Here is a 40978-nt window from a genome sequence, read left to right as displayed (position 1 = left end):
ACCAAGTCAGATCGTCTGGCACCTAAAGTGTTGGAGTTGGTGTCTGCTGGACACTCTTATCGACAAGTCGGTCGGCTGGTCAATCTAAGCAAAAATACCGTGTTGGATATCGTTAAAAGAAGTCGGAGTGAAAATCCTTAGCGTGCTATATTTTCCGTTTCCTGAGACGACCCCAACCATGTCCTTTGACCACAAAAATTTCAGGTTCAAATGTAAAATTTGACATTTTTAAAACTCTCCTAGTTTACAACTATATTGTTAAAGTTTAGGACTTTAATGTCCAGTTTAAGTTTTTATTGTCCAATCACAGGCTGCAAACCAATTTCTATACGATTAACTATAAGAAACTCAAACAATTCATCAAAGTCGACAGTCAACAAGATCATCAGGCTAAAGTGAAATCACCCATTTTTGCTCCAGTCGCTGCACCCAGCTTGCAGAAGCCAGCACCAGCACATACTATTCAACCGAGTGCACTAATTAATTCGATTCAACAGGCATTTCAAAATATCAAGGTTAGATCAAATAGATTTGAACCAACATTAAAAGTGGCAAAGGAATCCCTTATAAGCCCCGACTTTGTCACGCGTGAATCTTATTCAATAGTTGGATTAAGCCAACCACTCCACCCTGCGGCATCCAAGGAAATATTAAAAAATATGGATATGGACTACCGCTGCTTTTATCAAGCACTGCGGCAACAACGGGTAGATATTGATTATGATGATCAGCGTATTCAACAACTGTTAAAGTATCAGAAGCGAATTCTTCAACATATTGTATATATCAAACAAAATTTTGCAGGACATGAGCGTTATCAATGGCATACGCTTGAACAATTACAGATGGAAAACTATTTTAAGAAATAGGTCAAATTGCACTAAGACCAATTCAGTTGATCCGTCCATAGAAAGTATATAGACAGATCAACTGATTTAATTAAAGGCTGAACTAATACATATTAGAAGTCAAAATCAAATTTTTTAGATTGAACAAGTTGTGGTCTATTCTGGTTTTCCTGTTCACGTTTTCTAACTAAGGCTAATTCATACTCATTTTTATAGCGTTCGCATAAGTTGTTTTGACGTATTTGCCAAATGTTCTTTCTATATTCTGCTACCTTATCTTGATCTTCAGGATCAGTGCTATAGAGTAACGACCTCGGAATTTGTGGGACATCTTTTAAATTGGTTCCATGTTTTTTATTATAATCTTCATTAGATAAGCACGATACTGCACTGCTCACTTCGATTTCCATACCATGAATTTCTATAATTTTTGTGGGCGCATATTTTTCTAAAAATTCATTTATTATTTTTTCAGTTTGTGTTCGGTAATGAAATAATATATTACGACCGAATCCAAGCACATCAGCCGTGATTTTTAATGCACCTCCTTTTTCAGGATTTTTTTGACGATATTGCTTAAAGAACTGCTCGGGGGAACGTTGAATATTATCCAACATACTTTTTTCTGAAAATAATAAATGTAAATGTGGCTGTTCTGACTGCCCATCGAGCGCAGCCACATGATTATGAATTGCGATTGTTGATGGCATTTTATATTGACCACAAAATTCATACATTAATCTTTCAGACAACTCTATACGGCGATTTTTATCCAGTTCTTTTGGCAAAGCGATTGTAATATGTGATGAGGTTCGTCTAGTCTCACTTGTATATTGATCAGCTGCATACCAAAACTTTTCAGGATTATTTTCAGACCAAATCGGCATATTATAGGATGCACAATATTCAAGCTCTTCAATGTCACTTTTATGCTTTGAAAAATATAAAGTACGCGTAATATAGTGATATGCACTTTTTGAGAGTCGACACTTTGAATCACCATCACTCAATTTTATTTGACTATCACCTTTAACGTTGTGACTTAAATGAAAATAATACATTTTTACTTCCGATATTAATTTAACTGGGATATCGGATCCTACAAAATTTTAAAAATTCATGATTCGTTTCGTGAAGAAAAATGAAAAAAAATATTTTTCAATTAAAACGCATGAGCAATACCACTCCCATAATTTCAATTTGTATAATAAAAACAATAACTTAGTTGTGTGTTTTGTTTGTATGTAGAAACAGTAAATCTAAAACATGAGTAACGCATAAATTATATAATAATCAATTGCTTAAAACTAAAAGTGCTGCGCAGCACGAGGAGAAGTGTCTTTTAAAGCGAGCGAAGCGAAATTTAAAAGACACGGAAACGAGATATAAAAAATCTTTTTTGCATTCGCAAAAAAGATTTTTTATCTGCCCCACCATTAACAGCCATAAATTAACAGTTAAAACTAACAGAAGAGTAGTTTTTTTTGAAAACCTCAACTTATGACGATTTTTTTTTAGACTCTGTGATATACCAACATTTTCTTAAATGCAGATGGTTTAAAAATGGCTAGAACTAGATTAACAGTAGATGAAATGATTTTAAGTGTTGAAAAGCACTTAAAACAGATAGCAAGACGCACTCATTCAGATGAGTTAATACTACAATTGATTCGATCAAAAACTGCAAATCAATTTACAGAAGAAGACATTAAAAATTTGAGGAATAAATATCATAAAGTTTTAGAATTAAATAGATTAGAAGAAGTAATGGACACTATCTGCTCAATCAAAAAAAGTGATCGCTCTGATATTGAAAAAGACATTGTTGATTTTAGTGGATATGAAGACCCTTTCTCTCAGACTGATGAAAGATTAAAAATAGCCTTAAGGATGCTAAAAAACTACAATCGAAGAGTTCCTGATTTAATAAAACAAAAAGCACATGATGAAATCAAAAATTCATTTCATAGTTCTTATAGACAAGTAAAACAAAAGATAAAAGATCGAAAGCAAGAGAATCATGAGAAATTTTTTCTTGGAAGTGTGCTTATATCATTTTTTAAATCACAAAATATTGAAATGAATTATCTTGAGAATACACTTAAAATGATAGAGCTTTATCAAATAAAAAATTATTTTAGAAAAGAGCTGTTTTTAGAATCAGAAATCAAAGAATTTAAATTTTCAGAGCAAGGTAGAAGCTTTAACGACAAGAAAAACGCGATTTTATCTGATCCTAAAAATCCTTTTAAAAAATAAACAATAAAATTAAAAGATAAAGCAGTATACGTTAACTCATTTATTTTAGATGAGCTAAGCAGTCGACGTTGTTATTACCAACAACGAACAAAAGATTATTTACTGATATAATAAAAAAAATAAGTCTTTTTTTTGATTTTTTAAACATATCTCATCTTTTTTTTAATTAATTTGTTAAATTATATTTTATAAGTAATTGTATTGCTGACCCTCTGCAATTATTTTTAAATCTATTTTTTTAATTGGAAATAATATGGGAATTATAAACAAATATGTCATGGTGATTGAATCTGATGAACCTCCACAAGTTTTCCTAAATGATACTATTCCAAAAGTCGGGAAAGTCATTGAACTTAAAACAGAGCAACTACCCAACCGTGTAGATGCAGCGTGGTTACAAGAAAGATTTAGTATCTCGCGCAAAGCACTTATTGAAAAATTGAGAATTTTTAACAGAGGTACTGATACTAAACATCTTTACGATCCGAAAGAAGTCATACCAATTTTAGAGAATTTTAATGTCACCAGTAGACGTGGCGCACATCGAAAGAAATAAGGGAGCAATTGCTCCCTATTTTATTTAAGATGCGTTCATCATTTTAGCAATGTCTGAAGCGGTCGGATTATAATATGTATTAATCAGAGTTTTAATATCCCTATGTCCTGTAACTTTAGCCAAGATTTCCACAGGTAATTTGCGTTTATTCACAAATCGAGTAATAGCTTCATGCCGTGTATCATGAAAATGAACTACATTATGCAATTCTGTTTTCCCAATTGCTCTTTGCCAAATTAATCTAAATGAATTTGAATTATGTGGAATTAATTTTACTCTATCCATGTAAGGGATAAGGTTTAGAAGATCACGGGCTTCTTTAGATAAGGGAACATCACGAGCATCACCATTTTTTGTGATTGGCAAATGTATGTAGTCAGGATAGATATTGTTACACGTAATCCCTAGAATCTCCCCTTTTCTCATAGCAGTTTCAATCGCAAAAAGAAAAGTCCATGCAACATACTGTCTTGGTGTTTGTGGCCTTGTTCCAATTTTATAATTAAGCGCCTTAAGTATGATTTCAATTTCACTATGACTTATTAGTCGATTACGGGCGGGAGGCTTAGTTGGCTTAGTGACCTGTGCGAATGGATTGTCTTCAATCAAGAAAAGTTCATTTTTGGCGTAATTAAAAACTGATGTGTATAAACACATTTGTCGATGTACTGTCCCAGGTGCGACTTTCTCTAAACGTTTATCTCGCCATTTTTTTACGTCAATAGGTTTAATTTCATAAATTGACTTTTCAGCAAGTTCACCAAAATAATTTTTAAATGTTTCTCTTTTTATTTGTTGCTTTATAAAGGATTTACCTCTTTTCTTATATCCAACTTCATCATAATATTTCTGACAAAGGACAAAGAATGAAAAATATGGTTTTTGCATCTGAGTTTTTTTAGGATCATACTCAGCTTTCATTTCAAGTAAACGAATAGCAGCCCATTGTTCACACTCTCGTGCAGTATCACGTGTGACACTGTCTCTAAGATTTTTATAGCGTACTTGAATACGCCAAGCATTGCCGCGCTTCACTGGTTTTTGCATAAATCCACCTTGGTGTCGTAGCAGCACCAAACACAAAACCCAAGTGTAAACTTGGGGGCGTTTTGGTGCTAAAACGGAAATAATAAGGTGTTTTTGACGCAGATTTTGACGATTTTAAACCATCAAGCTGACCAATTTAGCATTAAAAACTCTTAAATTACCTTAATTTTAGCGACTTAACTACTTGATAATTAAGTATAAAATTTTGGTAGGTATAAGCAGACTCGAACTGCTGACCTCTACGATGTCAACGTAGCGCTCTAACCAACTGAGCTATACACCTAGAATGAGAAGCATGATATTCATTTTTTATCAGCTTCACAAGTTTTTTTGTGACTGTCTTAATGCGATCGCACAGTCTTTAAGCAAGCGCTTAAATTCTTCAATATTTGCACCATCCTGCTGCTCTAAAAAAACAATTTTTTGATATAACACAATCGCTTGTTCAAATACCTGTTTGTTTTCAAGCTGACTTGCTAAACGCTGCATCCATACCTGAAAAGTCTCTGCCGGCTGCTTATATAAATTTTTGGGCAGTTTCTTTTGAAATTTGAATACAGCCCTTTGGTAATCTGTTTGATGCCCTCTTTGTCGCCACCAATAAATCCCCACATAAATCACTAAAATCGTGCCAATACTCACGATCAAAACAATCACATAAGCATAACTTGAATCTAACCCTAAGCGAGACAACCAGTTTTTCTGTTTTTCTGCATCATAACCGACAACTTTGCTTTGCCATTGATAGCTTAAGTAGTCACTCCAAATCCGCATATTGTTTAGAAACTTAAACTGTTGTAAACGCCAAGCCTTAGTCTCATCTCCCCATATACTCTGATCTTGTACCAAATAATCTTGCATGCCAGTATCAATCCGTTGCGGTGCAATCATGGCAGTTGGGTCTATTCTCTGCCATTTCCCATTGAGATAGACTTCACTCCAAGCATGTGCATCCAGTTGACGAACTTCCCAACTTTGTCCATCGGGTGCCAATTGCCCACCTTGATAGCCAGTCACTACACGTGCAGGAATGCCGGCATAACGCATCAACATCACAAAGCTTGAGGCATAGTGCTCACAAAAGCCTTTGCGACTAGCAAACAAGAACTGATCAATACGATCACCACCCAATATTCCTGGTGCCAAGGTATAAACAAAGCCATTTTTTCGATACCAAGCAAGAACGGATTGTAAATACTTTTCAGGTTGTTTTTGACTTTGCTCAAAAAGCACATATGCCAATTGCTGGGCTTTTACATCTCGATCTGGGTCAAATTTGAGATTTAACGCCACTTCGCTCGGTGATAAGACTACCGCTTCACCAGACATCCTTCCCAACCACAGCATTTGTATGGGTACGTTACGCTTAACCAATTGAGTTGGGCGAATACTATTATCTTGATACAACTGCAAATAGCGCTCCTGTGGAATCGAGTATTCCAAGCCCATAATCCAGTTGGCATGCTCATCCGCCGCTAAATATTGATAAGGCACACTTCTTGATGTGGACTGCACATTTTTAACCTGCTGATTAAAAAAACTACTGGTCCATGTGACCCCATCATACTGATCCAAGACTAAAGCTCGCCAGTACAGCTCTGATCGACTTGGAAATTGCGACATATTCGCCACAACCCGAAACGCCAAAGCCGAAGATTGCGATAACTGTGCAATATCCCCAGGTGACATGCGATCACTGATTCCTGTAATGGCCTGATTACTCTGAATTGGAATCGCCCATAGTGGTGGTAAACGCGGAAAGAAAATAAATAAGATCAGAAAGAAAGGAACTGCTATTCCAACAAATTTAAAAATTTGCTGAATATCTTGTTTAAATTGATTGGATGATAATTTCGTTTGATTAAATAACCCTGTCTGTATGCGATACAGCCCCAGTAAACACATTACGAATACAGTAAGTACAATCACAGCCATCCAAAACGCTTGGCTATGTAATAACAAACTCGCACTGACGAATAAGGCAAAATTAAAGATGATTAATACATCACGGGTGGTTTTCGCTTCCAAACACTTGGCAAACAAACAGGTACTTAAAAAGGCAACACCCGCTTCTATACCCAATAAGGTTTGATAGTTAAGATAAAGCAAACCTAAACACAACAAAATAAAAATCAGCAAGAACCATTTTGGAAAAGGCGCCCAGCTTTGTTGACGATATCTTCGAAGCAATAGCAGCCAAACCACTGCCCATACGCCCGTTAAAACGGCAGGTGCGAAAGCAGCTTGCCCAACCAGCACAAGCGCCAAGACAGCTAAAACACAGAAATAGATTTGCTTACTCATGACTACGCCTGCGCCAATAAAAGTTTTGCTTTAATCAACTGGGATTGTCCTTGTCCGCGCTCCAAACGTGTCTGCGGTAAAATTAAGGCATAATCATCACCCAATTGTTCGCATTGCTCGACCAAACCCATCATAAAACTCACTTTATCTTCATGACTTTGTGCGGGAATCTGCTGATAGTCAATTTCAAGATGCTGGTGATTGGCTTGTGCCTCAAACATTTTGATCAGAAATCCCTGCCCACGTGCAACCTGTTTCCATGCGACATTCTGATAGGAATCACCGTGTTGAAAGCCTCGAAGTTCTTTAAACTCATCTAAACTATCTTGAGCAGAAGTTGCTTGGTTTTTGTGTTCTTTCTGCCAGTCATAGGCTTTGGGGGCAATCCAGACTTTTTGTTTTGGCGATAAATAAGTCCAAGCACGGACTAAACCAAGAGGATAAGTCGAATAAATTTTAATGGTCTCAAATTCATAAAGTCCGCGCTTTTCTGCAATAAAAGGTAATTCAACACTGTGTTGAGTTTGATCGATATAAATCAATTGTTCTCGAGCTTGCCATTGAATTCGTAGATAGCGTGCCGAAGCAACGGATTGTTTAATGAGCAACTTTAAACTGAGCACTTGATCAACCTGCCCCACTTCAGGAGGGACAAGATCGATTTGCAGATCATGTAATTGTTTGAAGGTCAGGTAAAAACTAATGCACAGGATGGCACTGATTAAAAAGCAGAACCCTAAAATCAGGTTATTGGCATAGTTAATGCCAGCAATAAAGGTAATCAAAATGAGGATTAAATACAAAAAACCCTGTTTATAGATAAAAACCAATACATCTTTTTGTCGCAAGGTTTTGCTCTGATCCACTTGAAATCGTTTGGCAATCCATTGGCTGAGTTGCTGTTTGAGTCCAGTTTGCATAGGTCTGTACTCACTTACAATGCTTCAACCGACTGCAAAATCTGTTTTACCTCCGCATCGCCTAGACCAAGACGATGTGCCGTAACAGCGACAAATACGGTTTGCACATCATCAGTCGTAACAAAGCTGCGTCCTTCAACCAACGCATAGGCTTGTGCTGCGGCCTTTAATGCCAACACGCCACGGGTAGATAAGCCATGTCTTTGCTTACGCGTTTCAGCAGCCAAATCTAAAATATAATTAAGGATGACATCGCTCAAGAAAATCTGCTTTGCCAACTCACGTAAATGTAAAATATCGGCTTGGGTAAAGACCGCATCTAATTGATGAATCAGGACTTGGCGTGAGCTTTGTTGTAGGAGTAGCTTTTCTGCTTGACGAGATGGATAACCCAGAGACAACCGCATCAAAAAGCGGTCTAGTTGAGACTCTGGCAATGCATAAGTTCCACTTTGAAACAGTGGATTTTGCGTGGCCAACACCCAAAAGGGTTGCGGCAACTCATAATGCACGCCATCTACGGTAACAGCCCCTTCTTCCATCGCTTCAAGTAATGCACTTTGGGTTTTAGGACTACAGCGGTTAATTTCATCAGCAAGTAAGATTTGAGTAAAAACAGGGCCTTGTTTAAACTCAAATACATGTTCTTTTTGATTAAAAATATTGATCCCAATGACGTCGCTGGCCAACATATCATTGGTAAATTGAATACGCTGAAAGTGCAATCCCGCTAGACGCGCCAAGGCACTGGCTAAGGTGGTTTTCCCCAATCCAGGTAGATCTTCAAACAATACATGTCCACCAGCCAATAGACAGGTCAAAGCCAGTTTGGTCTGTTGTGGCTTATCCAAAATAAGCTGATTCACTTCAATTAAAAAGTGTTCAATCTTCTGTGCAAAACTTTGAATATCTTGTTCTAATGCTTGGTTTTGTTGTTTTTTGTGCTGAACCGAAGTCTGCTGCATGCCCCACATCATCCTCTCCCCAAAATAAAACAGTGCATGTTTCAACATACACTGTTTTGGTTTTTTTTCAACGAAATCAATTGATTTCTAGCAAGGGCATTTTTTCATATTACCGCCCGCTGAAGGATAACGCGCATCAATACAATGACGATAAAAAGTCTTGGCGTCCATTGGTGTTAGATCAGGATGATGCGCTTTCATATGCTGCACATAAGTTTCATAATCAGGCACACCAACCATTAGACGAAAACTTTGCTGCAAACGTTGCCATAACACAGCAATCCGTGACCAATTCTTCGGTGATAAAAGCAAATGTTTTTGCGACATGATGGTGAATTTAATAATTTTCACAATCACCGCACTGCCTTGTCGAGCAATTTTAAAGTCCATACTTACTCTCCTTTGATGCTATTCGCAGTCATTGGGGTTTCTGAATAAACAGCTGGTGCTTCGTTCACGGTTGGTGTTGGGCTTGCCAATGCTCTACGTATAATGCCAATCGAAGCAATCACCATCACAATTGCGACGATCATAAAGAAGCCACAGAGTGCTGCATTGATCTGATTCGACATCACAATGGTTTGCATTTCAGCAACGGTTTTGGCTGGTGCAAGCACCTCACCACGGGCAATTGCATCCGAGAAACGATTCGCTTGCGCAAGGAAGCCAATTTTTGGATTTTCATGGAAAATCTTTTGCCAACCCGCCGTCATCGAGGTAATGAATAAGAAAATCGTCGGGACAATCGTGACCCAAACATACTTCTCTTTTTTCATCTTGAATAGAATAACTGTACCCAAGATCAAGGCCATGGATGCCAAGATTTGGTTACCAATACCAAATAACGGCCACAAGGAGTTAATTCCGCCAAGTGGGTCAACCACCCCTTGGTAAACAAAGAAGCCCCAACCAGCTACCGCGACAAACGTTCCGACCAAATTCCCAAAAAATGAGCTCGATTGTTTAATCGCTGGTACCACGATACCCACAGTATCTTGCACCATGAAACGACATGCACGTGTTCCTGCATCGACTGCAGTCAAAATGAATAAGGCTTCAAACAGAATCGCAAAGTGATACCAAAATGCCATCATTGAGCGGTTGTTGAAAATCTCTGAAATGATATGTGCCATACCAATTGCAAATGTAGGCGCACCACCAGTACGAGACAGGATTGAACTCTCACCGACTTCCTGAGCCAATAAGGTCAACATTTCTGGACTCACCACGAAACCAAGATTACGCACTGCTTCCGCTGCGGTCTCAACCGAGGTCCCTAAAACTGCTGCTGGCGCATTAATCGCAAAGTAAATCCCTGGATCAAGTACTGTCGCACAGATCATGGCCATGATGCCGACAAAAGACTCCATCAACATACCACCATAACCAATCATACGAATATTGACTTCGTTATCGACCAATTTAGGCGTTGTACCAGATGCAACTAAGGCATGGAAACCTGAAATCGCACCACAGGCGATGGTAATAAACAAGAAAGGAAATAAACTACCTGCAAATACAGGACCAGTACCATCAACAAAGTGGGTCACTGCTGGCATTTTCAGATCAGGCATCGCAAAGATAATCCCGATCGCCAAGCCTGCAATCACACCAATTTTAAGGAAAGTCGATAAGTAGTCACGCGGTGCTAATAACAACCAAACCGGTAAAACAGAGGCGATAAAACCATAAATAATTAAGGCCCATGTCAATTGAGTACCACTGAGGGTAAATAACTGCCCCCAATATGGATCTTTTGCAACATCACCACCATAGACAATCGCCGCCATCATTAGTACAAAACCGATGATGGATACCTCTGCAATTTTTCCTGGGCGTAGATAACGCATGTAAATGCCCATGAATAATGCAATAGGAATGGTGGCTGCAATACTGAATACCCCCCATGGGCTATGTGCCAAGGCTTTCACGACGACCAATGCGAGTACCGCAAGGATAATGATCATCACACCCAACGTACCCAGCATGACAATCACACCTGCAAAAGTACCGAGCTCCTGTTTCGCCATTTCACCCAAAGAGCGGCCATCTCGGCGCGTTGAGATAAATAGAACCAGAAAATCTTGTACCGCACCCGCAATCACCACACCGACCAAGAGCCAGATCGTTCCAGGTAAATAACCCATTTGTGCTGCGAGAATTGGACCGACTAAAGGCCCTGCACCCGCAATCGCGGCAAAGTGATGACCGAATAAAACGAATTTATTGGTCGGAACATAATCCAGACCGTCAGCAAGGCGATGTGCTGGAGTTAACCGTTTAGGATTTAATTCAAAAACTTTGTTTGCAATAAATAAACTGTAGAACCGATATGCAATGCTATATACACAGACCGCCGCAAGAACCAACCAGACTGCATTGACATGCTCACCACGACTCACCGCCAATATCCCAAATGAAATTGCCCCGACGATGGCAACCAAACTCCATAGGAGTTTTGAGGGAAGTGATGACTTTGCTTGTGTTGTCTCCATTCAAAAACCTCTCAAATACATAACGCGTGGTTATTTAGATTTCCCTTTCCATATTTTCTGTAGAAGAAATATCTTTGTAAGTTTACCTTCTAGCTTCAATTATTTATCTAATACTTTGGCATAAAAAAAGGGATGATTGTTTAATCATCCCTTCGATAATTGTATGTCTTGAGTAGCTCTGCCACTCATTCACAATTATGCACGTTCTAGGTAGTCACCAGTACGTGTGTCTACACGAACGCTTTCTTCTTGCTGTACGAATAATGGAACACGTACCACAGCACCTGTTTCAAGTTTCGCAGGCTTACCGCCACCGCCAGAAGTATCACCACGAACACCTGGATCAGTTTCAACAATTTTGAGCACAACGAAGTTCGGTGGGCTTACAGTTAAAGGTACGCCATTGAATAACATGATCGTACATTTTTCATTAGAATCGTCTTTTAACCATTTCGCAGCATCACCCATTGCTGTTTTATCAGCAGCGATTTGCTCGAAAGATACAGGATCCATGAAGTTCCACATTTCGCCATCGTTGTAGAGGTAATCCATTTCAACTTCTACAATATCAGCTGCTTCTAAAGAGTCACCTGACTTGAAAGTTTTTTCTAATACTTTACCAGAGCGAAGGTTACGTAATTTCACACGGTTAAATGCTTGACCCTTACCTGGTTTTACATATTCATTTTCCATGATTGAACATGGGTTGCCATCAAGCATAACCTTAAGGCCTGCTTTAAAATCATTAGTAGAATAATAGGCCATGAAAGGCGCACTCCAAACTTAAAACTCAAATCTTATGGGCTTGTTTAACATTCATATCTGGTTACGACAGAGGAGATTTTTCCGACGATAAAGGCATGGATGGTGAAATTTAGTTATTCTAAATAAACCATACATAACGCAGTAGCGACAAAAAACATCCCTGTCCCGCAGGGTTATGACTAAAATTCCCTCATACTTCGTTATGAAACTTGGCAAGGGAATAGCCATTCCCCGCGTTTCACGCCTCGCCTGATTAAATTTTAGCCAATAACGCAATCATATATGAACGTTAAACAAGCCCCAATGTTAGACTACACGCACAGGTGTGACACTAACACTATTTTTAACGTATGGCATGATAAACTATTTACATCAAGAGCAAAACTGGCAATCACAACTCAGTGATCTAATTACTGATCCTTTAGAGCTGTTAAATCTGCTTGAGTTATCTACCGATCAACTATTATCAGGGGCAATCCTCGCCTCTGAACAGTTTAAATTGCGCGTCCCGCGTGTATTCGTCGGAAAAATGACCGTCGGAGATCCATTCGACCCTCTGCTACTGCAAGTCTTACCACATCATCTCGAACTGGAACAACATCCTGAATTTGTTACTGACCCGCTAGGCGAAGAAGCAGCCAATCAAATGGCTGGGGTTTTACACAAATATCAATCGCGTTTTTTGCTGACCTTAACTGGTGCCTGTGCGATTCACTGTCGCTATTGTTTCCGTCGTCATTTTCCCTATCAGGAGAATCTGCCTAAAAATGACGACTGGATCAATATCAAGCAATATATTGAGCAAAATCCGCAAATCAATGAAGTGATTTTAAGTGGTGGTGATCCACTGACGCTGAACAATCGAAAAATTTCTTTGTGGCTAGAACGTCTAGCATCTCTCCCTCAGATCAAGATACTGAGAATTCATTCACGGGTTCCGATTGTGATCCCAAATCGTATTGATGAAGAGCTTATTTCTATATTAAAAAACAGTAGGCTACGCATTGTAGTAGTGGTACACTCAAACCACGCAGCTGAACTCGATGATTTCACTTGCTCGAAGTTATTACAGTTATCACTTCACCATATTACCGTGCTCAATCAGGCGGTTTTACTGAAAGGTGTGAATGATGCTGCAGAAACTTTAAATGACTTGAGTCACCGTTTATTTGACGCACGAGTAATGCCCTATTACCTTCATGTTTTAGATAAAGTCAAAGGTGCTCAGCATTTTGATTTAAGATCTTCAGAGATAGATCAAATATACAGTGATGTATTAGCGAGTTTACCCGGATATCTCGTCCCAAAACTCGTCAGGGAAATTGCGGGCGAAAAAAATAAAACACCGCTTTTTGGGGTTCAAACGTTCTGAGATTGATAACACAATGATGAATAATGCTTTTTCGGATATTTTTCAAATTCCAACGGTCTTAAGACGAGACAAACTGAGTTTTTGCGATACCAATTCAAAAAGCCTGAATGAATGGATTTCCAACCTGTCCATCATGCAATTGGGCGATACCTCCAAAGCACTGTTTGCTGCTTTATTAGAGCTGAGTGAATTAGAATGTGCTGAAACTTTAAGATTTGATTTAATTCAAGTTCTGCATCCAACCATTGAAAATGTTTTGGGTAGCCTAGAAAAAAACTTTTTTAATCAAGGTGTAATCAGCTCTGACCGTAATGAGCATATCATTGAATTGGCAATGCTATTGCGTTGTTACTTTGCTGCTATTTATATCAATATCGTACGTCGTAGCAATGACCAACTTGATCAACAAAAATTTTCTATTTTCGCCCTAAATCAAAAGAAGAATCTACAAACGGCCAGAACACTTGCGACTTTCCAATCTTTGCAGCAACTGACTCAATTACTCTATCAACAACATATGTTGTATAGCGAGCCTGTTGCAGGACAGTGGTTAATCGCTCATCAACTTTATGATGCTGCTGTAATGCACAAATACCAGCATACTAACGTGGATCAGGCCCAAGGCAAACCAAGCTCCGTCAGCAATATTACTCAAGCCTATGCACAATTGATTTTGATGGATATTTTTAATACCAATCAAATTCGTCAATCTGAAATACAGGCATTATTTCAGTGTAGTTTTGACTGGGCCAAAATGGTTCAAATCTTGGCTAAAGAAACTGATTTAACCAAGTATGTGGTGGATACCAGCAAAGACCATCCACCCATTTATAATAAAAAACAAAGCTCTGGCTTTAATCCGAATATTTTTATCAGTACCCATAGCCTACTCGACCATGTCACGGCAACCTTACACAAAAATGCGGAATATATTTCTAAAAATGAAAAAATTTATTTAACCCCTGCGCTTAAATTTCATGTGCAAACCATCTTAGGCACAACCGCCGAACGCCGTCATGAGCGTTATGAATACTCAGCGCAACTGCATATTTGCTTTGGTTTACTGACGGCACACTTCTATCTATCTAAAGCCAAGAATTTCGCAGAGACTTTATTGCTAGATCATAGTTATGGTCTACAAAATGAATCGAAATTTATGTCTGCTTGGGACAAAAAAAGCGCCTCTGACAATCAAGAGTCTGCGATTCAACGTTTAAGTCGTGAAAGCAAAGCCGTTTATCAAGCAGATATTCTGGATATCAGTGTCAACGGTTATCGTATTAAGTGGTCTGGCGAAGCGCCAAAAAATCTACGAACAGGCGAATACATTTTAGTTAAAGAAACATCACATGGGCATTGGCGTGGAGGCGTAATTCGTTGGCTCAAACAATCGAGCGAGAAAAGTCTGGAACTCGGTTTAGAAGTATTGGCACAAGAGATCTTCCCTTGTGCTGTTCGCATACAGGCGGACCGACATATCAGCAATTATCATCCAACACTTTTATTAAAAAACCAAAATCTGGATGAAACAAAAACAACTTTAATTTTACCAGGTTCACAAATTTTTAGAGAACACCAAGCCGTTCATTTAAGATTGGGGAAAGAGGAAGTCAAAGTGTATTTATTAAACGCACAATTAATTACCCAAAGTTTTGTTCAATTTGAGTTTGAACTGCTAAATGATGAGGAACTACCTGTTCTTCAAAAATATATGGCACAAAAAAATATGGACACAATTGATCAAGATTTATGGGAAGCATTGAAGTGAGAAATTCTTTACTCTCTAAAAAACTCAAACGGACAGAGACCCGTTTACTAATTATCGACGATAACCAACTTCGTTATAATCAGATTGCCGCGATATTTAATGCACAAGATCATCAAATCAAGGCCACCTTATTGGATGATCTTAAAACATTTGAAAAGCAGTTGAATTTACCCTGGGATATTGTGATTTTTGGTCGTGCTTATGACCTAAAAATCGAACAAACCTTATCCTTGATTCAAGCTTCATCACAACCAAGCCTACCCGTGTTGTTACTACAACCTGATGACTATAATGCTGATCAATTTCAGACTTATATTCATAAAGGCATCTATGATGTTTTGAATCTCAAAGTACCTGAAACTTTCTATATCAGCATGATCCGTGCATTGTCTTATAGCCGTCTGGTTCAAGCTGAACACCGCTTGCTAAATGAACTAGAAGCAGCACAAACGCAAGCTCAATCCTTAGTCGCCGAGACGCATAAAGCTGTTGCGATTTTACAAGAAGGTATTCACATCAGTGCCAATACGGAATATGCCAACTTATTTGGATTTGCGAGTGAAGATGAACTGATTGGCTTACCGATTCTCGATGTGTTGCAACCTGAAGATTTAGCCCAATTTAAGCTGCGCTTTAAGAAGATTTCTCAAGGTCAGTTTGAGCAAGGACGTTTTGAGCTACGTACCCAAAACGCAACCGTAAAAAATAATCCACTACACATTGAATTTTTACCTTCAGGCAATGAAGAAGAAATTCAGCTCAATATTGAATGCGGATCACCATCTCAAGCGACAACTGTGCCCACAGCCGCCGTTCCATCTGAAAAAGTATCAAGCATCAGTAGCGCGTTACAACAGATTAATCGACAACTGACCAATCATCCAGCCAATGCCAATGCAGTTGTGCTGTTTAGCTTGAGCAGTTGTCCAAATGAGGTTTTTCAAAGTGATTGGCGTAGCAGCAAAACTTATTTTGCCAACATCCAAAACTTTATCAAAGAGCAAGTGAGTGTTCCTGTTTATCAAGTCGATAGCACACTCTATGTTGCATTGTTCCAAGCTGAATCCAAGAATGTTTTAAATTCACTGCTGATCGGTTTAAATAGCTTACAGAAACCACAACTTTTAGCGACAGCTCAACACACCTTCCCTTTACATCTTAAATTAGGCTATTGTGAACTCGCTCAAGCTATACCAGATGAAGCCATTTTTGAACAAGTGCTGAGCAAGGCATTTTCTGCGACTTTACCCGTATTTAACAGTCCAAAAATTGATACTGATATTGGTTTAACAACCGAACACATTCCAACAAAAGTCCAGTTGAGCCTATTGCAAGAGCTTAAACAGAAACTGGATGCAAGTGATATCCACCTTAAATATCAACAACTTTATGATAAACAAGATCAACATACGCATACCTATGAGGTCTCTGGCGGCTTTATCTATAACAATCAATGGCAAGACTTAAGTGATCTGACTGATCTTAAAGATGATGTTGAGCTCTCGGTTCAACTTGATCGCTGGATTTTGGTCGAAGCCTGCAAACAATTGCATAACTTTATTACTCAATATCCGAAGGCCAAACTGATTGTAAATCTAAACCATCATGTCTTATTAAATGATAAAAAATTGCCAGAATTGGTCGCCAAATTACTGACTATTATTGGCAGTAAACAAGCACACCCATTGATTTTGCAATTCTCTGAACAAGCACTGCAACAGAACCTGTCACAAGCACAGCCACAAATTGCTTTACTGCGTCAACATGGCGCTGAAGTTTCGATTCGTGGTTTCGGTGATTCACTCTATAGTGATTCAATGCTGCAGCAGATTGATGCTCAATATTTAAGTCTACATGGCAAATTGACCAAAATGCTCGCCTCTGAAAAAGACATGGCAAACTTACAAGAAAAAATCCTGCATTTTATTGGTCAAAAGCCAGTGGAAATTTTCTTAATGGAATTGAATGACATGAACCTGTTTGCCAATGCCTGGAATGTTGAAGCTCGTTTCTTACAAGGGAACTATTTCCAGAAAAAACTTGATCGTTTAACCGATGTACAAGACCAATAAGGTCTTGTACATCGCTGTCTATATACATTATATCGATAAAAATATAGGCACAAAAAAACGGGCAAAATGCCCGTTTTTTTCTTTCTTGATATTAACGTTTGATAGAACGTGACATACCAGAGAAACGTTGTTTGAATTTGTCGATACGGCCGCCTGTATCCACATTCTTTTGTTTACCAGTATAGAATGGGTGGCAAGCTGAACATACGTCAAGGTAAATCGTTTCTTTACCAAGAGCAGAACGAGTTTCGATTACGTTACCACATGAACAAGTAGCAACTAAGTTTTCATATTTAGGGTGAATATCGGCGCGCATGGTCGATGCTCCTATTTAGTAAGAAAGGCTTAAGCTGTTATCGCAATTGATCACTCTCAATTTGAGGAAAGCAAAGTATTTTCACACTTGCAGATCAACACCACAACAGACCATTTCTTTTGACCCACCGAGACGCTAACGGTCAGAGCAAAGCCAACAAGTGGCAAGCATTATACGTCAAAAAATTTAATTTTGCGAACTATTCCTGATTTGATTTTGACCAGTGGTTCGCAATCATGCCACAGACCATCAGCTGGATTTGATGAAAAATCATAATCGGCAGCACAATCATCCCTAATGGCTGTCCAATGAACAGGATTTGTGCCATGGGTACCCCACTCGCCAAGGTTTTCTTGGAACTACAGAAGAAGATCGTGACTTGGTCAGCATGATTAAAGCCCAACCATTTAGGGATATACAAAGCAAGCAGCATCACGATGGTCAATAACACCGAACAGGCAAGCACCAAATACAACAAGGTTAAACCACTGACCTGATGCCATAAACCTGCTACCACGGCACTACTAAATGCCCCATAGACCACCATTAAGATTGATCCCTGATCAAACGCTTTCACAATACTTGGCACTTTAACCATATAAGGGAAAACATAAGGTCGAAGCAGTTGACCCAGAATAAAAGGAACCAACAATAACAAAGTGATTTGAATAATTGATTTGGTTGGATCAAAGCCATGTTGACTTTGACCTAAGATAAAATAACTCACCAAAATTGGGGTAATGAACATCCCGATAATATTGGAAAAGGAAGCACTACAGACTGCAGCAGCCACATTCCCCTTGGCCATCGAGGTAAATGCAATAGAGGATTGTACTGTGGATGGCAAGAAGCACATAAACAGGAAGCCCCAATACAACTGCTGCCCTAACATTGGTTCCAACACAGGTCGAGCGAGTAACCCAATGACAGGGAAAATTGCGAAAGTAAAAGCAAACACCAGCGCATGCATTTTCCAATGCATCATTCCTTCCAGCACCGCCTCACGTGACAGTTTCGCCCCATGTAAGAAGAAAAGTATTGCAATTGCGACGGTGGTGAGAATATTAAAATAATGCGCAATCTGCCCCGAGACTGGCAAGAAAGTCGCCAGCGCTACCATTGCAACCAATAATAGTGTAAAGCGGTCCAATGCCAATAATTTCAACATAACTTATCCCTATCTATTCTCTAAGAACTATAAAGCCCAGTATGACTTGTTGACCATTTGATCGACTCATCATACTGGGCTATATAAATAAAGCTAGGGCTTTAGATTAGAAATCTTGGACTAAATAGACCAAAGATTAATTATTACGTGCATTTTGATCCTGTTGAATCAATTCAACTTTATAACCATCTGGATCTTCAACAAAGGCAATCACAGTCACACCGCCTTTCATTGGACCCGCTTCACGTACAACTTTACCACCTCGTGCTTTAATCTCTTCACATGCTTTATAAGCATCATCTACACCAATGGCGATATGACCATAAGCATTGCCTAAATCATAGCTGGCTGTGTCCCAGTTATGCGTAAGCTCAAGCACAGTATTGTTTTCTTCATCACCGTAGCCCACGAAAGCCAAGGTAAAACGCCCTTCTTCGTAATCACGTTGGCGTAGCAATTTCATACCAAGTACCTCAGTGTAGAACTTCAAAGATTGTTCTAAATTACCTACTCGTAGCATCGTATGTAACATGCGCATATATATCTCCTAGGAAATGCTTATTCTGATGATTGCTTTGTCAACAATTTACCAACCCATATCACGAGAATTAAAATTGGCAAACCCATCAAAAATGTAACCGTAAAAAAGCCTGAATAGCCAATATGATTCACTATTGTACCTGAGTACCCACCAATCGTTTTAGGCAAAATCAGCATTAATGAACTAAAAATAGCATATTGCATAGCTGTAAAAGAAACGCTGGTCAAACTAGAAAGAAATGCAATAAAAACCGCCCCAGCCAAACCTGAGGCCAAGTTATCAAAAATGATCCCCATCACTAGCCAAGCTTTACTATAAGGTACGACTACTTTTCCTTTTAATTCGATATCCGAATTTTTATCAACAGGAATTGCGGGAATATCAGATAAGTTCATGCGATAACGTGGTTGACTTTCTGAGAGCTGTTTTTGATAACGATGGGTCTGGGTTAAAGTCTGTACATGCTGGTTAGCCTCAAAGCTCGCCTCAACCTGTATTTCATTTAGCTTAGCCAGTTCACTTCCAGGAACAACAACACTCCAATCTGTATTTTTTATTTTAGCTTCCACTCGATTTTGTGGGTTCAATAAAATACTGACGGATTTTAGTTGCCCATTTTCAGGCAAGTTTAATAAAGCACCATGAATAATGACGTCTTTCAACAACTCATCTTTATATAGAAGATTATCCCCACCAATTGCTTGAGTATAAAGATCTGGTTGGTCTCCTGATTTAAAGACTTTTAATGGGAGAGAGATTTGTAAAGGTTTATCATACCCTTTCGGTTGTGAAACAATAGAGATCTCATTTTGGCCTGTTACAGTATTGCCTGGAAATTTTAGTGACCAATTCCCAACCTCATCAGGCGTTGCAGTGTAGACTTGACCACCAACATTGACCTGAACATCCTGCATAGTTGCACCAGACTTTACTAAGCCAACAAAAATCAAATTGGTCGTACTAGCAAGAATTGCACCTAACAACATCATTTTCATAATGTTATAACGCTGGGCTAACATCCCACCTAAAAAGCCCCCTAAAATAACAAAGAAGATTGCAAAAAACTTATTGAACCAAGCAATTTCTTCTTTATCAAAATTTAAGTCTAGATAGAACAAGTTCGCCATGACCCCAGCAACGACATCAGAAATACGATAGAAGCCGATCAATAGTAAAATAGCTAAGGCAACTTTTATTCCATATCGTTTAAAAAAGTCTAATAATGGTGCTAACCATGTTTCAACTACAATCGTCTTATTAATTAGGCCAAACTTAATTAGCCCTAAAATTGCAACAACAGCAATTGAAATACTAATTAAAAATTTAATTACTAGAAGAATAAAGCTCAAGAAAGCATCTTGAATAGAAAACGAGTCAAAAATCAACCCAATGTGATAAAAACTAGTTGCAAAGACGATCGTTGAAACAATAAAAACTGAAAATAACTGGGCATAATCTTTCGCGTGATAATGGTGTTGAATACGCTTAACTTGAGGCTCATGAATCAATAGCGTTGTGATAATACCAATGACCATTAAACCCGCCATCAAAAGGTAGGTCGTTCGCCATGCTTCATAAATATAATTACCAACTGCTGTACCTAACGAGGCCGCAAATAATAATGCCCCCAACTGGGTAATAATTGTGGCTGTGCGATAACCTGCATTATATGTTGAAGCCAAAACAGTCTGTATATTAGGATCTTCTGTTAACTCAATACGATAAGCATCTACAATAATATCTTGTGTTGCAGAAGAAAAACCAAGAAAAATAGCAGCGCCAGCCATAATCGTTAGATTCGAAAATGACCCAAAGTCAGATGTATTCGGCAATGGATTGGTCATAGCCATCATACAAATGGCACAAATAACCAAAAGCTGCGACACCAACAGCCAACTACGTCTTAGTCCCATTTTTTTTGTTAGATATGGAAGCGGTAGTTTGTCTATTAAAGGAGCCCATATGAACTTAAATGAATAAGCCAACGCTGCCCAAGAAAACATTGTAATCGTACTTCGGTTAATTCCAGCTTCAGTCAACCAAAAAGATAAGGTTGAAAAAATCAAAAAAATTGGGATTCCCGATGAGAAGCCTAAAAACAACATTATAATTGCACGGCGATCTAGAAAAGCCATAAAGGAGCTTTTCCACCCTTTCGATTCAACACTCATTCGTTGTTATTTTCCAATAATCTATGAATGTGCTTATTCAATCGTTTCTTGCCCTTGCTTGCAAGTTGCTTTATGCAATCATTCTTTTGTTTTGTCGATAAAAAACACAAGTTCGCTTGATCTTTGGGGCTAAAACTGTATACCTTTAATTACTCAACTTTAGTTTATTTGTTGGATAGCAACAGTGACCCAAAAACTCGATCAGATGACTGCAACAACTTTATCTTTAACACCAACAAACACTATCACCGCAAATATAAACTCTTTACCTAGTGCCTTTGAGCAGACGGAAATACAAGCAACACTGATTAAAACCGCTTTACGTGCCGATCAACTGACGCATATTCCAGATCTCGCAGAAATTCCGAGTTCAACTAAACGAATTAAACCGCTCAATAATTTTTTGGGGCAAGACCGAGCGCGCGCTTCTGTTGAAGCAGGTATTTCACTCCCTTACTCAGGCTATAACATTTTTGCTGTCGGCACAGCAGGTCTTGGTAAACGTACCATGATCAAACGTTTACTCCAGCAGCACGCCAAAACCATGCCGACGCCAAACGATTGGGTCTACGTCAACAACTTCAAAAATCCAAGACAACCGATTGCGCTACGCTTCCCTGCGGGACAAGGCAGTAAATTTCAAAATGCCTTACAACAAGCGTGGCAAATTATTTTAAAACAACTCGAGCGCCGCTTTAGCGCAGAAAGTTACCACAACCGTATTGAACGTATTCGTCAGGATACTGGCGATGTGCAGCAGCAAGCTTTGGTTGAACTCACAAAAGAAGGTGAAGGGCTTGATCTAAAATTGGTTTCTCGCAATGACAAGCATGTGTTTATTCCAATGCAATTACGCGACGATGAATATCACGAGTTAAGCCAAAATGATCTGAATGCCCTAAGTAGCAAAGAGCGTGCTGAAATTAACACCAATATGCGTTATATGGAGAAAAAGCTTGAGCGCTTGGGTCTACATCTAGGCGATTTAGAAGATGACGCCCGCGATCAAGTATCAAGTTTGAATCGCGATATCGCGACCCAAGTGGTCATGCCACGTGTTGAGTCACTCTTAAACAAAAACAAAGAGGTGAAAGGACTCGACTTATATTTAAAACATTATGCTGAAGATATTATTGATAATGTTGAGCTGATTTTAGAGCAAGAAGAAGATGACTTTACTCCTGCTCTATTCAATCGAGTTCCTTCACGCTATCAAGCCAACGTAATCGTTGCCAATAAACCCAATAGTGGTGCGCCAGTTATTTTTGAAGACTTCCCAACGCACTACAACCTATTGGGTCATGTTGAACAACTTACACATAATGGCACCATTACCACCGATTTCACTTTGATTCGCCCAGGTTCTTTACATCAAGCCAATGGCGGTTTTCTCATGCTTGAAGCGGAGCAATTACTTGAACAACCTTATGCATGGCAAGGCCTAAAGCGTGCCTTAAAATCTGGGCAACTCAAGCTTTCATCACTCGAGCATATGCTGACCTTAACAGGAAGCATTTCTATAGAGCCTGCTTCTGTTCCACTTGATATTAAAGTGGTTTTATTAGCAGAACCTGAAATTTATTATGAAATTTTGGAAGTAGAACCAGAGCTGGGCAGCGTCTTTAAAATTCGTGCTGACTTCACTGATACATTACAACGTAATGACAGTAATGAGCAGGCCTATATGCAGCTGATTGCTGATTATGTGCAAGCCGACAAACTCCTTCCGTTTGATCGTTCTGCACTTGCAGCCTTATTGACCGATTCGAGTCGCCAAGCTGAAGACCAAAGCTCATTGTCACTCCATGCATCTACCTTAGGTGATTTAATTCGCGAAGCACATCATCACGCGTTTAAAGCTGATGATAAGATTGTGACTGATCAACATGTCAACCAAGCTCTACATCATCGTCAATACCGCTTAGGCTATTTACGTGAGTTGTATTGGCAGGATCTTTCTCGTGGCACTCAGTTGATTGAGACCTCAGGACATCGTCTTGGCCAGATCAACGCCCTCTCTGTCATTCATTATGCTGATGTTGAGTTTGGTCTGCCATCTCGTCTGACCGCATCTGTGTATCAAGGTGGCGGAGATATCCTCGATATCGAACGTAGTGTTGAGCTTGGTGGTTCCCTGCATGCCAAAGGCGTGTTACTGATGTCGAGCTTCTTAAAAGCCCATTTTGGTCGTGAGCAAATCTTACATTTCTCTGCCGCATTGGCCTTTGAACAAAGCTACGGACAAGTCGATGGAGATAGCGCCACTGTTGCGGAACTTTCAGCGCTGATCTCTGCGATCTGTCAAATCCCGATCGATCAGTCTTGGGCAATCACGGGATCGATGAACCAATTGGGCCAAGTGCAGCCGATTGGTGGCGTCAATGCCAAAATTGAAGGTTTCTACGATGCTTGTAAATTACAAGGCTTAACTGGCAAACAAGGGGTCATCATTCCGCGTCAAAACATGCAGCATTTGATGTTACGCCAAGATGTGAGTGACGCCGTACAAGCAGGCCAATTCCATGTTCATGCGATTGATACCATTGATCAAGCCTTAGAAATCTTAATGGCTCGCCCAGTCGGCACACTTGACAAAAAAGGTCGCTATAGTAAGAACTCGATTTACGCGGCAGTGATGGAGCAACTTGAGTATTGGCAAGCGATTGAAGACGGCGAAGCAGTTGAAGATGATGAGCCAAAGAAAAAGAAAAAGCGCAAAAAGACCAAGAAAGATGAGCTTACAGCGAAAACTATCGAAGAAACGACTCTTGAAGCGAAGCGCTTAACATCCCTCAGCAGAAAGAAACGAAAATAGATGTAAAAAAAAAGCCATGCTCTGAAAGGAGCATGGCTTTTTCTATTAGGCTACGCCCTGCAAGGAACGTCCACCAGGTAGCTGAGCAAAGTATTGCTTCAGCGCATCAATACAGCGATGTACTTTCATTGGGTACTGTTCACGCTTAGATGTTAAAGCATGCAAGGTATAGGCTGGCAATTGCCAATCTGGTAGTACTTCAACCAAAGAACCATTCACCAATTCTTTTTGGATATCCATATAGAGAATACGTGCGACACCATGACCTTGTTGACACAGAGATTTTGCAACAAAGACATTATTGGTGCCTAAACGTGATTTCATATCCACATTGACAACTTCTCCGCTTGTTCCATGACGGAATGCAAAGTGCTGATAGTTTTGCATCAAGGTGATTGGTAGCAACTCATGATGGCGCAAATCTTCTGGACGCGTGATTGGCTGAGCTTGATTGAGATAACTTGGTGAAGCCACCAAGACTTGGTCAACACGTGCCAAAGGCACGGCAGAGAGTTGATGATCATCAACTTTTAGACTCATACGAATCGCGATATCAATCCGTTCTTCAATGAGGTCGATATAACGGTGATCCGCTTCAAAATGGATAGCCAAACCTTTATGCGCAGACATCCAATGAGAAAGCGCAGGAATGACATGTAAGGCACCCAATTCGGGTGTAGTCGCAATACGCAAATCCCCAACCAGATCATCCCTTAACTCATTAATTCGAATCTTGCCACGTTCAGCAGCTGCCAGCATTTCTTGGCAACTTAAAAAGAATGCTTGTCCTGCTTCGGTCAGACTGAGTTTTCGGGTTGAGCGATGAAGTAAGGTGACATCCATTTCTTGTTCTAAAGAACGGATTTGTTGACTGACTGCACTGGTCGTAATTCCTAACTCTCTAGCAGCACCGCTAAACGAGCTTCTTTCCACAACACAGGCGAAAACCCCCATTGCACGCAATTGATCTAGCATAGACTTCCCTCTTACCTTAATTTATTAATATGCTTATTGTTCTAATGAAAGCAATCTCATTTCAGTATACAAGGAAGTCTATTTACGCACTAGAGGATTATTAATAAATAATTGAAATATTGTTAATAATCTTAAGGTTAATTTGGTAAAACTGTGACAGGATTCACAGGTTTTCCATCTAAACGGACTTGAAACTCCATCATGACACGTGAAGCACCTGAAGAACCCATCTCTGCAATTTTCTGTCCAGCCGTTACCGTATCGCCACTCTTCACTAGCATTTTGCTGTTATGTGCATAAGCAGTGATATAGCCATCAATATGTTTAACCAAAACTAGATTGCCGTACTCTTTTAAACCATCTGCTGCATAGACCACTTGACCATTCGCTGCTGCAAAAATTGGATCGCCCTCATTACCGCCGTAACGCGTTCCTTTTACATTACTTGCCATATTATAGCTTTGAATAATTGGTCCATTCGATGGTTTCACCCAGCGTAAACTTGACGCCAAGGTCGTAGATGGATTCACCGGTACAACTGGAGCAATTGGTCTCGGCACGACAGGCTGTGTTTTTGGAGCAACAGGCTGCTGAGTCGGTAAGTTAATGCTTTGACGTTGAATTGGTGTTGTTTGTGTCATGGCTTGCGTAGACGTTGTACGCTGTGCCACAGAGCCTTTGAGACGCAAAGACTGATTGACATAAATTCGATACGGTGGCGCAATACCATTCAATGCAGCAACATCAAGATAGTTCAAGCCATAACGGTTAGAAATCGCACTTAAGGTATCGCCTGAGCGCACAGTATAATAGTTAGGTGCTTGTACATAACGCGACCCACCATTTACTTGCGGTTTAGATGCACAACCTGTCATAACTGCCACTGTCGCAACCGCCATAGACAAAACGATTGTTTTAATCATCTTCTGTGATAGAAAAACCGAGACATGGTTTAAGTGCATCTTCGCCCTCATCGAAAAAAACCTTAATTCATTATTACATTTGCGCCTAAGAGTATCAAAAAAGTGAGAAAAAACGAGCTCTCACATTCTATATTCACAAAGTTATAACATTCATACGCCTAACCATTTACATGAGCATGCAAATTTTCAAGCACCGCATAGTTAGTTGCATCCATCTGAATCGGGGTAATGCTGACATAACCGTTCGAAACCGCAAAGAAATCAGACTGAATATCACTTGATACCGCTTGTGGATCGGTAATCGCCTCTCCAGCCAACCCAATCCAGTACACCTGACGACCACGCGGGTCAACATGACTACTAATAGGCTTAGATTGAGCACGGCGCCCCTGATAGGTTACCTGCGCACCCTTAATCTGTTCAATATCTGGAATGTTAATATTAAAAATATGACGTGGTGGCAATACAGGAAGACCTTTGGCGATAAAATCATGTACCCATTGTGCCGCAACAGCATAGTGCTGTGGATGTTCATAAGAACGTACATTTGAGCCCGCCAAAGAAACGGCAATTGCTGGGTGTTTCATCAACCGTCCTTCAAAAGCTGCGCCTACAGTGCCTGAATAAAGCACATCATCACCCAGATTCGCACCACTGTTGATCCCGCTCACCACCAGATCAAACTCAAAATCGAATAGTCCATTCATGGATAAATAAACACAGTCAGCAGGCGTTCCATTGACTGCCCACACATCTTCAGAAATTTGTATTGGTCGTAAAGGACGATCCAAAGTCAAAGCACTGGAATAACCACTCCGTTCACTTTCTGGCGCAACAACGACGACACGGCCCAAAGGTTTTAATGCTTGTGCTAAAGCTTGTAGTCCAGGTGCAAATACACCATCATCATTTGCGATCAAAATATTCACTAGAATCTATTCTCTATTTGAGGACAACTGACATTTCAGTCATCCCTTGCGTTTAGGCCAACATAATTTAAATCTGGCATGAAACCTAGGCAATGATACGGCCTTTGTCAAGTTTCATTCTAAGATTTGCGCCAATTCTAAACATTGCCGAACGACCAACATCGTGCAAATTGATTTCAATACTCAGCGATCATTGAGAACATAGTTTCAATACGATTCTTGGCCAGCAATGTCATTGTAGAGTCAACTGAGTTCAACTTACTCGACAGTTTTTTCAATTGAATTATTCCTTGAATTATATATATTTAGGTTTTCATAGTATTAGAAATTTATACAGCCATGAGACATTTATCTAATTTTATTCGAATTTTCGGGGTGAGTTTCACACTTTTAGCAGCACCTGCCGTTTTTGCTGATGAAGCGGTTTCAGTGAAAGAAGCAGATGCGTTAATCAAAGATGACATTGCCAATGCCCAAGTGCTTATTGAAATGTGTCCAAACCTGATTGGCAAGAATGCAAAATTTGACCAGAACATCAAAAAAATGGTGGGTTCATATCTCAGCAATTATTCTGACAAATCTGCATCTTTAGACAGCTTGCAGAACGATGCTGAATTTAAAACTTTACTGAAAGATGCTCGTGAAGCAGCATCAGAAGTGGATAAAGCTGAACAAAAATCAGTTTGTGATGAAGTCCTTAACTTTGAAGGTTAATTACTTTTAAAAATCTGATGTGGTTTTAACAATTAAATGATTTAAAACCACATCACAATATCTCATTCATCAAAAATATTGATGTTGCTCGAATCATGCTTACCATGCATCTGGTTCACGAACCATATGAATAATATTGGCCGGACTGCTAATCCACCCTCCTCGAAATCCCTCTGCTAAGGGTTCAATTGCATCACAACGAACCACGCCTGCGGCTTTCAAATATTCAGCCGCTTCAGGAAAGTTATCAGTAAACAATTCAAGCCATAACTCTGCTTGACTCATTTCTGGCGCCGCAGCGATCCATAATTTAACAGGTCCAAGTTCAAAACCGATATCAGGCAGTTTTTCTGTAATTTGTTTAAGCCCAATCACATCACGATAAAATGCAACGGTGGCTTCAAATTGATGTGGTGGAAGTTTAAGCGCGATATCGACGCCGCCTGTGAATTTTGTCTTCATCTTATTGCTCCTGTTCTATACAGATTTATTATTTTATTTACTTTGCGCACTTCCCTTGAGGGCGTTGCAGCTTCATCCATTCCTATCGCCGAATAGATACATCCATTTAATAGTATAATTTTTAAGCACATGATGTACAAATAGCGATGTCCAGTTGCAGCTCATGTTGTCGATATAGTGAGGGTACTTAATATTCTGAAAATTTAACGCCACATTTTCTCCACGCTTCCTACAGCAAACATACATTTTTTAACATGCATTTATGCTATAAGTTATTCAAATTCTTTAAGTCTTGTTTTTGAGTTTGATTTCTTATGAAGAAAAATGTTTTTAAAACACTAGGTTTATCATTGCTCATCGCTTCGAGCGCTTTAGCTCCTACAGCCTTTGCAGCAGATAAAAAAGCCGCTGAAGCAGAAAAAATTGAAGTTACGCCAACTTCTGATAGCGTGACCAAACAAGAACTTGCGGCGATCTATGTGCTTTCTGAAATTTGCCCAAGCTTAATCGGCAAAGATTTAAAATTTAATAAAGCCTATGACAATCTCGTCAAAGCTTATTTAAACAACGATGGTAATGCCGTTGAAACCCTCAATAAACGAGTCAAAGGTAAGGACTTCCAAGAGGCATTAAAAGAAGCACGTGCAGATGCAAAAGCGGCTTCTGACAATGACAATCGTCAAATTTGCGATGATGTTCGTAATTATTATTCGAAATAATCCGACCAATTAAGCTTCAGGTTACAATACTGTATGAAAAAGCCGACTTCCCCCGTAGAAGTCGGCTTTGCTTTGTCCTAAAATGCTAAGCTCGTCTGCTTCATACAAGATATTGGAACCACCTAGAATGACTCAAAAAAGCGCTCTTGCTGCATTACTCCTTTTGCCAAGCTTTTCATATGCAGCAACTGTCCTATCTGCCCCACCAGAATTAAATAATAAATCCTACGTACTCATGGATTACGAGACAGGACAGATTCTCGCTGCCAAAAACGAAAATGAAAAACTTGCACCTGCTTCAATGACAAAAATGATGACAAGCTACATCATTGAACAGAAACTTTTAAAGGGTGAATTGACTGAAAACGAACAAGTACGCATGAATGAATCGGCGTGGTGTCGTGGTAGCAGCTCTGAATCATGTATGTACGTTCCATTAAATGGCACGGCAACTGTGTTAGAAATGTTACGTGGTATTATCATCCAATCAGGTAATGATGCATCTAAAGCAATGGCTGAACACATTGCGGGCAACGAAGGTACTTTTGCCCACATGATGAACCAAGAAGCAAAACGTGTGGGTATGGTAAATACACATTTCATCAACTCAACAGGTATGCCAGCTGATGGTCATTACTCAACTGCAAAAGATATGGCAATTCTTGCTCAACATATTATTAAAGACAGCTCGAAATACTACCCAATCTATTCTGAAAAAGAATTTACTTTCAACGGGATTAAGCAAGGTAACCGTAATGCCCTGCTTTATACCGACCCAAGTGTCGATGGCTTAAAAACAGGCCATACCAATGAAGCAGGTTTCTGCTTAACCACATCAAGTAAACGCGGTCCAATGCGCTTGATCTCGGTGATCTTTGGTACACCAAGCATGAATGAACGTGCCAGCCAAACACGTACCTTATTGGCTTGGGGTTTTGCCAACTTTGAAACTGCAAACGTTCAACCAGCCAACCAAGTTCTTGCTAAAGCAAAAGTCTGGTTTGGTAAACAAGACGAAGTTCAAATTGGTCTAGCTGAAAACTTCAATGTGACCATGCCTAAGGGCCAAGCAGACAAGATCAAAACTCAGCTTGTGGTTCAACCTAAACTGAATGCACCTTTAGCCAAAGGTCAAGTGGTCGGTAAATTAGTGGCGAGTCTTGATGGCAAAGTGATTGCTGAAAAACCACTGGTTGCATTAAAACCTGTTGAAGAAGCTGGCTTCTTTGCACGTATGATTGACCATATCAAAATGTTCTTCAGTAACTTATTCTAAGTTTTAGAAGACTACGATTAAGCATTCATGCCCTTGGGCATGAATGCTTTTTTATTTTATAATTCCTTTAAATTATTCTATCGAAAGCCCTTATGCCAAAGAACATTCGTCCTTATTTAGACCAAAAACCTAAGGTTGATTCAAGCTGCTACATTGATGACATGTCAGTGGTCATTGGTGATGTCCAGCTCGCAGAGAATGTTTCGGTCTGGCCTTTTGCCGTGATTCGCGGTGATGTAAACTCGATTCAAATCGGCAAAAACAGCAATGTACAGGATCACTGTATGTTGCATGTCAGCCACAAAAATCAATCCAAACCGAATGGTTCTCCGCTGGTCATTGGAGAAGATGTAACTGTTGGGCATCATGTGACTTTACATGGCTGTAGCATTGGTAATCGCGTCTTGATCGGGATTAATACCGTGGTGTTAGATGACGTGATTATTGAAGATGATGTGATGATTGGTGCTGGTAGTCTGGTGCCACCACGTAAAGTGTTAAAAAGTGGTTATCTCTATGTCGGCAGTCCAGTACAGCAAGTTCGTGCATTGACTGAAAAAGAAATGGAATTTTTACCTTACTCAGCACGTCATTATGTGAAAGTGAAGGATAATTATTTAGATCAAATGGATTCTTAATTTTCAGCTTGATTTTTATATCTTTGATTATAATTAAGAAGAGAGTAAATATATGTACACTCTTCTTTTTTAACTTGGTTTGTTTAAATGAAAAAGATAATCGCCTTATTCATCATGTATTTTTTAACATCACCCCTAAATGCTGCAGATCTAGAAAAATGTGCGGGTATCGAATATACAGCAGATACAATGATGACATTCCATCAAATGGGATCTGATGTAGAAAAAGCAAAAGATACTTATGCAAAACTATTTAAAGAAAAAAGCGAAATATTCAACAAAATAGTTGATGAAGCAAAGAACTCCCCTGTTTATGCAGATGAAAAAGAAGCTGAAAATGCGATCGAAAATTTTAAAAGTAAATGGAAAAAATACTGTTTAGAACATAATATTGATTAAATTTTTTTGATGCGGCTCAATCAAGAACTATAAAAATTTGGAATATCATTTTTATGCTGCATGATCACAATTGCCCTACTCTTACAAAATGGCACATCTCTCCTACTTTTAAAGTGTAGAAGCTCAAAGCTCACATAAAGAACAATTCACGCCTCGGCAATTATGCAATACCGATGTCCGAGCACTTTTTTTATGTGTTCCAGGCCCTTCAACCAATGGACCTGCCAATTGCTCGGCACTGGATGAAGGTCGCCATTTATTTTTGACTGAGACCTTTTGATGCCCTGTAATCATCGGTTTTAACAACATGGATTGCTGACAATATGGGCAAGAAGTATTATCCCTTGCAATACTGACCATCGGGACATTCTGCTCGAAAATCCCTTCACAATGTTCACATCTAAAATCATACAGTGGCATCTTAAAATCCTTCTTATACGCTGGTATTAATATTACTAACGATGTCCCCAAAACTTATTCTCGTTTAAGGCACCTTGCGGCAAAATATTCTTCTCAAAGATAGAGGTTGGTAGAGAAATGGTGCATGCACAATTTGGAATATCCACAATGCCACCGATACGCCCTTCAACAGGTGCAGCAGTCAGCAACATATAGGCTTGAGATCCCGTAAATCCAAAATTCTCAAGATATTTAATCGCCTTTAAACAGGCTTGGCGATAGGCAACCGTCGCATCCAGATAATGATTTACCCCATTTTCAACACTGATGCCTTCAAAGGTTAACCACTGATCGTAGGCTGGTCTGACATTACTTGGAACAAAGATCGGTGAATCAATATTATATTTTTCCATTCCGCCTTTAATCAGATCAAAGCCAACACGAGTTACCCCGTCCATTTCAATCGCACCACAGAAGCCAATTTCACCATCACCCTGTGAAAAGTGTAAATCACCCATCGAGAAGCCAGCACCTTTCTGATACACAGGAAAATAAATACGACTGCCCGCAGCAAGATCTTTAATATCGGTATTACCACCATGCTCACGTGGTGGCACTGTACGTGCTGCCTCAGCAGCCATCCGATCAAACTCAGCCCCCGTCACGCCGCGTAATACTGCAGTTCTTGGATCGGGTGGATTTGCCTGTCCCTTAGGTACCAATAATGCTTCTCTGCGGTTCCATTCTTTTAACAGTTCATGTGAAGGAAGCGTCCCCATTAAGCCAGGATGCTTCAAGCCAGCAATACGAACACCAGGAATATGACGCGACGTTGCAAATAATCCCTTTAAATCCCAAATTGCTTTATCTGCTTCAGGAAAATAATCAGCTAAAAATCCACCGCCATTTTCCTTGGCAAAAACCCCAGAAAAACCGACCGAAGAGATAGGTTGAATATCCAAAAGATCAATCACCAACAAATCCCCTGGCTCAGCACCCTCGACATAAAAAGGGCCTGTCAAAGGATGTGCTCGCGTGAGATCAACATGTTTTACATCAGAAACATCATCGGTATCTTTAATTTGAGCGTCTAGAAAATCTAGACTTTCAATAAGAATTTCTTCGCCTGGTTTCACCGATGTTAAAAATGGAATATCTGGATGCCAGCGATTATGGCCAATCTCTGCTTGTTCTGCTAAAGCGACACCAGGTTTAATTTTAATATGTTGCATAATATTTTAACTCCGTGTGCTGTCTATCAATCTAATAAATTATCTGTTCTACTTCTAAATCATTGAAAGGCCATCACAAATATGACTTTTCTAGGCGGGGATTATTATTTTTACCCTACGGTCAAAAAACACACTAGCACATTCTGTTTTTTTGAATCAAACACTTTCGATTTACTAGAGATCAAATTTTGGCTGTCGGTGATACATAGTTTTTTTTGCGCATGTGGGAATCCGTCTTCCGTTTGCCAAATTCATCGCACGTTTATGTAAAGGATATTTATTTAAACAAGTCATAGATTGAGCAAATAGAAACAGCAAAAATTAAATCAAATGCGCTTCAATCCAAATATAAGTCTCTGTTAATTGATTCATTAAGAGCACATCAACTGAGCTTGGATGATCAAGTTCTTGCAGCAAGAAAAACAGCCGATCTTTTTGCTGAGGATAGGCCAGTATCGTTTGTTCGATGGTGTCATTTAAACTTAATGGCCAGTCCTCAATATTATTCAAAGTTAAAGGCAGCAGACGAATCATTCTTTTTATTAAAGATTTTTTTAGCTTGATCAATTCCTCTTGAGGCTTGTCATTTACTTCCAGCACATCCAAATATGCTTGTATTTCCTCATGATATCCATCATTGATTGCTCGAATTACCTGTCTATCAATCTCGATATCCTTGAAAAAACAGCTTAAATCTCTCCCATAAATATTGGTACAAAAAAACTTAATCCACGCTCCCCATCGACGCTTATTTTTCTCATGTAGAACCTCGCTTAAATAGCCAACATCGACATCAATCTTTGCAATAAAAGGATAGATCGCGATAAGGCTTGCTTTAATTTCAGCGATTTTTTGATCCAGATGCTCAATTTGATGCTTAAAAATAACACACACATCTAAATCTGACTGACCAACAATCGCTTTTCCTTTCGCTACACTTCCATAAATATAAAGGCTATCAAGCTGTGTCGTAAATTCGCCAGTAAAAACCGAGATTAGGTCTTTTAAAACTGGCTGATATGCCTTTTGAATCATCATTCATTCCTACACCTCAGAACAACCGAATAGAGTAGCCTTGAGCTATGTTTTAACGCTTGAAGACACTCAAATGTTTCATTATCCCATCACACTAATGAAGATTTTTGCTGCATACAACATATCCTGAGATCTAAGCATTACGCCACATCCGATCCAAGCCTTTTAACTCACAAACAGTTTGTTCAAATTGTGAAAACTGGAAGGTTAATTCTGGTGTAATTGGAGCTTGCTGCCAAATAACAGAAGTCACAACATCATGGAGATTTCCAAATGCTTGCCCAAATCTTACCCATTTTACTTCTGTCGCTGTAACCACTTGCTCAACGACAACGACACTACAGATCAGATCCAAATCATCTGGACAGACTAAAATAGGAACAACAGTTGAAATTGGACCATATTCACAATAATTCGGCGTTAAAAGCGCCCAAGCATGACTTAATGCAAGCTCACTCTCAAAATCGTATAGCCACCCTTGAGCGGGAACCAAGTTATCTGTGCGCTCAAGAATCTCTGTATTTTGATTGACCCATTGATTCAAGGGCACATCATCAATTGCAAGAATCGGAAATGGTTTTAACTTGTTGCTTACATCATGAATACACCCATGAATTGGATGTTCTTGTAAAAAAATGGCGGAAACTGAATGCATATATTTATTAAGAATTAGAAAATTAAAAAAAGGGATGCCTAAACGTTAATTGAATATTGTCATATTTTACAACTAAAACCTTATATTCAACTCATGTCAGAAAAATGCACATCGACATCAACTAGCCACCGAGCCTCAAATTTTGTAGAATACGTTTTTTAAAACCTTGGTGCTTTCTATGACCGCTTGGACACCTCATGTCACAGTCGCCACTGTAGTCGAAAAAGACGGACGTTTTCTGTTTGTTGAAGAACACAGCGAAGGCTTTGTACATACCGTGTTTAATCAACCAGCAGGTCATGTCGAATGTGGTGAAACCATTATTCAAGCAGCCATTCGTGAGACCTTAGAAGAAACAGGCCATCACGTTGAAATTGATCATCTACTGGGCATCTATACCTATACACCGCCAATGTTTCCTGATCGTACCTACTATCGTTTTTGCTTCTTGGCCCATGTCACGGCAGTTGAAGAAAATGCACAACTGGATACAGGCATTGTCGCTGCAGTATGGATGAACTTGGATGAACTACAAGAATCAGCACGAGCGCGTAGCCCATTGGTTTTAAAAGCTGTTAAAGATGCCTTGGCTGGCAAAAAATATCCTTTATCGCTTATTTATGAGCACCCTTTTTCTCCCTCATTAACTTCTCATTTGGACGCTTAATTAGATGCAACAACGTGTCATCGTCGGTATGTCTGGTGGTGTAGACTCCTCCGTTTCTGCCGCATTATTACTTCAACAAGGATATCAAGTTGAAGGTCTTTTCATGAAAAACTGGGAAGAAGATGATGGTACGGATTACTGCACAGCATTAGAAGACCTAGCAGATGCACAAGCGGTTGCAGATAAGATTGGTATCAAGCTGCACACCGCCAATTTTGCCATGGAATACTGGGATCGTGTTTTTGAACACTTCTTGGCTGAATACGCTGCGGGTCGCACACCAAACCCAGATATTCTGTGCAATAAAGAAATTAAATTCCGCGCCTTCCTCGATCATGCCATGACCTTGGGTGCAGACTTTATAGCCACAGGTCACTATGCACGTCGTGGTGCGAGCCTACAAAATTCACGTGGCGAAAGCTATGCGCCATTGCTCCGTGGTGTCGATAATAATAAAGATCAAACCTATTTCTTACATGCGGTTCATGGTCGAGAAATTAACAAGACCTTGTTCCCTGTGGGTGAAATTGAAAAACCCGAAGTGCGTCGCATTGCAGAGCAACTGGATTTAGCAACAGCCAAGAAAAAAGACTCCACCGGTATCTGTTTTATTGGTGAGCGTCGCTTTACTGACTTCCTAAAACAATACTTACCTGCACAAGCTGGAAAAATTGTTTTGGAATCAGGTAAAGAAGTTGGTGAACATCATGGCTTGATGTACTATACGCTGGGTCAGCGCGGTGGTATCGGTATCGGTGGTATGAAAGGTGTACAAGAAGGTGCATGGTTCGTACTCCATAAAGATATTGCCAATAACCGACTAGTGATTGGTCAAGGACATGAACATCCATTGATGCAAAGTACACAGCTTTGGAGCGAGTCGATTGATTGGGTTGCAGGTGAACAGGACATTCCATCGGCTGGATTCCGCTGCACAGCGAAAACCCGTTATCGTCAGCCAGATCAAGCGTGTACAATTTATCGCGATGAACAGACTGAACATGGCATTCGGGTTGAGTTTGATGAGCCGCAACGCGCTGTGACTCCAGGACAAAGCGTGGTGTTCTACTCTGGAGAGGTTTGCTTAGGCGGTGGTGTGATTCACCATACCAATGCACCTGAACCAGATTTTATTTAAGGAAATTGGAAGCGAAGCATGGTCGAGTTACCCTTTCAGCACACTCAAGCGTTGAATGTTAGACAGAACCGTGCTCTGGCATTGGCTGCGGTCTTTCAGGCAACTCAGTTAACACATATGACTGCAATGGCTGGCCAGCAAAGCATTGGTGATAGTGGTAATTTTTATTTTGAGCTATTGATCAAAGCCAGCCTGAATATTAGACCGACTGCCAACAATGCTACGCAAACCCTAGATTTCTTTAATCAACTTGCTGATATTTCACTCGGCTTAAAAACATTAGAAGGCTGTATTACTCAGCCTTTTAATACCGCGCCCAAATCCCGTGTTCCAAAAATGTCTACGGCTAAACTGCCGATGTCCTATGCAATGGCTTTATTGCAACTGGAAAAGAAAGTCTACAGCAATCCCGAATACGTCAAAATCATCGAAACAGCACAGCAAAAAATCTTAAAGCAACTCTCATTTTTCGATAATAACTATCTGCACCCAAGCATCATTGCCAATCTCGCACAGACCTATGTAGAAACTGCTGGACAGATCAATCCACGTATTTTAGTGCGTGGCAATGCCGAAGCATTTAAAGATATCAATCATACCAACCGTATTCGTGCATGCCTCTTTACAGGCTTACAACTTGCACATTTATGGAAGCAGCTCGGTGGCAGCTCATGGAGTATGATCTTTAGTAAACGCAAATTATTGCAAGATATTCAAGCTCTCGCTCGTTTGCAGTATCAGGTGGTATAGACCGATGCTACAACGAATTTATTTTTATGTTTATTCCAAAATTAAGGAATCTGTATGAATGCTTTAACCGCACTCTCGCCACTTGATGGACGTTACGCTAGCAAATGCGATGCCCTACGCCCTTTTTTGTCTGAGTTTGGTTTAATCCACGCTCGTGTCACGGTTGAAGTGCGTTGGTTACAAGCACTTGCAAATCGTGCAGAAATCATTGAAGTTGCACCGTTTTCAAATGAAACCAATGCAGCTTTAGATGCAATCGTTTCAAACTTCTCTGAAGAAGATGCAAACCGCATTAAAGAAATTGAACGCACTACGAACCACGATGTAAAAGCGGTTGAATATTTCCTTAAAGAAAAAATTGCCAATATTGATGAATTACAAAATGCAGGCGAATTCATTCACTTTGCCTGTACTTCTGAAGACATCAACAACTTGTCTCATGCGCTAATGTTGAAAAATGGTCGTGAAGTTTTAGTTGCAAGTATGAAGCAACTTCTCAATGCGATTTCTGCTTTGGCAACAACGCATGCTGAACAACCGATGTTGTCTCGTACACATGGTCAAACGGCAAGCCCTACCACGTTGGGTAAAGAGATGGCAAACGTTGCTTATCGTTTAGCGCGCCAAATCAAGCAATTTGAAAATGTTGAATTACTCGGCAAGATCAATGGTGCTGTCGGTAACTATAATGCTCACCTTTCTGCTTACCCTGAAATTGACTGGGCTGCACATGCACAAGCATTCGTTGAGTCTTTAGGCCTAAGCTTCAACCCGTATACCACACAAATCGAGCCACATGACTATATGGCTGAGTTATTTGATGCTCTACGCCGTTACAACACCATCTTGATCGACTTTAACCGTGACGTTTGGGGCTATATCTCACTCGGTTACTTCAAACAAAAGTTAAAAGATGGCGAAGTGGGTTCTTCAACCATGCCGCATAAAGTTAACCCGATTGACTTTGAAAACTCTGAAGGTAACTTGGGTATTGCCAATGCTGTTTTAGGTCACTTAGGTGAAAAGCTGCCTGTTTCACGCTGGCAACGTGACTTAACTGACTCAACCGTATTACGTAATATGGGTGTTGGTTTTGCCCAAAGCTTAATTGCTTTTGATGCCTGCTTAAAAGGCGTTGGTAAACTTGAACTGAATGCTGCACGTTTAGACGAAGATTTAAATCAAGCACAAGAAGTTCTTGCAGAGCCGATCCAAACTGTTATGCGTCGCTACAATGTTGAAAAGCCATACGAAAAATTAAAAGCACTTACTCGTGGTCAAGCAATGACACGTGAGATGATGGTGAACTTCGTCAATGGTGATGAACTTGCACAAGTACCAGCTGATGAGCGTGCTCGCCTAGCTGAGTTAACACCTGCAACCTATACGGGTAATGCAGCTGAACAAGCAAAACAAATCAATGACTTGATCAGCAAAATCTAAAACTGATTGACTTAAAAAGCAGAGCTTCGGCTCTGCTTTTTTATAATTTAGAAAGTTAGTGTCCAAACATTTAATTCACAACAAATTTGTAGGTTTTACTCAACTCATCATCCCCCGCCCCATAAAAACCCACAGAAATACTGATATCGTAGGCTCCTTTATATTTTGGTACTCCTTCTACCCTTAATTTATTATACGCACTTATATCATTTGTATTAATCGGCTTTACTTCAACCCCCATATCACTTGGAAAGTTTGTTTTTATCTCAAAACTTCTTTCTATAACTCTTCCACCTGTAATCGTAATATCCTGACTATAATTTTTATTCATATGAGCGATTGGTAATTCACTAGGTTGTACTTGATAATTTCGACTACATCCCATTAAAGCGAAACATAGAGTAAAGATAAATGTGAAATTCATACCAAACCCTTAAACTATGACTATTCAATTACTCTTGAACTATAAAAGTGTATTTTTTGTCTATTTCAGCGTCCCCGCCAGCGTAAAACCCAGCTGAGATATGAACTGTAAATGTACCTTTATACCTTGGAGTTCCCTTAATTTCTATTCTATTATATCCATCTAAATCATCAACAGGTCGAACCTCAACTCCTAGATCCTTTGGGATGTCTGTATTTAATGGCTTATGCTTATCAATAACTTTTCCACCAGAAATATGAATGACCTGATGATAAAATTGATTAACATGGGCTACATTTAAATTTTCAGGTGTAATCTTATATTTCTTGCCACAGCCTTGCAGCGCAAAAATAACCAAAACAATTAAAATCAACTTGTATTTCATTAAAAATCATCCTGAACATTACAACTACTAAGAAAAAAAAGAAGTTTACTTATTTTCCTCTTCCAACTCCTTTTCCGTGCAGTATCTTGGGACAACCTTCATAGCTTTTACATCAAAATATTCGTCGCATACCTCCTTACCAGTTTCATCTTTTCTTCTATATAAATGTTTTTTTTGCTCTTCACTCATCGAATCTAAGTAATTATAAAAATACAGATGATCAATCACTTCTGGATCATTAAAACTGGTACTTAACTCAATTCCAAATGGCTCACCTTTTTGATTTTCATTACAATCTGCCTTAAGGTTGTAGCTCACGCGTGTTTTGGAATGGAATTTACTTCTAATTTCATCATGCATGGGATAAGCACCGACAAGTACACCCTCTACATCAATCCCATCTTTAAATATACTCCGTACTTGTTCCGTATCAGGTTTCTTCAATTCTGCTTCTATTTCGGCATTGGTTTCTTTTTTAATATCATGTGCTGGACGTTCTAAACGAAATCGAAAACTATCAATTTGCTTGTCATTTTTTCTCTCAACCAAGCGAACGCCTATATCATCATAGATATATAAATTGGTTAAATTAGCTCCATCTGTACTGTCCACTTTTCTATAATTTTTTCCCAATGCTTTGAGCCAAGGGTCTACAGTAGAATTCAGATAGAGATCTGTGCCGTTATAATGAATTGCACAGCCACGCACCTTAAATTGATGCTTCTGGTTTAATTTCTTGATAGATCCTTCTGTATCAGCACTTGGTTGCCCTGCTGACTGGTCATTACTGCAACTGATACATACAAAGCTGATAAGCAGAATTCCAAAAATATTAAATTTATTCATATTCAATACAGTTATTTTTTCACAGGATAGTCGTCACAACCGCCGCCTAAAATAGGATGATCGCGATCAGGGCCTTCACAGAATGCTTTACGCTGTCTCGCTTTCTCCTCATCACTGATAGAATCAAAATAATTATAAAAATACATATGATCAATCACTTCAGGATCATTAAAACTGGTACTTAACTCAATTCCAAATACGTCACCTTTTTGATTTTCATTACAATCTGTCGTAAAGTTGTAGCTCACCCGTGTTTTTGCATGGAATTTACTTCTAATTTCATCATGCATGGGATAAGCACCGACAAGTACGCCATCTACATCAATCGCATCCTTAAAGATACTTCTTACTTGCTCCGTATCAGGTTTCTTTAGCTCTTCTTCAATTTCTGCATCTGTTTCTTTCTTTATATCGTGCTCTGGTCTTTCTAAACGGAAACGAAAACTATCAATTTGCTTATCATTTTTTCTCTCAACCAAGCGAACGCCAATCTCATCATAGATATATAAATTGGTTAAATTAGCTCCATCTGTACTATCCACTTTTCTATAATTTTTTCCCAATGCTTTGAGCCAAGGTTCTACAGT

40 protein-coding genes, 1 tRNA gene and 1 pseudogene are annotated in these 40978 nt (G+C 39.5%); 17 read left to right on the top strand and 25 right to left on the bottom strand.

The genetic code is table 11. The annotated features are described in order from the left end of the window. The first annotated feature begins 15 nt into the window (after positions 1–15). Positions 16–141, top strand: coding sequence for a helix-turn-helix domain-containing protein (locus F957_RS21700; protein WP_228128566.1), 126 nt, complete (start codon positions 16–18; stop codon positions 139–141). Positions 142–293: 152 nt separating this feature from the next. Further along, positions 294–869 (top strand): annotated as a pseudogene (locus F957_RS03250) (hypothetical protein); the annotation flags it as partial. A gap of 92 nt (positions 870–961) precedes the next feature. On the opposite strand, the gene F957_RS03255 reads toward F957_RS03250, so the two are convergent. Further along, positions 962–1909, bottom strand: a complete 948-nt coding sequence (locus F957_RS03255) for a MobA/MobL family protein (RefSeq protein ID WP_016543152.1) — start codon at positions 1907–1909, stop codon at positions 962–964. A 502-nt stretch (positions 1910–2411) separates the two neighbouring features. Between F957_RS03255 and F957_RS03260 the strand changes: the two genes are divergently transcribed. After that, the gene (locus F957_RS03260) at positions 2412–3107 is read left to right on the top strand and encodes a hypothetical protein (protein ID WP_016543151.1); all 696 of its coding nucleotides are present in this window, start codon (positions 2412–2414) and stop codon (positions 3105–3107) included. Between the two features lie 253 nt (positions 3108–3360). Then, positions 3361–3663, top strand: coding sequence for a hypothetical protein (locus tag F957_RS03265; RefSeq protein ID WP_008941996.1), 303 nt, complete (start codon positions 3361–3363; stop codon positions 3661–3663). 24 nt (positions 3664–3687) lie between these two features. Here the strand turns inward: F957_RS03265 and F957_RS03270 are convergent, their stop codons facing one another. From F957_RS03270 to efp, 8 genes are all read right to left on the bottom strand, one after another. Next, entirely contained in the window at positions 3688–4710 is a 1023-nt protein-coding gene (locus F957_RS03270) for a tyrosine-type recombinase/integrase (RefSeq protein ID WP_016543150.1), read from the bottom strand. A 206-nt stretch (positions 4711–4916) separates the two neighbouring features. Then, positions 4917–4993: transfer RNA gene (locus F957_RS03275), tRNA-Val, on the bottom strand. Between the two features lie 35 nt (positions 4994–5028). Then, the gene (locus tag F957_RS03280; protein WP_016543149.1) at positions 5029–7014 is read right to left on the bottom strand and encodes a transglutaminase TgpA family protein; all 1986 of its coding nucleotides are present in this window, start codon (positions 7012–7014) and stop codon (positions 5029–5031) included. A gap of 2 nt (positions 7015–7016) precedes the next feature. Continuing rightward, the gene (locus F957_RS03285) at positions 7017–7934 is read right to left on the bottom strand and encodes a DUF58 domain-containing protein (protein WP_016543148.1); all 918 of its coding nucleotides are present in this window, start codon (positions 7932–7934) and stop codon (positions 7017–7019) included. Between the two features lie 14 nt (positions 7935–7948). After that, positions 7949–8908, bottom strand: coding sequence for an AAA family ATPase (locus tag F957_RS03290; protein ID WP_016660556.1), 960 nt, complete (start codon positions 8906–8908; stop codon positions 7949–7951). Between the two features lie 78 nt (positions 8909–8986). Beyond that, positions 8987–9289 carry a YbdD/YjiX family protein gene (locus F957_RS03295; protein WP_004770453.1) on the bottom strand — a complete coding sequence of 101 codons (303 nt, stop codon included), beginning with the start codon at positions 9287–9289 and terminating at the stop codon, positions 8987–8989. A 2-nt stretch (positions 9290–9291) separates the two neighbouring features. Then, entirely contained in the window at positions 9292–11394 is a 2103-nt protein-coding gene (locus tag F957_RS03300) for a carbon starvation CstA family protein (RefSeq protein WP_016543146.1), read from the bottom strand. A 195-nt stretch (positions 11395–11589) separates the two neighbouring features. Then, on the bottom strand, positions 11590–12159 hold the full coding sequence (gene efp / locus F957_RS03305; RefSeq protein WP_004652839.1) for an elongation factor P: 570 nt from the start codon (positions 12157–12159) through the stop codon (positions 11590–11592). A gap of 355 nt (positions 12160–12514) precedes the next feature. On the opposite strand from efp, the gene epmB reads away from it, so the two are divergent. The 3 genes from epmB to F957_RS03320 are packed head-to-tail and all read left to right on the top strand — an operon-like array spanning position 12515 to position 17371. Beyond that, the gene (gene epmB / locus F957_RS03310) at positions 12515–13531 is read left to right on the top strand and encodes an EF-P beta-lysylation protein EpmB (protein WP_016543145.1); all 1017 of its coding nucleotides are present in this window, start codon (positions 12515–12517) and stop codon (positions 13529–13531) included. Between the two features lie 13 nt (positions 13532–13544). Continuing rightward, positions 13545–15299: a hypothetical protein gene (locus F957_RS03315; RefSeq protein ID WP_016543144.1), complete on the top strand. Its 1755-nt coding sequence runs from the start codon at positions 13545–13547 to the stop codon at positions 15297–15299. Continuing rightward, the gene (locus tag F957_RS03320) at positions 15281–17371 is read left to right on the top strand and encodes an EAL domain-containing protein (protein ID WP_016543143.1); all 2091 of its coding nucleotides are present in this window, start codon (positions 15281–15283) and stop codon (positions 17369–17371) included. Before F957_RS03315 ends, F957_RS03320 begins: the two co-directional genes overlap by 19 nt. A gap of 91 nt (positions 17372–17462) precedes the next feature. Here F957_RS03320 and rpmE read toward each other — a convergent pair whose 3' ends face one another. The 4 genes from rpmE to F957_RS03340 form a co-directional block, all read right to left on the bottom strand. Next, a complete protein-coding gene (gene rpmE / locus F957_RS03325; protein WP_005271825.1) occupies positions 17463–17687 on the bottom strand; it encodes a 50S ribosomal protein L31 in 225 nt (74 codons plus the stop codon). A 199-nt stretch (positions 17688–17886) separates the two neighbouring features. Then, positions 17887–18855 (bottom strand): bile acid:sodium symporter family protein, encoded by a 969-nt coding sequence (locus tag F957_RS03330; RefSeq protein ID WP_016660555.1) that lies wholly within the window; start codon positions 18853–18855, stop codon positions 17887–17889. Between the two features lie 136 nt (positions 18856–18991). Continuing rightward, a complete protein-coding gene (gene gloA / locus F957_RS03335; RefSeq protein WP_004808260.1) occupies positions 18992–19393 on the bottom strand; it encodes a lactoylglutathione lyase in 402 nt (133 codons plus the stop codon). 20 nt (positions 19394–19413) lie between these two features. After that, positions 19414–21567 (bottom strand): AmpG family muropeptide MFS transporter, encoded by a 2154-nt coding sequence (locus tag F957_RS03340; RefSeq protein WP_016660554.1) that lies wholly within the window; start codon positions 21565–21567, stop codon positions 19414–19416. 184 nt (positions 21568–21751) lie between these two features. Here F957_RS03340 and F957_RS03345 point away from each other — a divergent pair, with 184 nt between their 5' ends. Further along, complete coding sequence (locus tag F957_RS03345) at positions 21752–24382, top strand: Lon protease family protein (RefSeq protein WP_016543141.1); 2631 nt, start codon at positions 21752–21754, stop codon at positions 24380–24382. Between the two features lie 45 nt (positions 24383–24427). On the opposite strand, the gene F957_RS03350 is transcribed toward F957_RS03345, so the two are convergent. From F957_RS03350 to surE, 3 genes are all read right to left on the bottom strand, one after another. Further along, the gene (locus F957_RS03350) at positions 24428–25357 is read right to left on the bottom strand and encodes a LysR family transcriptional regulator (protein WP_016543140.1); all 930 of its coding nucleotides are present in this window, start codon (positions 25355–25357) and stop codon (positions 24428–24430) included. A 137-nt stretch (positions 25358–25494) separates the two neighbouring features. Continuing rightward, on the bottom strand, positions 25495–26319 hold the full coding sequence (locus tag F957_RS03355; protein ID WP_016543139.1) for a peptidoglycan DD-metalloendopeptidase family protein: 825 nt from the start codon (positions 26317–26319) through the stop codon (positions 25495–25497). 119 nt (positions 26320–26438) lie between these two features. Beyond that, on the bottom strand, positions 26439–27209 hold the full coding sequence (gene surE, locus F957_RS03360; protein ID WP_016163204.1) for a 5'/3'-nucleotidase SurE: 771 nt from the start codon (positions 27207–27209) through the stop codon (positions 26439–26441). A gap of 339 nt (positions 27210–27548) precedes the next feature. Between surE and F957_RS03365 the strand changes: the two genes are divergently transcribed. Beyond that, positions 27549–27923, top strand: a complete 375-nt coding sequence (locus F957_RS03365; protein WP_016543138.1) for an MCR_0457 family protein — start codon at positions 27549–27551, stop codon at positions 27921–27923. A gap of 99 nt (positions 27924–28022) precedes the next feature. On the opposite strand, the gene F957_RS03370 is transcribed toward F957_RS03365, so the two are convergent. After that, the gene (locus F957_RS03370; protein WP_016543137.1) at positions 28023–28385 is read right to left on the bottom strand and encodes a VOC family protein; all 363 of its coding nucleotides are present in this window, start codon (positions 28383–28385) and stop codon (positions 28023–28025) included. Positions 28386–28699: 314 nt separating this feature from the next. Here F957_RS03370 and F957_RS03375 point away from each other — a divergent pair, with 314 nt between their 5' ends. The 4 genes from F957_RS03375 (at position 28700) to F957_RS03390 (ending at position 31417) form a co-directional block, all read left to right on the top strand. Continuing rightward, a complete protein-coding gene (locus F957_RS03375) occupies positions 28700–29104 on the top strand; it encodes an MCR_0457 family protein (RefSeq protein WP_016543136.1) in 405 nt (134 codons plus the stop codon). Between the two features lie 127 nt (positions 29105–29231). Next, the gene (dacC, locus tag F957_RS03380; protein ID WP_004652823.1) at positions 29232–30380 is read left to right on the top strand and encodes a D-alanyl-D-alanine carboxypeptidase PBP5/6; all 1149 of its coding nucleotides are present in this window, start codon (positions 29232–29234) and stop codon (positions 30378–30380) included. 92 nt (positions 30381–30472) lie between these two features. Further along, entirely contained in the window at positions 30473–31018 is a 546-nt protein-coding gene (locus F957_RS03385; RefSeq protein WP_016543135.1) for a gamma carbonic anhydrase family protein, read from the top strand. An 87-nt stretch (positions 31019–31105) separates the two neighbouring features. Beyond that, positions 31106–31417, top strand: coding sequence for a 3-hydroxybutyryl-CoA dehydrogenase (locus F957_RS03390; protein ID WP_228129664.1), 312 nt, complete (start codon positions 31106–31108; stop codon positions 31415–31417). A 123-nt stretch (positions 31418–31540) separates the two neighbouring features. On the opposite strand, the gene F957_RS03395 is transcribed toward F957_RS03390, so the two are convergent. The 4 genes from F957_RS03395 to F957_RS03410 all read right to left on the bottom strand — a co-directional run bounded on the left by F957_RS03395 (position 31541) and on the right by F957_RS03410 (position 34738). After that, positions 31541–31837, bottom strand: coding sequence for an FmdB family zinc ribbon protein (locus F957_RS03395; RefSeq protein WP_016543133.1), 297 nt, complete (start codon positions 31835–31837; stop codon positions 31541–31543). A gap of 35 nt (positions 31838–31872) precedes the next feature. Continuing rightward, a complete protein-coding gene (fmdA, locus tag F957_RS03400) occupies positions 31873–33048 on the bottom strand; it encodes a formamidase (protein WP_016543132.1) in 1176 nt (391 codons plus the stop codon). 321 nt (positions 33049–33369) lie between these two features. Next, a complete protein-coding gene (locus F957_RS03405; RefSeq protein ID WP_016543131.1) occupies positions 33370–34083 on the bottom strand; it encodes a nucleotidyltransferase domain-containing protein in 714 nt (237 codons plus the stop codon). A 133-nt stretch (positions 34084–34216) separates the two neighbouring features. Further along, positions 34217–34738, bottom strand: coding sequence for a hypothetical protein (locus F957_RS03410; RefSeq protein WP_016543130.1), 522 nt, complete (start codon positions 34736–34738; stop codon positions 34217–34219). Positions 34739–34916: 178 nt separating this feature from the next. Between F957_RS03410 and F957_RS03415 the strand changes: the two genes are divergently transcribed. The 4 genes from F957_RS03415 to purB are packed head-to-tail and all read left to right on the top strand — an operon-like array spanning position 34917 to position 38736. Then, entirely contained in the window at positions 34917–35405 is a 489-nt protein-coding gene (locus F957_RS03415; RefSeq protein ID WP_016543129.1) for an NUDIX hydrolase, read from the top strand. Positions 35406–35409: 4 nt separating this feature from the next. After that, entirely contained in the window at positions 35410–36543 is a 1134-nt protein-coding gene (gene mnmA, locus F957_RS03420; RefSeq protein ID WP_016543128.1) for a tRNA 2-thiouridine(34) synthase MnmA, read from the top strand. Positions 36544–36561: 18 nt separating this feature from the next. Further along, on the top strand, positions 36562–37293 hold the full coding sequence (gene hflD / locus F957_RS03425; RefSeq protein ID WP_016543127.1) for a high frequency lysogenization protein HflD: 732 nt from the start codon (positions 36562–36564) through the stop codon (positions 37291–37293). A gap of 54 nt (positions 37294–37347) precedes the next feature. Then, positions 37348–38736 (top strand): adenylosuccinate lyase, encoded by a 1389-nt coding sequence (gene purB / locus F957_RS03430; protein WP_016543126.1) that lies wholly within the window; start codon positions 37348–37350, stop codon positions 38734–38736. Between the two features lie 70 nt (positions 38737–38806). On the opposite strand, the gene F957_RS03435 is transcribed toward purB, so the two are convergent. The 4 genes from F957_RS03435 to F957_RS21695 all read right to left on the bottom strand — a co-directional run. Continuing rightward, complete coding sequence (locus F957_RS03435) at positions 38807–39160, bottom strand: hypothetical protein (protein ID WP_016660552.1); 354 nt, start codon at positions 39158–39160, stop codon at positions 38807–38809. Positions 39161–39188: 28 nt separating this feature from the next. Then, positions 39189–39545 (bottom strand): hypothetical protein, encoded by a 357-nt coding sequence (locus F957_RS03440; RefSeq protein WP_016543125.1) that lies wholly within the window; start codon positions 39543–39545, stop codon positions 39189–39191. A gap of 45 nt (positions 39546–39590) precedes the next feature. Continuing rightward, complete coding sequence (locus tag F957_RS03445) at positions 39591–40391, bottom strand: DUF7738 domain-containing protein (RefSeq protein ID WP_016660551.1); 801 nt, start codon at positions 40389–40391, stop codon at positions 39591–39593. A gap of 11 nt (positions 40392–40402) precedes the next feature. Then, on the bottom strand, positions 40403–40978 hold a 576-nt coding region (locus F957_RS21695; RefSeq protein ID WP_016660550.1), incomplete at its 5' end, for a DUF7738 domain-containing protein.

The sequence above is a fragment of the Acinetobacter gyllenbergii CIP 110306 = MTCC 11365 genome (assembly GCF_000413855.1).
Classification (GTDB): domain Bacteria; phylum Pseudomonadota; class Gammaproteobacteria; order Pseudomonadales; family Moraxellaceae; genus Acinetobacter; species Acinetobacter gyllenbergii.
The sequence above is the reverse complement of the archived record's forward strand: the minus strand, read 5'-3'. Positions and strand labels throughout refer to the sequence as shown.

Coding starts and splice junctions, on each gene's coding strand:
- F957_RS03350 (WP_016543140.1), bottom strand. CDS start 25,357: ATGCTAGATCAATTGCGTGCAATGGGGGTTTTCGCCTGTGTTGTGGAA.
- dacC (WP_004652823.1), top strand. CDS start 29,232: ATGACTCAAAAAAGCGCTCTTGCTGCATTACTCCTTTTGCCAAGCTTT.
- F957_RS03330 (WP_016660555.1), bottom strand. CDS start 18,855: ATGTTGAAATTATTGGCATTGGACCGCTTTACACTATTATTGGTTGCA.
- F957_RS03320 (WP_016543143.1), top strand. CDS start 15,281: ATGGGAAGCATTGAAGTGAGAAATTCTTTACTCTCTAAAAAACTCAAA.
- F957_RS03290 (WP_016660556.1), bottom strand. CDS start 8,908: ATGTGGGGCATGCAGCAGACTTCGGTTCAGCACAAAAAACAACAAAAC.
- efp (WP_004652839.1), bottom strand. CDS start 12,159: ATGGCCTATTATTCTACTAATGATTTTAAAGCAGGCCTTAAGGTTATG.
- purB (WP_016543126.1), top strand. CDS start 37,348: ATGAATGCTTTAACCGCACTCTCGCCACTTGATGGACGTTACGCTAGC.
- F957_RS03295 (WP_004770453.1), bottom strand. CDS start 9,289: ATGGACTTTAAAATTGCTCGACAAGGCAGTGCGGTGATTGTGAAAATT.
- F957_RS03435 (WP_016660552.1), bottom strand. CDS start 39,160: ATGAATTTCACATTTATCTTTACTCTATGTTTCGCTTTAATGGGATGT.
- rpmE (WP_005271825.1), bottom strand. CDS start 17,687: ATGCGCGCCGATATTCACCCTAAATATGAAAACTTAGTTGCTACTTGT.
- F957_RS03300 (WP_016543146.1), bottom strand. CDS start 11,394: ATGGAGACAACACAAGCAAAGTCATCACTTCCCTCAAAACTCCTATGG.
- F957_RS03390 (WP_228129664.1), top strand. CDS start 31,106: ATGAAAAAGATAATCGCCTTATTCATCATGTATTTTTTAACATCACCC.
- F957_RS03255 (WP_016543152.1), bottom strand. CDS start 1,909: ATGTATTATTTTCATTTAAGTCACAACGTTAAAGGTGATAGTCAAATA.
- F957_RS03315 (WP_016543144.1), top strand. CDS start 13,545: ATGATGAATAATGCTTTTTCGGATATTTTTCAAATTCCAACGGTCTTA.
- F957_RS03375 (WP_016543136.1), top strand. CDS start 28,700: ATGAAGAAAAATGTTTTTAAAACACTAGGTTTATCATTGCTCATCGCT.
- F957_RS03265 (WP_008941996.1), top strand. CDS start 3,361: ATGGGAATTATAAACAAATATGTCATGGTGATTGAATCTGATGAACCT.
- F957_RS03365 (WP_016543138.1), top strand. CDS start 27,549: ATGAGACATTTATCTAATTTTATTCGAATTTTCGGGGTGAGTTTCACA.
- fmdA (WP_016543132.1), bottom strand. CDS start 33,048: ATGCAACATATTAAAATTAAACCTGGTGTCGCTTTAGCAGAACAAGCA.
- F957_RS03280 (WP_016543149.1), bottom strand. CDS start 7,014: ATGAGTAAGCAAATCTATTTCTGTGTTTTAGCTGTCTTGGCGCTTGTG.
- F957_RS03410 (WP_016543130.1), bottom strand. CDS start 34,738: ATGCATTCAGTTTCCGCCATTTTTTTACAAGAACATCCAATTCATGGG.
- F957_RS03260 (WP_016543151.1), top strand. CDS start 2,412: ATGGCTAGAACTAGATTAACAGTAGATGAAATGATTTTAAGTGTTGAA.
- mnmA (WP_016543128.1), top strand. CDS start 35,410: ATGCAACAACGTGTCATCGTCGGTATGTCTGGTGGTGTAGACTCCTCC.
- F957_RS03405 (WP_016543131.1), bottom strand. CDS start 34,083: ATGATTCAAAAGGCATATCAGCCAGTTTTAAAAGACCTAATCTCGGTT.
- F957_RS03385 (WP_016543135.1), top strand. CDS start 30,473: ATGCCAAAGAACATTCGTCCTTATTTAGACCAAAAACCTAAGGTTGAT.
- F957_RS03415 (WP_016543129.1), top strand. CDS start 34,917: ATGACCGCTTGGACACCTCATGTCACAGTCGCCACTGTAGTCGAAAAA.
- hflD (WP_016543127.1), top strand. CDS start 36,562: ATGGTCGAGTTACCCTTTCAGCACACTCAAGCGTTGAATGTTAGACAG.
- F957_RS03395 (WP_016543133.1), bottom strand. CDS start 31,837: ATGCCACTGTATGATTTTAGATGTGAACATTGTGAAGGGATTTTCGAG.
- F957_RS03340 (WP_016660554.1), bottom strand. CDS start 21,567: ATGAGTGTTGAATCGAAAGGGTGGAAAAGCTCCTTTATGGCTTTTCTA.
- F957_RS03445 (WP_016660551.1), bottom strand. CDS start 40,391: ATGAATAAATTTAATATTTTTGGAATTCTGCTTATCAGCTTTGTATGT.
- F957_RS03370 (WP_016543137.1), bottom strand. CDS start 28,385: ATGAAGACAAAATTCACAGGCGGCGTCGATATCGCGCTTAAACTTCCA.
- gloA (WP_004808260.1), bottom strand. CDS start 19,393: ATGCGCATGTTACATACGATGCTACGAGTAGGTAATTTAGAACAATCT.
- epmB (WP_016543145.1), top strand. CDS start 12,515: ATGATAAACTATTTACATCAAGAGCAAAACTGGCAATCACAACTCAGT.
- F957_RS03355 (WP_016543139.1), bottom strand. CDS start 26,319: ATGCACTTAAACCATGTCTCGGTTTTTCTATCACAGAAGATGATTAAA.
- F957_RS03285 (WP_016543148.1), bottom strand. CDS start 7,934: ATGCAAACTGGACTCAAACAGCAACTCAGCCAATGGATTGCCAAACGA.
- F957_RS03270 (WP_016543150.1), bottom strand. CDS start 4,710: ATGCAAAAACCAGTGAAGCGCGGCAATGCTTGGCGTATTCAAGTACGC.
- F957_RS03440 (WP_016543125.1), bottom strand. CDS start 39,545: ATGAAATACAAGTTGATTTTAATTGTTTTGGTTATTTTTGCGCTGCAA.